46 protein-coding genes and 4 tRNA genes (2 of these 50 running past the window's edge) are annotated in these 57671 nt (G+C 48.0%); 26 read left to right on the top strand and 24 right to left on the bottom strand.

The window, feature by feature from the left end; all coding sequences use genetic code 11:
* Positions 1-1791, bottom strand: the 5' portion of a protein-coding gene (locus tag BP71_RS23200) for a mucoidy inhibitor MuiA family protein (RefSeq protein ID WP_496383668.1). The gene continues 111 nt to the left of window position 1, outside the view; 1791 of the gene's 1902 nt are visible here — the first part of the coding sequence; it begins with the start codon at positions 1789-1791; the stop codon falls past the left edge of the window.
* A 205-nt stretch (positions 1792-1996) separates the two neighbouring features.
* Between BP71_RS23200 and BP71_RS23195 the strand changes: the two genes are divergently transcribed.
* Positions 1997-2911: a pirin family protein gene (locus BP71_RS23195; RefSeq protein WP_496383666.1), complete on the top strand. Its 915-nt coding sequence runs from the start codon at positions 1997-1999 to the stop codon at positions 2909-2911.
* A gap of 51 nt (positions 2912-2962) precedes the next feature.
* Here the strand turns inward: BP71_RS23195 and BP71_RS23190 are convergent, their stop codons facing one another.
* From BP71_RS23190 to BP71_RS23165, 6 genes are all read right to left on the bottom strand, one after another.
* Positions 2963-4897 carry an FG-GAP repeat domain-containing protein gene (locus BP71_RS23190; RefSeq protein ID WP_496383665.1) on the bottom strand — a complete coding sequence of 645 codons (1935 nt, stop codon included), beginning with the start codon at positions 4895-4897 and terminating at the stop codon, positions 2963-2965.
* 431 nt (positions 4898-5328) lie between these two features.
* Positions 5329-6147 carry a helix-turn-helix domain-containing protein gene (locus tag BP71_RS23185; RefSeq protein WP_496383663.1) on the bottom strand — a complete coding sequence of 273 codons (819 nt, stop codon included), beginning with the start codon at positions 6145-6147 and terminating at the stop codon, positions 5329-5331.
* Positions 6148-6225: 78 nt separating this feature from the next.
* Entirely contained in the window at positions 6226-7116 is an 891-nt protein-coding gene (locus BP71_RS23180) for an oxidoreductase (RefSeq protein WP_496383661.1), read from the bottom strand.
* Between the two features lie 221 nt (positions 7117-7337).
* A complete protein-coding gene (locus tag BP71_RS23175; RefSeq protein ID WP_496383659.1) occupies positions 7338-8681 on the bottom strand; it encodes an amidohydrolase in 1344 nt (447 codons plus the stop codon).
* Between the two features lie 78 nt (positions 8682-8759).
* Positions 8760-9659 (bottom strand): AraC family transcriptional regulator, encoded by a 900-nt coding sequence (locus BP71_RS23170; RefSeq protein WP_496383657.1) that lies wholly within the window; start codon positions 9657-9659, stop codon positions 8760-8762.
* A 124-nt stretch (positions 9660-9783) separates the two neighbouring features.
* Entirely contained in the window at positions 9784-10221 is a 438-nt protein-coding gene (locus BP71_RS23165) for a hypothetical protein (protein ID WP_496383655.1), read from the bottom strand.
* A 190-nt stretch (positions 10222-10411) separates the two neighbouring features.
* On the opposite strand from BP71_RS23165, the gene BP71_RS23160 reads away from it, so the two are divergent.
* Positions 10412-10741: a hypothetical protein gene (locus BP71_RS23160; RefSeq protein WP_496383653.1), complete on the top strand. Its 330-nt coding sequence runs from the start codon at positions 10412-10414 to the stop codon at positions 10739-10741.
* 127 nt (positions 10742-10868) lie between these two features.
* Here the strand turns inward: BP71_RS23160 and BP71_RS23155 are convergent, their stop codons facing one another.
* The 4 genes from BP71_RS23155 to BP71_RS23140 all read right to left on the bottom strand — a co-directional run bounded on the left by BP71_RS23155 (position 10869) and on the right by BP71_RS23140 (position 14966).
* Entirely contained in the window at positions 10869-11780 is a 912-nt protein-coding gene (locus tag BP71_RS23155; protein WP_496383651.1) for a sugar phosphate isomerase/epimerase family protein, read from the bottom strand.
* Positions 11781-12082: 302 nt separating this feature from the next.
* Entirely contained in the window at positions 12083-13417 is a 1335-nt protein-coding gene (locus tag BP71_RS23150; RefSeq protein ID WP_496383649.1) for a T9SS type A sorting domain-containing protein, read from the bottom strand.
* A gap of 109 nt (positions 13418-13526) precedes the next feature.
* A complete protein-coding gene (locus tag BP71_RS23145) occupies positions 13527-14246 on the bottom strand; it encodes a hypothetical protein (protein ID WP_496383647.1) in 720 nt (239 codons plus the stop codon).
* Positions 14247-14892: 646 nt separating this feature from the next.
* Positions 14893-14966, bottom strand: a tRNA-Arg gene (locus BP71_RS23140).
* Between the two features lie 315 nt (positions 14967-15281).
* Between BP71_RS23140 and BP71_RS23135 the strand changes: the two genes are divergently transcribed.
* On the top strand, positions 15282-15605 hold the full coding sequence (locus tag BP71_RS23135; RefSeq protein ID WP_496384272.1) for an ISAon1 family transposase N-terminal region protein: 324 nt from the start codon (positions 15282-15284) through the stop codon (positions 15603-15605).
* 47 nt (positions 15606-15652) lie between these two features.
* On the top strand, positions 15653-16600 hold the full coding sequence (locus BP71_RS23130) for an ISAon1 family transposase (protein ID WP_496383645.1): 948 nt from the start codon (positions 15653-15655) through the stop codon (positions 16598-16600).
* 129 nt (positions 16601-16729) lie between these two features.
* Here BP71_RS23130 and BP71_RS23125 read toward each other — a convergent pair.
* Together BP71_RS23125 and BP71_RS23120 are read right to left on the bottom strand one after the other, a co-directional pair.
* A tRNA-Pro gene (locus BP71_RS23125) sits at positions 16730-16803 on the bottom strand.
* Between the two features lie 58 nt (positions 16804-16861).
* Positions 16862-16948: transfer RNA gene (locus tag BP71_RS23120), tRNA-Ser, on the bottom strand.
* 130 nt (positions 16949-17078) lie between these two features.
* Between BP71_RS23120 and BP71_RS23115 the strand changes: the two genes are divergently transcribed.
* From BP71_RS23115 to BP71_RS23055, 13 genes are all read left to right on the top strand, one after another.
* Positions 17079-18041, top strand: a complete 963-nt coding sequence (locus BP71_RS23115) for a vWA domain-containing protein (RefSeq protein WP_496383643.1) — start codon at positions 17079-17081, stop codon at positions 18039-18041.
* 39 nt (positions 18042-18080) lie between these two features.
* Entirely contained in the window at positions 18081-18800 is a 720-nt protein-coding gene (locus BP71_RS23110; protein WP_496383641.1) for a hypothetical protein, read from the top strand.
* 16 nt (positions 18801-18816) lie between these two features.
* Positions 18817-19752, top strand: a complete 936-nt coding sequence (locus BP71_RS23105) for a phosphoribosylaminoimidazolesuccinocarboxamide synthase (protein WP_496383639.1) — start codon at positions 18817-18819, stop codon at positions 19750-19752.
* A gap of 54 nt (positions 19753-19806) precedes the next feature.
* Positions 19807-20229: an STAS domain-containing protein gene (locus BP71_RS23100; RefSeq protein WP_496383637.1), complete on the top strand. Its 423-nt coding sequence runs from the start codon at positions 19807-19809 to the stop codon at positions 20227-20229.
* 401 nt (positions 20230-20630) lie between these two features.
* Complete coding sequence (gene gltB, locus BP71_RS23095) at positions 20631-25214, top strand: glutamate synthase large subunit (protein WP_496383635.1); 4584 nt, start codon at positions 20631-20633, stop codon at positions 25212-25214.
* Positions 25215-25263: 49 nt separating this feature from the next.
* Positions 25264-26772, top strand: a complete 1509-nt coding sequence (locus BP71_RS23090) for a glutamate synthase subunit beta (RefSeq protein WP_496383633.1) — start codon at positions 25264-25266, stop codon at positions 26770-26772.
* 119 nt (positions 26773-26891) lie between these two features.
* The gene (locus BP71_RS23085) at positions 26892-27515 is read left to right on the top strand and encodes a polysaccharide deacetylase family protein (RefSeq protein WP_496384271.1); all 624 of its coding nucleotides are present in this window, start codon (positions 26892-26894) and stop codon (positions 27513-27515) included.
* A 124-nt stretch (positions 27516-27639) separates the two neighbouring features.
* The gene (locus BP71_RS23080) at positions 27640-28407 is read left to right on the top strand and encodes a TatD family hydrolase (protein ID WP_496383631.1); all 768 of its coding nucleotides are present in this window, start codon (positions 27640-27642) and stop codon (positions 28405-28407) included.
* Positions 28407-29480: an asparaginase gene (locus tag BP71_RS23075; protein WP_496383629.1), complete on the top strand. Its 1074-nt coding sequence runs from the start codon at positions 28407-28409 to the stop codon at positions 29478-29480. The genes BP71_RS23080 and BP71_RS23075 overlap by 1 nt, the downstream gene beginning before the upstream one ends.
* Before the next feature lie 61 nt (positions 29481-29541).
* A tRNA-Ser gene (locus BP71_RS23070) sits at positions 29542-29628 on the top strand.
* A gap of 249 nt (positions 29629-29877) precedes the next feature.
* Positions 29878-30489 carry a phage integrase SAM-like domain-containing protein gene (locus tag BP71_RS23065; RefSeq protein WP_496383627.1) on the top strand — a complete coding sequence of 204 codons (612 nt, stop codon included), beginning with the start codon at positions 29878-29880 and terminating at the stop codon, positions 30487-30489.
* Positions 30490-30823: 334 nt separating this feature from the next.
* Complete coding sequence (locus BP71_RS23060) at positions 30824-31474, top strand: response regulator transcription factor (protein WP_496383625.1); 651 nt, start codon at positions 30824-30826, stop codon at positions 31472-31474.
* Between the two features lie 59 nt (positions 31475-31533).
* On the top strand, positions 31534-32238 hold the full coding sequence (locus BP71_RS23055; protein ID WP_496383623.1) for a hypothetical protein: 705 nt from the start codon (positions 31534-31536) through the stop codon (positions 32236-32238).
* Between the two features lie 65 nt (positions 32239-32303).
* Here the strand turns inward: BP71_RS23055 and BP71_RS23050 are convergent, their stop codons facing one another.
* The 4 genes from BP71_RS23050 to BP71_RS23035 form a co-directional block, all read right to left on the bottom strand.
* Positions 32304-33278: a cytochrome-c peroxidase gene (locus tag BP71_RS23050; protein WP_496383621.1), complete on the bottom strand. Its 975-nt coding sequence runs from the start codon at positions 33276-33278 to the stop codon at positions 32304-32306.
* A gap of 24 nt (positions 33279-33302) precedes the next feature.
* Positions 33303-33689 carry a hypothetical protein gene (locus tag BP71_RS23045; protein ID WP_496383619.1) on the bottom strand — a complete coding sequence of 129 codons (387 nt, stop codon included), beginning with the start codon at positions 33687-33689 and terminating at the stop codon, positions 33303-33305.
* Positions 33690-33806: 117 nt separating this feature from the next.
* Complete coding sequence (locus BP71_RS23040) at positions 33807-36791, bottom strand: ATP-binding protein (RefSeq protein ID WP_496383617.1); 2985 nt, start codon at positions 36789-36791, stop codon at positions 33807-33809.
* Between the two features lie 269 nt (positions 36792-37060).
* Entirely contained in the window at positions 37061-37276 is a 216-nt protein-coding gene (locus BP71_RS23035) for a hypothetical protein (protein ID WP_496383615.1), read from the bottom strand.
* A gap of 359 nt (positions 37277-37635) precedes the next feature.
* Between BP71_RS23035 and BP71_RS23030 the strand changes: the two genes are divergently transcribed.
* Positions 37636-38808, top strand: a complete 1173-nt coding sequence (locus tag BP71_RS23030; RefSeq protein WP_496383613.1) for a serine hydrolase domain-containing protein — start codon at positions 37636-37638, stop codon at positions 38806-38808.
* Between the two features lie 477 nt (positions 38809-39285).
* Here the strand turns inward: BP71_RS23030 and BP71_RS23025 are convergent, their stop codons facing one another.
* Positions 39286-39813 carry a hypothetical protein gene (locus tag BP71_RS23025; protein ID WP_496383611.1) on the bottom strand — a complete coding sequence of 176 codons (528 nt, stop codon included), beginning with the start codon at positions 39811-39813 and terminating at the stop codon, positions 39286-39288.
* A 106-nt stretch (positions 39814-39919) separates the two neighbouring features.
* Positions 39920-40516 carry a Crp/Fnr family transcriptional regulator gene (locus tag BP71_RS23020; RefSeq protein WP_496383609.1) on the bottom strand — a complete coding sequence of 199 codons (597 nt, stop codon included), beginning with the start codon at positions 40514-40516 and terminating at the stop codon, positions 39920-39922.
* Positions 40517-40814: 298 nt separating this feature from the next.
* On the opposite strand from BP71_RS23020, the gene BP71_RS23015 reads away from it, so the two are divergent.
* From BP71_RS23015 to BP71_RS23000, 4 genes are all read left to right on the top strand, one after another.
* Entirely contained in the window at positions 40815-40991 is a 177-nt protein-coding gene (locus BP71_RS23015; protein WP_496383607.1) for a hypothetical protein, read from the top strand.
* A gap of 95 nt (positions 40992-41086) precedes the next feature.
* Complete coding sequence (locus tag BP71_RS23010; RefSeq protein WP_496383605.1) at positions 41087-43381, top strand: TonB-dependent siderophore receptor; 2295 nt, start codon at positions 41087-41089, stop codon at positions 43379-43381.
* 343 nt (positions 43382-43724) lie between these two features.
* The gene (locus tag BP71_RS23005; RefSeq protein WP_496383603.1) at positions 43725-44657 is read left to right on the top strand and encodes a hypothetical protein; all 933 of its coding nucleotides are present in this window, start codon (positions 43725-43727) and stop codon (positions 44655-44657) included.
* Positions 44627-45298, top strand: coding sequence for a MutS-related protein (locus tag BP71_RS23000; protein ID WP_496383601.1), 672 nt, complete (start codon positions 44627-44629; stop codon positions 45296-45298). The genes BP71_RS23005 and BP71_RS23000 overlap by 31 nt, the downstream gene beginning before the upstream one ends.
* A gap of 128 nt (positions 45299-45426) precedes the next feature.
* On the opposite strand, the gene BP71_RS22995 is transcribed toward BP71_RS23000, so the two are convergent.
* A complete protein-coding gene (locus BP71_RS22995) occupies positions 45427-45870 on the bottom strand; it encodes a response regulator (RefSeq protein ID WP_496383599.1) in 444 nt (147 codons plus the stop codon).
* 337 nt (positions 45871-46207) lie between these two features.
* On the opposite strand from BP71_RS22995, the gene BP71_RS22990 reads away from it, so the two are divergent.
* Entirely contained in the window at positions 46208-46840 is a 633-nt protein-coding gene (locus tag BP71_RS22990) for a response regulator (RefSeq protein ID WP_496383597.1), read from the top strand.
* A gap of 42 nt (positions 46841-46882) precedes the next feature.
* Here the strand turns inward: BP71_RS22990 and BP71_RS22985 are convergent, their stop codons facing one another.
* From BP71_RS22985 to BP71_RS22975, 3 genes are all read right to left on the bottom strand, one after another.
* Entirely contained in the window at positions 46883-49045 is a 2163-nt protein-coding gene (locus BP71_RS22985; RefSeq protein WP_496383595.1) for a chitobiase/beta-hexosaminidase C-terminal domain-containing protein, read from the bottom strand.
* A gap of 62 nt (positions 49046-49107) precedes the next feature.
* The gene (locus tag BP71_RS22980; RefSeq protein ID WP_496383593.1) at positions 49108-50568 is read right to left on the bottom strand and encodes a DUF1501 domain-containing protein; all 1461 of its coding nucleotides are present in this window, start codon (positions 50566-50568) and stop codon (positions 49108-49110) included.
* A gap of 126 nt (positions 50569-50694) precedes the next feature.
* Positions 50695-53016 (bottom strand): PSD1 and planctomycete cytochrome C domain-containing protein, encoded by a 2322-nt coding sequence (locus BP71_RS22975; protein ID WP_496383591.1) that lies wholly within the window; start codon positions 53014-53016, stop codon positions 50695-50697.
* Between the two features lie 969 nt (positions 53017-53985).
* On the opposite strand from BP71_RS22975, the gene BP71_RS22970 reads away from it, so the two are divergent.
* On the top strand, positions 53986-56127 hold the full coding sequence (locus tag BP71_RS22970) for a hypothetical protein (RefSeq protein WP_496383589.1): 2142 nt from the start codon (positions 53986-53988) through the stop codon (positions 56125-56127).
* A gap of 90 nt (positions 56128-56217) precedes the next feature.
* On the opposite strand, the gene BP71_RS22965 is transcribed toward BP71_RS22970, so the two are convergent.
* Positions 56218-56757 (bottom strand): DUF2911 domain-containing protein, encoded by a 540-nt coding sequence (locus tag BP71_RS22965; protein ID WP_496383587.1) that lies wholly within the window; start codon positions 56755-56757, stop codon positions 56218-56220.
* Positions 56758-56938: 181 nt separating this feature from the next.
* Here BP71_RS22965 and BP71_RS22960 point away from each other — a divergent pair, with 181 nt between their 5' ends.
* Positions 56939-57217: a DUF1905 domain-containing protein gene (locus BP71_RS22960; protein WP_496383585.1), complete on the top strand. Its 279-nt coding sequence runs from the start codon at positions 56939-56941 to the stop codon at positions 57215-57217.
* 238 nt (positions 57218-57455) lie between these two features.
* Positions 57456-57671 carry the start of an ABC transporter permease gene (locus BP71_RS22955; RefSeq protein WP_496383583.1) on the top strand. The gene runs 2139 nt beyond the window's last position, so the window shows 216 of its 2355 coding nt (coding positions 1-216); its start codon is at positions 57456-57458; its stop codon lies beyond the right edge, outside the window.

The raw sequence follows: 57671 nt of genomic DNA, 5'->3' as shown, positions 1-57671 counted from the left end.
TTCATCTACTTTCGCTTCCGGTGCGGATTTATCAAATATCTCTACTTCACGACTCTTGGCGAGTGGAAACTGGTCCCTGACCACGATCCGGACAGGAACCTTCTTGGTATTTCTCAACACAATGCGGTAAGCACGGGTCTCGGTCGTATTATTTCCGAGAAACTGCTTTTTAATGAAGGTCTTCACCTGTTCGCGAAGAACTGTAACGGACTTGTCGACACCAAACGACAGGCTTAGTGTGTCTGACGCAACGGCGGGATCCAACCGTGTCTTTCCGATATAGCTGTTTTCCAGATAAAGGTTTACATCTCCCGGCAACAGGTTAAGCCCGGTCCACGATGGCAGGTAGGCATTGAGGAACACCTCCTGCCTCACTTTAGGGATACTCACATATTCGTAATAGCTGTCGCCGATGTTTTCGCTTTTCAGATCTACCGTGTACGTCTTTCCGTCCGACGGTAATGTATAGGCCACCGGAATTTCATAGGTCACGCTCGTGGGAGCGTCTCTTTCGTTGGTATTGAGGCGAATGGCCTCCCTTTTATTAACTATTATACCCGCAACTGCCCCGGAAAGACCTCTGGCTCGTTGTTCTCCATAACCCACCACGGTAACCTCTCCCAGCGCCATGTTATCAGGTTTAAGGTTCACGTCCATTTTGCTATCGGAAATCGTTTTGGATTGGGTTACATAGCCTATGAATGAAAAATCCAGCAGACGCTGTGCGGCAGGAAGATTGACAGGCACCGAAACCCGGTAGAAACCATTCATGTCCGTATTCGCTCCGATATTAGCTGCTTTGATAGTGACCGTCACACCGGGTAGCGGATCATTTTGTTCATCCCTGACAAATCCACTCACCTCAGTAACATCCCCGGCAACGGGAAGATTGTCCGATGAAATCGTCGCATAGCTGCTGTAATTATTAGGTGCGCCCCAATACCAGGTTTTCAATTCTGGCGAAACCGACTTGTCCCTGGGATTTGCGCTGGACAATGTGATTTTCACCTTGTTCCAATCCTCGCCTGAATATTGAAACACCCCTGCCTTGAATTGCAGTGCTATTGGCGCAGCCAGATCCGTCAATTTCGCGTCGTAAGCCGGATACCATCCCGCATTAGCAATGTAATACGATAAATCCAGTTTAACCTGAGCCGGTTTCTTTACCGATACCCGCACTGCAACCTCGGTGGTTGCCTTTCTCGACTCGGTCATGAGCGGCGAAAGTTCCTTGCCTATCCATTTGAGGCTATCGTCCCACCTTTTGATATTGTTTGCCGTTTCGAGTTTCCTCTGAAGAATTTCAACCATTCTTTTCCGCTGAAACTCAACGGCCTCTTTCAGTTCCAGCATCTTTGTCCCCGAAGTTCCTCCAATTTGCTGGTTTTTAATGAGCATTTCCTCCTCCTGCTTGTAGATCTGCTCCATGCCACGCTCGAAGGTCAGCTTTTCAGTGAACTGCGTCCGCTTGTTCTCCAGCGACGTGATGGTCTTTGATTTCTCCCCCTGCTGATGATAATCGCCTCTTGCGAAAATAGACAAAACGGTCAGATCACCCAGGCCGGACAAACGGATACTTTCTTTGTCGAGGGAACTCGACAAACCTTTAACAATGAGCTCATGTACACCTTCTTCCAAAGAAACCGTAAGGTCTCTGGTTATTTCCGCACCGTCACGATAAACAGTAACCTGCCTGATGCTGCTGCTGACAATATGGGTTTTCTGCCCGAATGCGCCAATACTGGTTAAAAGACAAAACAGAATGGATACGGGGAAAAACAAGTTACACATATTGAATTGGTTTGTGATGGGTTGGAGCTTTAAGATTCCTGAAAATGTAAAAATTAAAGTATAATTTAAAATACTAATGATTATAGGGATCTTCATTTTCAGGTAACTGTTCTCAAAAGCCATTCATGCAGAACAGAATCGTTTGGCAATGCAATGCCACGGAAACGCACCTTTTCATATCTTCGCTTAAAACAAATCCAGTGATATGCTCGATATCGTTATTGAGGCCCGGAAAGCGGCTATTAGCCAATCGGTGATTGTGAAAAGGATCCTCCCGTTTCGCCTGCGGAGAATGGTAGGACCGTTTATTTTCATGGACCATGCCGGGCCAATGGCCACGATACCCGCCAATCCATCGTCCCTGGATGTATTGCCACATCCGCATATCGGACTTTCCACGGTCAGCTATCTTTTCGACGGACAGGTAACCCATCGCGATAGTCTGGGCGTGCAGCAGATAATCCGGCCGGGGGAGGTCAACTGGATGACCGCGGGAAGCGGTATTGCCCATTCGGAACGGTTTGAAGATCCGGCTGCGTTGGCAGGAGGCCTGGAAATGATCCAGACCTGGGTTGCGCTTCCTGAAAAGGATGAAGAATCCGCTCCATCGTTCGTCAACTACACCCGCGAGCAGCTTCCCGTATTCACAGATAAGGGCGTGTGGATGCGCCTGATCGCAGGCGACGCCTATGGATTGAAAAATGAGGTGGACACATTGTCTCCGCTGTTCTACCTGCACGTTGTGCTCGATATGGGAGCCACTTGGGGTATACCATCCGGTTATTCCGAACGAGCGGTGTATGTGGTCAAAGGATCGCTGGAAGTTTCGGGTCACGTGTATGGGCCGGGGCAAATGCTAGTATTCAAAAACGGCGCCGATCCCCTCATTCGCGCGCATGAACGCACCACGCTCATGCTGCTCGGCGGCGAACCACTGGGCGAGCGGTTTATCTGGTGGAACTTTGTTTCATCCAGAAAAGACCGCATCGAGCAGGCCAAAGAAGACTGGAAACAAGGACGCATCCAATTACCTCCGGCCGACGACCACGAGTTCATTCCATTACCCGAAGACCCTTCCCGGCCTGCCGGAGCACCGCCGCGCCCCGAACCGCTTTCATAATTGACACACCTGCCGGATGCCTTGGTAACAATAGATGATGCAACCGTCCGGTTATCTTTTCAAGTAATAGAAATGACCATCCTCCGCTCCCACCAGCAAATCTGACCTGCCATTTTTGTCCCAGTCGACCACAGTCGGACTGGTGTCGTGTCCGGCCAGCCTTAGTTCCGACAATGCCCCTTTGTTGCGGAATGTAACTTTACCTTCCTTACTACCCAGGTTTTCATAAAAATCAACATTCCTGCTATCGATCAATAGATCCAGATCGCCATCGTGATCCCAATCGGCCAATGTAAATTTTCGTCTTCCGCTACCCCCATTTTCCTTTTTATTCAGCCGGAGCGGTTCACCGGTTTCGTCGTGGAATATCCTCACACCAGGCCGGAGCACGAGCCCGGTGCTACTTCGAAAACGTTCGAAGAATGCCAGGTAGCCTTCTGTATCGAGCATCACCAGGTCTGTCAGGCCATCCTTATTCCAGTCAACGGCAAATGGGGTAGTGCGCCATTGGGTGGCCAGTTCCTGCGCCGCCGGAGTCCACCACACCCATTTGGGCTTGGGGATTGTACCGTTCCATGCAACCGTTACCGGCTTCGATTTTTCCAACGCAGGTACCTTCTTCGTTCCCTTGTTCCGGAACCATTCTACCCTGCCCCAGATAGAATTAACGATCACGTCTTTCAACCCATCGCCGTCCCAATCGGCTACCGAAAGTGTTGTATAACCCCATTTTGCCTCACACGGACCCTGAATGGAACCATTGGTACCTGCCTGAATACGGATCACCTGCCCGTCTGCTTTCAGGAACCGGGGCGGTGCAAAATCCGGCTGGGCTCCTCCTCCGCGGTTTTCAATAAAGCTGATGTATCCCGCTGAGTTCCCTGTAATGATATCTTCGTCGCCATCCTCATCCCAATCTACACTGAATGGTGTGGCCAATGCACCCGATTTGACATGTCCCCCTTTTTGCTGGAAATAAATGGGAGCTTCGAAAAGCGGCATTCCATGCGGCATTCCATTTTGTTTCTTTCCGGTATTTCTAATGAATGCGACCCGGCCATCCTCGTCGCCGCTCACCAGGTCGACGTGTCCGTCACGGTCCCAGTCGACAGCGACGGGAATGATCATTTCAAGGTCCATCCGGATGTTCCCTGCCGCGTTGAACAACACTTTTCCGGCGGCATACACCGGTTTCTTTGCTGTACCCGTGTTTTCGAACCAGGTAAACTTATCGATAAACTCTCCGCAGATCAGGTCCAGGTCACCATCTCCGTCGAAGTCCGCAAAATTGGGCGACGGTGCGCCATACACGTCGATCACAGCACCACCCGCTTTGAGTCTTCCTTTGTTTTCATATTTCCCATTCTTGTTCTCGATCAGGTAGACATAACCGTGCAACGGGCCATTTGTCCAGTCGCCTTTGCTATCAAAAGCATTGTCCCAGCCATATTCCAGCCAATCGTCGATTCCTGCAATCAGATCCTGATCACCATCGGCATCGTAGTCCACATACTTCCATTGCACAAACCGTGGCTTCTTTTTGAAATCGGTATGTAGTGAGTCCGCCGAAAACAAAGGTTGTTTTTCGATGCCCTTATTTTCGGGAAACCCGGCAAGCTCAGCTCCCTGATCCAGAACATGCGGTTTACCGTCCACATATGAAACCTGAGGATGTTTCAAGCCCGCTCCCACGCGCACGGGAGCTTCAAACACCGGAACCTTTCTACCCGACTTGTTTTCAAAAAAATACACGCCATTATAAGGCACATCGGGACACGAAACAACCAGGTCCATATCGCCGTCCCCATCGTAATCCATCGGCAATGGCCAGGCCCAGAGCCCTACTCCAAGGTCCGATACCTGTTCAGCATTCTTATATTCCAATCGAACCAGGTCTCCGTATGCATTATTTCCCGCAAGCTCAGCGGGCGTTTGCCGTGATGGAAGGAACAATGTGAAAAACAGCAAGAAAGATAGCAACTTCATAGATCGTCAGTTTTAGAAAATCAGGACCATGTTACCAGCGTGCACCGGTGTTCAATTTCAGTATATAGTACTCGTATTTACCTAAGGTTTACTACTCATGGTTTTACTGGTTGCCCTGTACGCTTCCGGAACACGCGTCCGAATCCGGACAGAACTTCATCTTGCGCCTACCATTATCATTCGGTAAGAAATAAATTCAAGCAGTTGATTTTAAAATAGTTAATACAATATCTGTGGTGAAAAATCAGCACTCCTCTGTTTTGGCACATGCTTTTTTCTAATAAAGATAGTCCCGGCATAAAAAAGAGACCATTTAACCTTAGTGCGTACTAGCCATGAAAATTTAATACAAAAGCACCCGGAGTCGTCCGGGTGCTTTTGTATTAAATGCGAGTTATTTCCTTCGCCGCAGTTCCTGCGGGCAAAGCCTATCAACCGGCCAGCCGTGATGGCGGTACGCCATACATTTTCTTAAATGCAAATGAGAAATGTGAAAGGTCTTCGAAGCCGATTTCGAGATAGACGTCTGACGGAGCCTTGCCTTTCTCTTTGATGAGATAATGCGCTTCCCGCAATCGGCGTTGTTGCAACCATTTGCTCGGCGAAGTGTGAAAAACATGCTCGAAGTCGCGTTTGAAAGTGGCCAGACTCCGCCCGGTAAGATAGGCAAACCGTTTGAGTTGCACATTGAAATGAAAGTTCTTGTTCATGAAAGCTTCCAGGTCAATCTTGCCGGGTTCGCTGAAATCAAACAAAACATCTTTAATGGCCGGTTTGCATTGAAGCAAAACCATCATGGCTTCGCGCAATTTCAGCGCCTGAAGATCGGCATTGATCAGTTGATCACCTTGCACATAAGGCAGTAACGAATCCATAAAACTTCTCAATAGCCCTCCACCCGATAATTTAATGACAGGATCGAAGTTTGAACTTTTACCCGGCTCGGCCGAATACCCATATTCCATACTGAAATTTCTCAGCGCAGCCTGATCGAAGTAAATCGAGACCGACTTAAAAACACCGTCCTGCCCCGGCTGCTTGACAAACTTGATCAGTTGATTCCTCCGGATAAAACGGAAATCTCCCTCTTTGAAAACGTATTCCTGATCGCCCGTGCTTACGGTAAGCGAGCCGGATAGCTGAAAGCTCAGAACATGTTCAGACGCAAATTGCTCTCCCTCCCGGCTCCGGGTAAAGTAGCAGGAGTAGGCAATGGATGAAACTGATTTAGCAATTTTCAGGTCTGTCATAACCAAAGTTATAAAAAAGCGGACAACGCCCACTGCCCGTTTGCATTGTAAAGTCGTCGTCCGCTCAGGGATGTCGGTTTACTGTTTCGGCTGGGCTACGGTAGTATACCACTTTCCAGCGGCTGTTTCCAGAAAATTGACCGACTCATCATGGTCAGTCGAAAGGCTGACAGCCAGCCACTCCTCCATTTCGGCCTGTCTTGCTTGATCGGCGCTTTTCAGGATACCGATTGCCTCGCTTCCAAGCACCAGGTGAGCGGGCGGATTCGGGTGCGAAGCAAGTTCCACCATTACGCCAGCCGCTTTCACAGGATCCCCTACCGGCGTAAATTTTCCGCTTTTGAATAACTCCGTCCGCTGGTTGACCAATGCATAATCATCAATTTCCCGTGCGTAGGTCATGGAAGCGCCGGCCCAGTCGGTACGGAAGCCGCCCGGTTCTACACTGGTCACATAAATGCCCAGGGGTGCTACTTCCTTTGAGAGTGCCTCGGTAAACCCGCTAAGGCCAAATTTGGCCGCCTGGTACATCGTCAGACCGGCATTACCAACCCTCCCGCCAATGGAGCTGATCTGAAATATCCGACCGCCTCCCTGCTTCCGCATATAAGGCAGCACGGCACGGGTAATTTCGATCGGCGCATACAAATTCGTTTCGAGTTGGCTGCGTGCCTGCTCGTCTGTAAAAGCTTCTGCCGCGCCGATAATGCCAAAACCGGCATTGTTGACCAATACATCGATACGCCCGAAATGGGCGATCGCGCCCGCGACAGCATGGTAAACCGCCTCATAATCCGTCACATCCAAAGCAAGCGGGAGTATCTGGTCGCTATATTGCGCAACAAGGTCGTCCAGCTGGGCAATATTCCGGGCTGTTGCCGCCACTTTATCACCGTTTTGAAGCACCGCTTTTGTAAGGTCACGTCCCAATCCCCGGGAGCTACCTGTAATGAACCATATTTTTGCCATTGTCTTTTACTTTTTAAGTACAGTGCAAAGGTATCCTGTCGCTCCCCGCACGACTTGGTTGAAAAGCTCAAAGGCAGTTTGTTGAAAAGCTCACCGATTCCGGCCGCAAGCAAAAAGGCATCCGGATAATTCCCGATGCCTCTCCTAAGTACTGACGTGATTTCGTGAAACTCGAAGCCATTGTGACCTCCCGACTATCCCGATGCATCACAGCATAATCTTCAAAACACTATCTTCCCTTTGTGAACCAGCGATTTCACCGGCGAAACCCGTGCGACAGCTTCTGCGGAACAACTGGCATCGACCAGTACCACATTCGCCTCGTCACCGGCTTTCGGCCATTGCTGCCTGCCGTCGCTATCGAGCGGCAGCACGTTACCCGTGGCGAGTTTCAGGCACCGTGATAGTTCAAACTCGGTGGAATGGCCGTAAAGCTGAGCCATCAGGTTCGCTTTTTGCAGAATACTGCCGGAACCGAACGTACTCCAATGGTCGATGATGCTGTCGTTCCCGGTGACAACGTTCACATTATAGCGATAAAGCGTCGGAATGGGCATAATGAGGTTTCCGAACGGGACTGTCGAAGCAATGCCTACGCGCGCTTGTCCGAGTTTTTCAGCCGTAGCTTCCAGTTTTCCCTTTTCCAGTCGCGCCAGGACAAAGCAATGGCTCAGGAACGTTTTGCCCGCAAGCACCGTGTTTTCGTTGACTTTCTCGATAAGGTACTCCACCGTCCGCAGCCCTGCTTCACCGCCTTCGTGAAGGTGAATATCTATCCCCTTGTTATGATCCAACGCCAGTTGCACGATAAAATCAATGCTTTTCTCCACATGGCCGTCAATAGAGTTGGGGTCCAGCCCACCAATGAAATCGATATCCATGGCAGCGGCATCTTTCATCAGCTGTTCCGAATGCGAAAAGAAGATGCCATGCTGCGGAAATGCGACCAGCTCCGTTTCGAATGTCCCTTTCTTATTCCGGATCGCCTTTTCAAGGTTTTTCAGTGAATCCAGTTTTGATGTAGGCTCAATATTGACATGGCTCCTTGCGAAATTGACGCCGTGGGATTGCAACAGCTCCATCAGCTTTTCCGCCCGGTAAGTGGAAGTTTCCAGCATGCCGGGCAATACCTTCTGCTCGAAAGCGATCATGTCCCGTACCGACCGGTTTTTCGCTGACCTGGCCTTCCACTGGCCGCCATAATACGTTTTATCCAGGTGGATATGCATGTCACGGAACGCCGGCAACATCAGCAGCCCTTTCGCATCCACCGCCTCTCCCCTGGTATCATTAGGAAGCACATTTTTAATCTTACCATCTTCGATTACAATACGGAACAGGTCCGTCTGCGTGCCGACGATCTCATCCTCGTCATGGATAAATCCGGTTTCCAGTCTGACATTTTTCCATGTCCAGGTTTTATTTCCCATCGTGTCTACGGGTAACCCGGGGGCTTTGGAGTGCTCCTGCGACATCGCATCACGGCTGCCGATCAGCATTCCGCCGGCCAGGACCCGACCCGAGTTTTTGATAAAAGTTTTGCGGGAGATAGATTCTGCCATCATCGTAACAAGGTTAGGCTACAAAATTAGTGACACCGGATCTCAAAAACGATGCGTCATTTATCCCATAACTTGTATTATTTATAACTCCTTCCTGAACGCGCGGGGCGAACGGCCTGTTCGGGCCTTGAAGAAGTTGGAAAAATGTGGCAGATCGCTGAAACCGAGTTCGAATGCAATTTCTTTGGCAGATTTGCCCGAAACCAGCAGCAACCGCTTCGCTTCAAGGATCACGCGGTTATAGATCAGGTAGGTAGCCGGCACATGCAAATGCCTTTTGCAAAGTATGTTAAGATAATTAGCGGAAATATGCAGGTTGCCCGCGTAAAACGCCACATTTTTCTGGGTTTCAAAATGTCGCTCGATCAATGCCTGGTATTCGATCAACAGGGGATTCGAACGATAGGTACCTATATTGTCAAAGACCCGCTCGGCTTCCCGTCCCACGATCTGCAGGGCCACTTTGCTTCGCAGTTGTACCAGGTCCCAGTCGATAGATGGCATACGGAGCTCACGCTGCACTGATTCCAGCTCGTACCACAATGCTCCGAAAATCTCCTTGGACAAGTCTACTACCTGATGATTCTGATTCAGTATAAATGCAAGACGAAGAAAGCTCGATGAAGTTTCGAATGCCCGCCTGCTGACCATCAACTGAAATCCCGAAGTAGCTTCATCAAGTTCCCAGCGATGCACCTGCCCGGGAAACAGCAGATGTACCTGGCTGTCGGCCACGGCATAATCCTTGAAGTCTATCGAATGAATCCCGGTGCCCTTCCGGATCAGGAACATCAGGAAGAAATCGTGTTTATGCGGTTTATCGATATGGCTTTTCCCATCGGTCTCATGATACAATAGTCTGTAATCCGACTGCACATGGGACTCAAAGGCATCGATGCCGAGGGTCGGGATTTCCGTTTTCCTGTTCACGTACTGAAAATACAAAAAATATTCTCGTACAGTTACTTTGATGTCTTTCACTTCACCCGTTCTGCCGCTACTCCCCTTGAAATGGCAGGCTGATTTCCCGCCAACAAAGAGATGGCATGCAACAGCCAGATGGCAGAAGAAAACGACCCTTTTCAGACCAAAAGACGACCATGTATTATGCAGCGGGCCTGAAATCCCACCTGCCCCTGATCCAGCCCGATAAATTCTGAAACAGTCTGAACAGAGCGTCGCTGACAGCAGGGACATAGCGAAACGCCTTTTTTTCAACCGCCCGTTCGCTCCTGATTCCCATTAAATCATAGCTCTCCGCTATCGACGTCGAAAGTAATATGTCGATGGCACCGTTGGTTAACGCAGAGATGTCTTCGTGAACATCTTCCAGAAGAGTGGCCATGTCCTGGCGCAGGTGATTCCGGTCGGCGATCTGAATGGTAGTGTTGATGGCAAAATCATAAATTTCCTGGGAAAGCTGATCGCAGAGCTCGCACATATCCGTGTGGTGTGCCGGTAGCACAATATTACGGCTTTTCATTTCCTGGATTTTGCGCTCGGTTTTCATGACCATTTCGGCCCTGATTTCTGTCAAAGTCATTGTTAGGGTGCTGTTAGGGGGTTTACTCAAAAAGATAAATAGAAATTTACCAAGTAATTTTGTAAATATCCTGATAAAATTCAAATATTCTCCATCTTCCGGCAATACATTTTAATTTTTTTCTAATCCCGATCGGTCGGCCGTAGCGTCGGCGTGCCCTACTTTTAGCATCTCATCATTAAGTAAAAAAATGGTTACTGGATACGTGCCTTTCGGCGCAGCGAAAGAGTTGATCGGAACACTGCAAATAGCAGGTTGTCAGAAAATAGTGGTGGAGCAGAAAGAGGGCGATATCAGGGCTCTGTCAGCCGTTGTTTCAGCATTACAGAAAGACGATGTTCTGGTTTTCGTGAGTGTTGAGCACGTAAAGGATTTTATCGGCGTCCTCGCCCAAGCCGGGCGCAAACGGGCACACGTGAAAGCACTTGTGGAAAACATAGATACCTTCCGCGATACAACCCAATTCAGCAGTGATGCTCAACAGCAACACGCTGATGCCAGTCTCTCAACCGTAGCGTGATGATCTGCCAGGCGAAATATTTCCCGGAATACTCACCCGGGAGCCTGCCGGAGCCGATAGCGTACAAACGTCCCCTTCGCCAAACCGCCCTGTAACGACTTGCACAGCGTTTTGGCGAAGCGTTTTTTCACCTTGCAGGTCCAAAATACTTTTCCATTGATTTAGGATAATCGACAAAAGCGACCTCCGGCTCCGGAATCTCCGGATGCCACATTTTCTCCCATTCGAAGCTGTAATATCCCTTGTACCCTCCTGCTTTGAGCGCGGTGATCGCCTCTGTGAGCGGCGCTTCCCCCTTTCCGATGAAGGTGTATTCCGGCTTACCATTGATAAGCCTGCCGTCCTTTATGTGCGTGTGCCTGATGTATTTCTTTAATGTGGCATACACCTCTGCAGGCGGCTCTTTGGTGATCGACCACATGTTAAAAATATCCCAGATAAGACCTACATTGGGATGCTCGGCCTGCTTCATAATCCGGAGCAATACATCCTTCCAGATCACCTCACCGTGTGATTCAAGCAGCACGGTCACGTTCGCTTTCCCGGCATACCGTCCCAGTTCCAAAAGGCCTTCACCAATGATATCAATGGTCTTCTCCCGGTCCTGGTCCTTAGGTAGATCGTTGGGAAACACCCTGATGTAAGGACAGGAAAGTTGTTGCGCCAAATCTATAAAACGCCGGGCCTCATCCAGATTTTTATGCCGCTTTTCGGGATCGAGATGATGTAGCGCCGTGGAAGCGCCCAGGTTGCATATTTTGATCTTATGGTCTGCGAATTGCCTCTTCGTTTTCGCGATCTGCTCCGGAGAACTGAATTCCGGACAGTTGGGAAGAAAAAGCTCTCCTTGCAGTCCCCGAATTTCAACCGCCTGATAGCCCTCGGAAGCTGCCGTTGCGAGTATCTGGGAAAGCGACCATTTTGGACAGCCAAGCGTTGAAAAGGCCAGCTGCGGTTTAACTTTTTTCTGGGGCAGGTCCAGGGCCGATATTGCGGCCAACGCCATGGTATTTTTCAGAAATTTCCTACGACTGTTCATATGGGGTTTAGTAGAATGATGGTTTCAAATGCCGTCTGAAACCAGACTGCGGAACTGCAAATCCAGCCAATATAATATCAAGCCGGGAATTGTCAAAGATATCCGCTAAACGATCCCTATCACAAATCGCAGGGTAACAGGATTACCCAAATCGATCTCAATCCGGAAAGTCATACACTAAAATTCTCGCTCAGGGCGTCATTGCTGAAAATTTCATGGCAGGTTTTTTACATACAATTAAAAGCAAGAGGTCGCACCGGTTAAATCTGGCACGACCTCTTAAATATTGCTGCACTTTCCGCTTATTTCCGGATCAGGATCCTTTGTGCCGTCTTAGTTCCATCCGACCATGTGATTTCCACTACATGAATGCCTGCCGCTAATTTACCGACATTAATGGCGCCTTCTTTAGGATCGCCCAATCGGATAACTGTCTGACCATTCAGATCAGCGATACGGATATCAGAAGCTTTGGCAAAGTCCCTGACAAATAACCTATCGTTTGCCGGGTTAGGATAAACAACCCTGTTCTCCTGGTTTTCAAACCGTACGGATCGGACACGGCTGTATGTAAACGTTCCGTCATTGTCGACCATCCGCAAACGGTACAGCTTCACGCCGCCTGACGTCCCGTCGAACGGATCAGGGTCTGCAAAATGATAATCCACCCGCACTTTGCTTTCCCCGGTCGACTCCACTGTGCCGATCATCTTCCAGCTGTTACCATTCCGGCTGCGCTCGATTTCAAAGCGATCGGCGTCGGTTTCTTCGGTGGTCGACCAGGTCAATAGCGCTGTGTTGCCTTCCCGGACCACCCGGAAACTGACCAGTGTAACCGGAAGCGGAACGTCGCGCGATGCAAAAGTATAAGCGTTATAAGTATTGGGGATAACGGCCGCAGTAGTGGTGATCGACCCGGCTGTCAGATCACTGGCGCCACCGAGGATAGAAGTAACATCTACCTCGGATGGTATAGCGACCCATTCGGTGCCGTTCCAGCCAGCGATGGTCAGTTTGTTGAGCTGCCCCGCCGTCAGTGTGCCGATAGCGCTGCCCGCATCCCATGTTAATGTCAGAGCCGTAGCCGCACTGCCATCAATATCCCAGTATTCAACCGGGCTCACTGCTTCCAGAGCGTCTTCAAATGTAGCTGCCGGAAAGGGACCACCGGCAGGCAGTACAGGATAGTTCCCCCCACCCAGGTCGCTTGTGATGGCCACCGAAGGGTCTCCATGATAGTACGCCCCCATTGTACCGTCACCTGAAGCAGCAAAAGGACCGTAGAAACCATTGTCTCCCACAGGAAATACGAAAGGTGTCGATCCGTATTTCCTGACATAACCGTCCACATAGGCAGCGTCCGAGGCACCGCTTTGGGAAGCCGTGGACGCAAAGTTGAGAATGCCTATGGAAGATGGTCCCCTCACTGTACCCACAACACCGGGTAACGCGCCGCTCCCACCGTTAACAAAATCGTGAGCCCCAAAGAAGGTCATTTCGGCCCCACCAAAAATATAGGTGTTACCGGAGCTGCCTTGCTGAGCCTTTGAAGTAAAGCCGGTCACCAGCAAAGCCAGCAAAGCGACGGTCTTCGCCCAGGCAGGCGCAGCAAAAAGATTGATATATGTTTTGTTCATCTCGAAATGGATTCAGTTTATACACTATAACCTGATCGCAGCGTGCCTGTTCATCACTAACCCGCGCCGGATCACTTAAAGTAATAATCAAACTCACCGGTTAAGATGGTCACGGAGGTGTGATCTTTTCCACTGCCATAAAACCGCCGTAGCAACCCACATTTGTCCCTGATTGATTGTTTATATAGTAATAGATGGGTGTATTGGCGGTGTAAAAACCGACAGTCGTAAAAGATCTTAACGAACTGGACCCGGTAGTTAAAGTGGTAACAAAGTCCGATGGGGTGAATTGCCCGTCCCGCATAACAAATTGAGCTGATTCCTGTGAAACGGTCGTACCCACACATCGCACGCCCGTGGTGAGCCGGTAATATCCATCCGCAGGTATCAGATATTGCTTATTGGGTGCGTCGTAATTAGCTCCGAAAGAAGGCGTAAAGGGCGGCCTTTGTCCCAAACTACTCCCTGCCAGTCCTGATGTAACTATGTAGGGAGAGGCGCTGGTGTTGGTCGTTACACCATAGAATATAAATTGTGTTCCACCTTGCCAGCTGCCTCCGCCATTGGCATCGGAAGTGAATATTTTTCCGTCTCCTTGTGTGCCGTCCTGGATAGTTACCTGGCCGGTTACTTTATGGATGCTGGTCTTGCGGCCCGCCGTTGAGCCTTCCACTTCGAGATTGCTATTCGGATCGATCGTAGTCGGGTTCGTCCCGATTTTTACTTGCGCGAAGAGATCTGAGCAAGCTAGAAACATCATTGCGACCAACATGATCGCGCAAGATCTTTTTAATTCCAGAGTCCTGGTTAATAACAGTTTTGTTTTCATCGTTCGACTTTGTTTGGTTGGTATATGGAGTTAATTGTCAAGAATTATCGGTGATTTTATGCACGAAGAACCCGTTGTCGATCAAAGAGCGACATGTGCAAAACTGGGAATGCTGAGCATTTCAAAAGCCACTTGGGTATGCGTCAATAATTCACATCGACGCATCGAATGCACACTGTAAATTCGAAAGTATACGACTGGTGGTTTGGCACAATTGGCAGAAAACCTGTTTCACACTGCCGGATCATTAAACGTTTCGCAATCGCATCAATGTCACGTTAACATCGAGCGGGAAAGTTTCAATTGGGATTGTGCCGCAATTGATTTAATCAAATTTATACCATAAATTATACTATATAAGTAGCTACCATCCATATTTTTCATAGAAATATTTCTATCTAAAAATCTTGGATTTTTGATTGACTATTGTGATAAGAAGTCGGATGGCACTTGATTTCGGGCAGCGCCGAACGCAGAAGTGGGGATCGGTCGCCAATTGCACGGAATATCAAAAAGGCTGTCCAGGCAAGCCTGATATGTCGCGAAATTTCAAGCACAAGCCGGGCGAAACTCGAAAACAGCTCGTTTTCAACTGCACAAAAAAGCCGTCCCAAATTGATTTGAGACGGCCTATCTGATGATCAAGTGATCCCGTTGTGATTCGAACACAAGACCTACTGCTTAGAAGGCAGTTGCTCTATCCAGCTGAGCTACGGGACCCTATTGTAAACCTATTGCCTAGAAGGCAGTTGCCTTTTTGCAAACACGCTTCTAACATAAGCGGGTGCAAAGGTATTCAAAAAAGTTTCAATATCAAGCGAAGAATGGGTTATTTCTCACTTAAACCGGCACCGGTTCACTAATTAGCACATAACCATGAGTTTCAGCTCCGGGGCCGAGCACCTATTTTGGATCAGTCCGAAAACTTGGGGGGCGTTTAAAAAAGTAGTTGTTTTGCATTGAATCAACATTTAATGCATTGCACCGCGGCGGCGGACCGCGAGTCTTATTTGGCCCTAGTCTGTTTCCTATTGCCTGAGGGTATCCTCGGCTAGGCGCCCCGATTATTTCGAACTTTCTAAAACAGTTGAAGGCCTCACTGGCCTGCACATTTATCTAGAAGAGAAAAATCTTCCTCCTTCCGAATACCAAGATCAAAAATTGGAGTCTAAGGGCTTCTTACCGGAGATATACATCCAGGATTTTCCTATTCGCAATCAGAAGGTTACACTCTGTATCAAGCGCCGGAGATGGGAGGTCAGGGACACGGGTGAGATTATCAGCAGAAATTGGAATGTGGTGCAACAGGGAACTCGGATGACCAAAGAGTTCGCTGATTTTTTAAAAGGGTTGTATTGATAATAACCCTGTGAGCTGCTCCCAACTGGGTAAATATTTTCATCTAGATGGCAAACAACTCCAACAACAGTACAATCGGACCGCCGAAGCGGGACCACATCAGCGATTACAAGGATTGGGACCAGCGTGAGCATGCTTCTGAATGGCTTTTGTACCCAGAAAACACCAGTCCATATTTAAGTATTGACGAAACTTCACTATCTAATGGTGAACTGTACACGATTGTAACCAACAAGTCCGCCAAAGGCTGCAAGGGCTCATTGGTAGCCATGGTCAAAGGCACGCAAGCAAGATCCGTCATTGAAATTCTGCGAACGATACCTAAGCGCATGCGCAGCAAGGTACGAGAAGTAACGCTGGATATGGCCGCCAATATGGGCTTAATTGTCAGTCGATGTTTTCCAAAAGCATCAAAGGTTATCGACCGCTTCCACGCACAGAAATTAGCCTTTGATGCAGTTCAGGAAATCAGAATACAACATCGGTGGCAGGCTTTGGATCAAGAAAATCAGGCTATTGAAGATGCCAGGCAATCTGGTTTGGTTTACCAGCCTGAGGTTCTTACCAATGGTGATACGCTAAAACAATTGTTGGTCAGAAGCAGGTACTTGCTATTCAAGCATCATGATAAATGGACCGCCTCACAGGTTCACCGTTCCAGGCTGCTTTTCGAGCTTTACCCGCTTATCGAACAAGCTTACAAGCTCGCAACAGGATTAGGGACCGTTTTTCGGGTTTGCAAATCCAAAGAGCAGGCGTTTAAAAAGCTTGCGCTATGGTACAACGCAGTTGAAGATTGCGGACTTGATTCGTTCAAAACTGTCGCTAGATCTATCCAGACACACTATCTGGATATCCTCAACTTCTTTAACAATCGTAGTACAAATGCCTCGGCAGAGTCATTTAATGCGAAGATCAAGGCATTTAGGTCACCATCCAGGGGTGTGAGGGATATTCCGTTCTTCCTATTCAGGCTCACGAAACTTTATGCTTAATCTCACCCCAAGAATTCTGCTTGATCCCCTATTTTTCGGACTGATCCCTGATTCCCAATGCAGTTGCTGAATTTAGTCGCAAGGGGTAATAAAAAAGGACAAAATAGAAATCTATTTTGTCCTTTGATGTCGGGGAGACAGGATTCGAACCTGCGACCCTCTGGTCCCAAACCAGATGCGCTACCGGGCTGCGCCACTCCCCGATCTTTGACTTATTTGTTACTCAAAACGAAGTCAATTTTCAGACGTTCAGAAAAGGTGTAGAGGAAGCGGGATTCGAACCCGCGGTACCCTTGCGAGTACGGCAGTTTAGCAAACTACTGGTTTCAGCCACTCACCCATCCCTCCTTCTTTCCGTTCTGGGTTGCAAATATAGAGGGTTCGCTTTCAGAAAAGCAAACATTTGAATAAAAAAACTTTACCAGAAGCCTGAATTCCCTATTTTTGCCAAAGTTTAAATTACCCCAATGCGTTCATTATGAACTGGAATTACCCCTTTGAAAGCACCGAATATTTTTTCATATTTTTTTTCATATTTGCCTACACAGCCTACATTATCCGGACTGTAAGGATCGCCCGGCAGCTTCAGACAACCGCCCGTACACTTATCATCAAGCTCTTTTTACGCGCAATTACATTTTCGCTATTAATCATCAGCCTGCTCGGACCGTCATTCGGAGAAGCCGAACGCGACATTCAGGCAAAGGGTAAAGATATTTTTATGGTCGTGGACCTGTCCAAATCAATGGACGCCGCGGACGTCATCCCCTCTCGGCTGGAAAAAGTCAAGTTTGAAATGAACCGCTTCGTGCAGAATGAACGCGCCAACCGCATTGGCATCATCATTTTCTCCAATGACGCATTCATTCATGTCCCACTCACCTATGACGCAGGCGCGCTGGAACTATTTATTCAGTCGCTCCAGACAGATCTGCTGCCTACCAATGGCACCAATGTCTGCGGCGCCATTGAGATGGCATATCATAAGCTGCTGAACACCGGAGACCCTACCAGTCGCTCCAAAATGATGGTGATCTTTTCCGACGGAGAAAACGGCTCCGCTTGCAGCAACGCACTCTTCAACAACCTTCGGCGATTCGGGATCGGAATGTATACGGTGGCCGTCGGTACCAAAGTTGGTATCAGTATCCAGCAAAACGGAAAGCCGATGATGGACAAGTATGATAAGCTGGTGATCAGTAAACTGGATGAGAATTTTCTGCGCGGCGTGGCCAATTCATCGAGAGGGACATACTATGAGTTAAACAACTCCCACAATGATATTCAGAAACTTATCAACGATGTCAACCTGGCGGAAGGCACATTGGTGGACTCGCGAACCATCACCGTGATCAGCAATAAATACTATTACTTCCTGGGAGCGGCACTCGTTCTGATCCTGCTGGATGTTTTAATTACAATCGGAACGTTTCGACTGTAAGGATCAATTCCCTATTTTTGCAGGCAAATGTGAACCGATATGACGTCTCTGATTCTCTATGTCCTGCTCTGGCTTTGGGATAACCGGACTTTCGATTCCATTACGAAAGCAAACCAGAGAAAACTGGATGCGGAACAAGCTTTTAAGGGCAAGCAGTACAAAAAATCAGCCGAATTATACCGGCAGATCACCTATGGCTCCCTGTTCTCAGATCCGGCAGCGAGACTTAACCTGGCCCATTCGTTCTATAAAATGGGCGACTATAAACAAGCATTGAAGCATTACAAGTTGCTCAGCGAAATTGACAATAATGCCATTGCATCAGTAGCGAACTCCCAGATCGCATTGATCCGGGTCAATCGGAAAGATACGGCAAGCGCGCTGGTGAGCCTGAGATCTGCAATACGCCAGGAGCCCGGGAACAATCTCGCCAGAACAAATTACATTATCCTGAAAAAGAGTTTCTCGGGTATCGAACAACCTTCGGATATCAGTACCAGAAAGCAGCGATCCAGTCAGCAGGCGGCTGCTCCCAACGAACAGGAAATGCCCCCGGAACAAAAACCGGAGTCGCGGGAAATAGCGGAAGACTTTAAAAAAGAAGAACTGCTTAAAAGTCTCAAGGCGATGAACATGTCGGAAGAGCAAGCCAGAGCTATCCTGGATGCCATGAAATCGAACGAATCGCAATATATTTACCAGCTCCGGCGCAAGCAATACAATAGAAAGCCGGGGCAAAAGACCGAAATTGAATGGTGATTTTACCCATAATCCAATGAACAGCATACCAGCAACCAACTTCCAGTTCCCGGGCCAGACAGGCTTTTACAAAGGAAAAGTCCGTGACGTCTACTCATTCGAAAAACGGCTGGTCATGATCGCAACGGATCGCATTTCCGCGTTCGACGTGATCCTGCCCAGGGCCATCCCCTACAAAGGCCAGGTCCTGAACCAGATTGCCGCACACTTCCTGAACGCCACTTCGGACATCGTCCCCAACTGGCTTGAAGAAGTACCCGATCCGAATGTCAGTATCGGCCTGAAATGTCAGGCTTACCCGGTAGAAATGGTGGTAAGAGGTTACCTGGCCGGCCACGCGTGGCGGGAATACAAAGCAGGCAGGCGTTCGGTATGCGGCGTGGCGCTGCCCGAGGGACTGAAGGAGAACGACAAACTTCCTCAGCCGATCATTACACCTACAACCAAGGCACACGAAGGTCATGATGAAGATATTTCAAGAGAAGAAATCCTGGCGCAGGGGCTCGTAAGTGCAGACGAGTACGAACATCTGGAACGTTATACGCTGGCATTGTTTGCGAAAGGAACGGAAATGGCGGCCGATCAAGGGCTGATCCTGGTGGATACCAAATACGAGTTCGGGCAGTTGGACGGCACGATTTATCTGATCGACGAAATCCACACGCCCGATTCCTCAAGATACTTTTATAAAGACACTTATGAGGAAAATCAACGCGCCGGAGTTCCCCAAAAGCAACTTAGCAAGGAATTTGTAAGGGAATGGCTGATCGAGAACGGGTTCCAGGGTAAGGAAGGCCAAACTGTCCCTGAGATGAACGATGACCGCGTGCAATCCATTTCGGACCGCTACATCGAACTGTTTGAGAAGGTAACCGGCAACAAATTCCAGAAAAACAATCTGGATAATCCCCTGAAAAGAATCGAAACTGCCGTGTTGCGTACATTGGTGTAAAAAACTGCTCTGTAACAACTACAAAAATATTTGTTCGACAAAACGACAAACGCAATGGATTTTAAACTGGAAAAGAAGGAACAATACGTCTATATCGAGCTGACCGAAACAGCCTTCGCCGAAGACGTACCAGCTTCTTTCGAAGAAACAGCCCGCTCGCTTTTCCGGGAAGGCTACCACAGCCTGATCGTAAACGTGCAAACGGTGAAATCACTGGATGCGGCCGGAATCGTGATATTGAAGAAAGTAAACCGCCTCTGCGCGAACGATCTCGGCCTGCTCGTGCTCGTCACGCGCGACGACGATTTCATAGATACGCTGGAAGATTTGCGCATCCCCGACCTGACCGTTCTGCCAACCAAGGAAGAAGCGATCGACGCCGTTTTTATGCACAGTCTTGAAAATGAGTTCGGTGCGGGCGACGACGATTATGATGACGAAGATTACGAAGGTGTGAGCGAATCGAAAGAACCGTAATATTTGAATAGTATAATTTCCGAGCCGATAAAAGAGACGTCCTGCCGTAGCCCGGCAGGACGTTTTTGTTAGGTTCCCAGCACACTTTTATTACTTTCCTTAGGCCTGTTTTGTAATCCTCCAAGTCACCGAAAATGCCTTAAAACGGTTTCTAAAATGTTAATCAAAGTGGCTAATCCTTATACTATTATCAATATTTCTATAATAATTGTGACTTATCAACCAAATACATATATGTGATAGAAAATTTTGCCATTCCCATAATAAGCCAAATATTTTTTATGATTATCTTGCGTGGCTTTACCCAAATCATCACACACGAGCGGTTTCGCTTTCCTTTTAAAGTGCTTATTTAAATAAATTCTAATTACGAATTTGTTAATTACTCTACAATTCGATAAATGTCGCAAATGTCTGAACAAATGGTAGAAAATCAGGGACTGTACCGCCCGGAATTTGAGCATGATGCATGTGGAATCGGTTTCCGGGCTAACATCAAGGGTCGTAAGTCGCACCAGATCGTGGCGGATGCCATTCATATGCTTGAAAGGATGGAGCATAGGGGTGCAACTGGTTTTGACCCTAACACCGGTGACGGTGCTGGTATCTTAATTCAGATCCCTCACGAGTTTTTTGTAGAAGAATCTACCAAATTGGGCTTTCATCTGCCACCAGCGGGTGAATACGGAGTGGGGATGATCTTTTTCCCGGGCAATGAAACGGTCAGGGAAGAGTGCAGGGATATACTGAACCGAAAGATCAAGAAGCTTGGCCTGCAATTGCTGGGCTACCGGAAAGTTCCCACACTGAACAATACATTGGGTGAAGGCTCACTCTCCGTCGAACCGAGCGTAGAGCAGGCGTTTATCAAACGTCCGGACGACATTACGGACGATATGGCTTTTGAAAGGAAACTGTTTATCCTGCGCCAGGTATCGACCCGACTCATTAAAGATACCGTAAAAGGCGGTGCGAAGAGTTTCTATTATTCGTCGCTCTCCTGCCGTACCATTTCATATAAAGGACAGCTTACGACTGCCCAGCTAAAATATTACTTCCCCGATCTGGAAAATGAATCGGTGGTTTCTGCACTCGCAGTTGTCCACTCCCGTTTCTCAACCAACACATTCCCTTCGTGGGAGCTGGCCCAGCCATTCCGCTACATCGCGCACAATGGTGAGATCAACACCGTAAAAGGCAACGTGAACTGGATCCGTGCCGGAGAAAAATCATTCGAATCGAATTTTTTCTCCAAAGAAGAAATGGATATGCTTCTGCCGATCTGCGACAGGAACCAGTCCGACTCCGCCAACCTCGACAATGCGATCGAACTGTTGCACCTTTCGGGACGCTCATTGCCACACGTGATGATGATGCTCGTGCCCGAAGCATGGGACGGTAACGAGCAGATGGACGCGGAACGCAAGGCATTCTACGAGTACCACGCTGCCATCATGGAGCCATGGGACGGCCCTGCGTCTATCTCATTCACAGATGGTAAAATGGTGGGCGCAACACTCGACCGTAACGGTCTGCGCCCTTCCCGCTACTGGGTACTCGACGACGACACGATCATTATGGCGTCGGAAGCGGGGGTACTCGAAGTGGACCAGGCACGCGTGGTCACCAAAGGCCGCCTGCAACCCGGACGCATGTTCGTGGTCGACATGGAGCAAGGCCGCATTATTCCTGACGAAGAAATTAAATCGCAGATCTGCTCCGCGCAGCCTTATCAGCAATGGCTCGATGAGAACAAGCTGCACGTGGATCAGCTGGATCACCCGATCCGTACCTACCGTGCTTACGACGACAATGCATTGCTGAAACGTCAGGTAGCATTCGGTTATACTTCGGAAGATCTGCGCATGATCCTCGGGCCAATGGCGCAAACCGGTATGGAAGCGATCGGCTCAATGGGTACTGATAGCCCATTGGCAGTCCTTTCGGATCAGAGCCAGCATTTGTCGACGTACTTCAAACAGCTGTTCGCACAGGTTACCAACCCGCCCATCGACTCGATCCGTGAACGTGCGATCATGTCATTGATCTCCTTCGTAGGCAGCACAGAGAATATTCTGACAGAAACACCAAAGCACTGCCGCCAGATCGCATTGCCGCACCCGATCCTTTCGGTACAGGAATTTGACAAGCTGCGCTTTGTAGATAAAGATGGCTTCCAGGCCAAAACCATCAATACTTACTTCCGCGCCGACCAGGGCGGAAAAGCATTGGAAAGAGCTCTGGAGAGAATCTGCCGTTACGCGGTAGACGCTATTGAGGACGGATTTGAAATCCTCATTCTTTCCGACCGCGCCATCGATTCCGACCACGCTCCGATCCCTTCATTGCTCGCAACGGCCACCATCCACCATCACCTGATCCGTGAAGGATTGAGAGGAAAAGTAGGTCTGTTGGTAGAAGCAGGTGACGTTTGGGAAACACACCACGTAGCGACACTAATCGGTTACGGTGCTGCCGGTGTATGCCCCTATATGGCATTCGAAACGCTTTCGCACATGAACCGCAAGGGCATGATCGAAGGTGAGTTTACCGATGAAAAACTGCATTACAACTATATCAAGGCCGTTAACAAGGAGCTTCTGAAGATTTTCTCGAAAATGGGAATCTCGACCCTGCAATCTTACCAGGGAGCACAGATCTTCGAATGCGTCGGCTTGAACAAGGATGTAATCGACAAATATTTCACAGGAACCATCTCGCGGATCAGCGGTATGGGCATTCCTGAGATCGCCCGCGAAATCCTGGTTCGTCACAAAGTGGCTTATCATGAAAACCCCGAGCAGAAACCAAGACTGGAAGTAGGTGGTGTGTATCAATGGAAGCAACGTGGTGAAGCCCATATTTTCAACCCCGCGTCGGTACACCTGCTGCAACAGTCAACTCGCAGCAACAGCTACGAGCAATTTAAAAAATACTCCAAGCTGATCGACGACCAGAGCCACAAAGCGCTGACATTACGTGGTTTGCTTCGATTCAAAAAAGGCAGTGCGATTCCGTTGGAAGAAGTAGAACCTGCCGAAAACATATTCAAACGATTCGCAACCGGTGCAATGTCCTTCGGATCGATATCCTGGGAAGCACACACCACACTGGCGATCGCAATGAACCGCATCGGCGGTAAATCCAACTCCGGCGAAGGCGGCGAGGACGAACTGCGTTACAACCGCTTGCCGAACGGCGACAGTATGAACTCGCAGATCAAGCAGGTAGCATCCGGACGTTTCGGTGTGACCAGCCATTATCTGAGCAATGCCGGAGAGCTGCAAATCAAAACAGCGCAAGGTGCAAAACCAGGTGAAGGTGGCCAGTTGCCTGGCTTTAAGGTCGACGACTGGATCGGACGTACCCGTCACTCGACGCCAGGTGTAGGTCTGATCTCTCCTCCTCCCCACCACGACATTTATTCGATCGAGGATTTGGCGCAGCTGATCTTCGACCTTAAGAATGCGAACCGTGCAGCACGGATCAGCGTGAAGCTGGTATCCGAAGCCGGTGTAGGAACGGTAGCATCCGGTGTTGCCAAAGCACACGCCGACCACATCCTGATCTCGGGATACGACGGTGGTACCGGTGCCTCGCCATTGAGCTCGATCCGTCACGCCGGTCTGCCATGGGAACTTGGTTTGGCGGAAACGCATCAGACTTTGGTAAGAAACAAATTGCGCGGCCGGGTAACCGTTCAGGCAGATGGCCAGCTCCGTACCGGACGCGATCTTGCGATAGCCGCGTTGCTGGGTGCAGAGGAGTGGGGTGTAGCAACTGCTGCATTGGTAGCCGCCGGCTGTATCATGATGCGCAAATGCCACCTGAACACCTGCCCCGTGGGTGTGGCAACGCAACGCAAAGAACTGCGCGCATTGTTCTCGGGCAAACCTGAGCACGTAGTGAACATGTTCACATTCATGGCCGAAGAACTGCGTGAGATCATGGCACAACTGGGCTTCCGTACCGTCAACGAAATGGTTGGACAGGCTCAGTACCTCGAAATCCGCAACGATATCAAACACTGGAAATATAAAAACCTGAATTTCGACGCAATCCTGTACAAGGAAGGAGATCTTTCAGTAGCACAATTCAAGCAGGAAGAGCAGGATCACGGTATCGACGCTATTCTTGACATTAACCTGATCAGGTCGGCGCAGCCTGCATTGGAAACCAAGGAAGAGATCTACGCGGAGTATCCGATCAACAACCTGAACCGGTCGGTGGGGACGATGCTTTCGAATGAAATCTCGAAGAAATACGGCGGCGTAGGTTTGCCAACCGGCAATATCCACTTCAAATTCCGTGGTACGGCCGGCCAGAGTTTCGGTGCGTTCAACACCACCGGCGTCCGTCTGGAGCTGGAAGGGGACGCCAACGACTACTTCGGAAAAGGCCTTTGCGGCGCCGAACTGATCGTTTATCCAGACCGCGATGCGAAGTTCAAACCGGAAGAAAACATTATCATCGGTAACGTCGCATTCTACGGTGCTACCTCGGGTGATGCATACATCCGCGGAACCGCGGGTGAGCGCTTCTGCGTGCGTAACTCAGGCGCGAAAGTGGTGGTAGAAGGCGTGGGTGATCACGGTTTGGAATACATGACGGGCGGTCTGGCAATCATCCTCGGCGAAACAGGACGAAACTTCGCGGCTGGTATGTCGGGCGGTGTGGCTTATGTCCTCGACAAAGCTGGTAATTTCGAAGAAAAAGTGAATAAAGAAATGGTCTCGCTGGAACCATTGAACGAAGAAGACAAGAGCATCCTGCGCGAATACCTGGATAAGCACTTCCAGTACACAACCAGCAACATCGCATTCCAATTGATCCAGAACTGGGAACAATCTGTGAAACAGTTTGTCAAAGTAATGCCTTCCGACTTCCGCAAAGCGCTGGAAGGACGCGGCATCACGCTGGCGCAGCAGATTGCAGACAAAAATGTGGTGTACAAAGACATCGTCGTAGACGTAGTACATCAGTAATTTTCAGAGAAAGGATTGATCATCAGAATTTTTTAAATCAGTAATAAGAATGGGAAAACCAACCGGATTTTTAGAGTTTGAAAGGGAGTTGCCAAAAAAGAGAAGCGTAGAGGAACGTATTCTTGACTACCGTGAGATTGAAACCGCACCGACCGACTCTAATTCCAAACAGCAGGCAGCCCGTTGTATGGACTGCGGAATTCCTTTTTGTCATAATGGTTGTCCGCTAGGCAACATCATTCCCGAGTTCAACGACGCGGTGTATGATGAAAACTGGGGACTGGCCTACGAAATACTAGCTTCTACCAACAATTTCCCTGAGTTCACAGGTCGTATCTGCCCCGCTCCTTGCGAAGCTTCCTGCGTGCTTGGAATTAACAAGCCACCGGTTGCAATCGAGTATATCGAGAAAGCCATCATCGAAAAAGCATTTGAACTGAACCTCGTGAAGCCTAAGGTTCCTAAAACCCGCACCGGAAAAAAAGTGGCGGTAGTAGGGTCAGGACCTGCGGGATTGGCAGCGGCTAATCAGTTGAACCAGGCAGGGCATTCAGTGGTGTTGCTGGAAAGAGCAGATAAAATCGGTGGATTGGTACGTTACGGTATCCCCGATTTCAAACTGGACAAAGGCATTATTGACCGTCGCTTGGCGGTAATGGAAGAAGAAGGCATTGAGTTCCGCACCAACGTCAATGTGGGCGTGGATATCAAAGCGGAAGAACTGCTGAACGAATTTGATTCTGTATTGCTGACCGTCGGGTCGACGGTTCCCAGAGATGTAAAAATCCAGGGTCGCCAGTTCAAAGGCGTTCACTTCGCCATGGAATTCCTGAGCCAGCAAAACAAGCGTGTAGCCGGAATCGACCGTGTGGTAGATCACCGCGGCGTGGGTTACAGCAATGGCGAGATTCTTGCAACGGGCAAACACGTGGTAGTAATCGGCGGTGGAGACACCGGTTCTGACTGTGTCGGAACTTCCGGCCGTCATGGTGCGAAATCCGTAACGCAGATCGAACTGATGCCGATCCCGCCGAAGGACCGCGATGCCAGCACGCCCTGGCCGAACTGGCCCATGATGCTGCGCACTTCTACTTCACATGAAGAGGGCTGCGACAGACATTGGTCTATCAATACCAAAGAATTCGTAGGTGACGAAAACGGCAACCTGAAAGCGCTGAAAATCGTCGACCTGGACTGGCAAAAAGACCCCGAAACCGGTCGGATGCAGATGAAAGAAGTAGAAGGCAGCGAACGCACCATTCCTTGCGAACTCGCATTCCTGGCAGCGGGCTTCCTGCATCCGCAGCAAGAGGGGCTGCTGAACGACCTCGACCTGGAATTCGACGATCGCGGTAACATTAAGACCAATGGCTACCAGTCGACTTCCAACGAAAAAGTGTTTGCTGCCGGAGACTGCCGTCGCGGGCAATCGCTGGTAGTTTGGGCGATCAGCGAAGGCCGTGAAGCCGCGCGTGCGGTGGATGAGTACCTCATGGGTGAGTCATTCCTGGAAGCAAAGGCTGTATCGATGCTGAATCCTGCATTTGCGCACGCATGATCCCATACAGGATTTAAGCCAGCCTCTATATATTGTTATTGGTAAGAAAGCTGCCCTCACACGGCAGCTTCTTATTTTATATCCCTTTATATTTGACTTCCAATTCATCGACAGTCGATATGTTCCTGCACCATTCTCCGTTTTGGCTCAAAGCATTTTTCCCTGGCTTTACCTGGCACGTACCTACTACGGAAAAAGTAATCTTCCTGACGTTCGACGACGGCCCGATTCCGGACATTACCGAGACCGTGCTGGAAACATTGGAAAAATTCGAAGCAAAGGCCACATTCTTTTCCATTGGAGACAATGTCCGCAAACACCCCGATGTGTTTCAGAGTGTAAAAAAAAGAGGCCATTCCATTGGTAACCATACATTCAATCACATGAATGGCTGGAAAACCGAAGACCGTATCTATCTACATAACATTCAGAAATGCCAGGAACAGCTGGATCTTCCAACCCGACTGTTCCGGCCGCCCTACGGACGCATCAAAAGGAGCCAGTCCAAAGTGGTTTTGGAAGAAAGACAGATCATTATGTGGGACGTTCTGAGCGGCGACTTCTCTCCCAACCTGACTCCGGAAATTTGTCTGAAAAAATCCATTCAACACACGCACCCCGGCTCGATCGTCCTTTTCCACGACAGTATCAAAGCCTCGAAAAATATGTTGTACACACTCCCCCGCTATCTGGAGCACTTTGTGGAACGAGGTTATCGGTTTGAGGCGTTGGAAATGCTGTAAGCCGTAGGCTGTAAGCTTTAAGCTGTAAACCGCAGGCATAAACAGATCGACCACCAGCAACCCATTTAAAATAACAAAAAAAGCTTAAAGCTTATAGCTTACAGCCTAAATCCTCTACATTAAAATGATTGAAACCCACGCTCACATATACAGCGAAGACTACACCGGAGACCGTACCGAAATGCTCGACCGTGCCTGGAACGCCGGCATCGAGCAGATATGGATGCCCAATTGCGACCACACTACCATTGAGGGAATGCTCGAACTGGCCGAAAAATATCCTGGTAAATGTTTGCCCATGATAGGTCTGCACCCGACTTACGTCAGGGAGGGCTTTGAAAAGGAGTTGCAGATCATGGAAGATTGGCTCGCCCGATACGAGTTCATCGCCATAGGAGAAATCGGCATGGATCTTTTTTGGGATGTTACCTTCAAAGCGGAGCAGGAAAAGGCATTTTTATACCAATGCAGCCTTGCGCGCAAGCATAACCTCTGGATCGACATTCACAGCAGGAGTGCATTTGGGGAAACTGTCAAACTGATCGAAGACTTCGCTGATCCTGCATTGACCGGCATTTTCCATTGCTTTACCGGGACATTGGAAGAGGCGCAGAAGGCCATTGAACTCGGTTTCAAACTGGGAATCGGCGGAGTTGCTACCTTTAAAAACGGTGGGCTGGACAAAGTCATCCCATATATCGACCTGAAACACATCGTACTGGAAACAGACGCTCCCTATCTCGCACCGGTACCGTATCGCGGTAAACGCAATGAAGTCGCCTACATTGATCTGGTAGCTCAACGCGTTGCCGATCTGAAGGAAGTGTCAAAGGCGGATGTCATCACCATCACATCGGCCAATGCGAGAACCATGCTCAATAAAAAATCATAATGAATTATACCAAAATCCACATCAATCCTATTTCACCCGAGCCGACCGTGGGTTCGGTACTGGTGATTTACACCGGCGGTACACTCGGGATGGTATACGAAACTAGGGACAAACAGTTAGTGCCTTTCAATTTTCAGCAGATTATCGAGAAAGTCCCGGAAATCAGCCGGCTGGATTTTGACATAACTTTCCTGTCGCTTCCCGAACCGATCGATTCATCCAATATGAATCCGGCGATCTGGATCGAGCTAGCGGGCATTATCGAGACGCATTACGACCAGTATGACAGCTTCGTGATCCTGCATGGCACGGATACCATGGCTTACACTGCCTCCGCACTGAGCTATCTGCTCGAAAACCTCAATAAACCGGTTATTCTCACGGGCGCGCAACTGCCCATAGGCGTAGCACGGTCGGATGCACGCGAGAATGTCATTACCGCATTGGAACTCGCCGCCGCTAAGAATACCGAAGGGCACCCGATCATCACCGAGGTATGCATTTATTTCAATTCGTCGCTGCTGCGAGGCAACCGCTCGAAAAAGCAGGAAAGTTCCGATTTCAATGCGTTTCATTCCGAAAACTACCCGTCCCTTGCCAATGCCGGCGTAAGAATCGAGTACAACCATCCTTACATCAAGCCTTATCAACCAGGCCTGCAACTGAAAGTTCACAAAAATCTCGATAACCATGTCGCAATTCTCAAGATGTTCCCGGGCATCAGCCAGCGGGTGGTGGAATCCATTCTCGGTATAGAAGGACTGAAAGGCATTGTGCTGGAAACTTACGGGGCAGGGAATGCCACCACAGAATCCTGGTTCCTGAATGCGATCAGTAACGCGATTGAGCGAAATATCGTGATTTTCAACGTCTCTCAATGCGACGGCGGCCGTGTTGCCCAGGGTCAGTACCAAACGAGCAAGTTCCTGCAGCAGATCGGCGTCATCAGCGGTTCAGACATCACCGCCGAAGCCGCGATCACTAAAATGATGTACATTTTCGCCTGCGGGCATCCTTCCCGAACCTGCATCGACATGCTAGGTACTCCTTTGCGAGGAGAAATGAGTATTTGATTTGATTCCGGATTTGGAAACAAAAAACTGTTTGCTATATTTGCACCCTCATTACCACGATAGAGAGGTGCCCGAGTGGTTGAAGGGGCTACCCTGGAAAGGTAGTATGTGGGTAACTGCATCGAGAGTTCGAATCTCTTCCTCTCTGCTGATAAGAGTAACAAAAAGCAACAAAAGCCTGTAAATGAATCATTTACAGGCTTTTCCTTTTTTAAGCCTCTGCCAGAATATTCAATTTTACCCAATATTCTGGTGAGCATTTGGTGAGCATTGTCAAAGTAAAAAATCTGCTCACCAGAACCGACATAACACACTGAATTACAACCTTTTTACGAAGAAAACATCTTGATTTTTTGACGGCATTGATAGTAGATTTAATTCACTTAAAACTATTATTATGTTATCTAGAAACCTCACCACACTCTTTTACCTGAAAAAAAGAAGCGGTTATGTTAGAGGCCCGTTACCGATATATCTGCGGATAGCAACCAATGGCGAAAGATTCGAGCTCTCCACAAAGCGGGAGTGCGAGCCAGAAAAATGGAATTCGGTAACAGGTCGCAAAAACGGTACTCGTGAAGACGCCCGAGTCCTGAATAGCTACTTGGACTCCATGCTGCTCAAAGTGTATGACATTCAAAGGCAGATACTGGAAGCGAACATCGAACTGAGTGCTGAGAAACTTAGGAACAGAATCAATGGTGTGTCAGACAAATCGAAAGATATACTCGAAGTTTTCCGAGACCACAACGAGAAGTTAGCGCGGATGGTGGGCAGTGACTATGCTTTGGAAACGCTTGGCCGGTACAAGACCTCGTTCGACCACACAAAGGCCTTCATCGAATGGAAATATAAAACCTGGGAATTCGATGTCAACAAGCTTGACTACGATTTCATATCGGAATATGCGTTCTGGCTGAAGACGGAAAAGCAGCTGGGCCACAACGCAGCGATGAAATATCTGACCAATTTCAAAAAAAAGGTATTTATCTGCGTCAAGAAAGAGTGACTTGTTCGCGACCCTTTTACAACCTTCAAAAATGACACTCAGGGAAATGAACCGCGAAGCGCTTTAGTCTCGTTTCCCGAGCCGATCAAGTAAGACAGCGGAATTTTACATTTTAGCATTAGTTGATTTGGGTGCATGGACTGTTTTAAAGTTTAGCTTGCTCTTTCATCGATCATTCAATACAGGCAAAGCGAATTGTATTTTCAGTTATCGACGTGAAGAAACAAAATCAAAAGCATTTGCAGCAATAACAAATGCTAATCTGAGCTGCCAGCAATAGTTTTGTCCGCATTTCAACAACAACCTGCATTAGCCTTTTGCGGCCAATAACGATATGGATCATCCGGTCATCCTTACTTACCTTGTCCATCCGCACTCGCTGGAATGCGCCGCGGTTGCCGACTGGTTACTAAAAAGCGCTTATGTTAGACTGACCGGCAAAAGCGGCAGCCTGGATAAGTTCACACGATCTATGGAACCTGGGAAGGTTGAAATGGTCATCATTTTCCAGTATTGTACTGCCGAAATCGCCAGCGCAATCTTTGCTGTCAGAAAAATTCATCCCCGGCTCAAATTCCTGCTCGCTGCACCGACATCCAGCCCCGAAGCAGTGCGGGAGGTCATATGTTCGGGAGTACATGGGTACATCGATCCGGTAGCGGATGTGGAAGAATGGGAATGGGCCATCAAATCGCTTGCAGAAGGAAAGACCTACTACGGACAGCAGGTAATGCTGCAACTTGCCGAGCCATTTGCAGACCGCCCGGTAAAGGAGGCACCGGCTGCCGTAAAAAATATTCTCAGTAAAAGAGAACTGGAAATAATGCAGCTCGTTGCCAGCGAATATTCCACCAATCGCATTGCTGATCAGCTGTTTATTAGTGAAAAGACAGTTGAGACACACCGGAGAAACCTGTTCCAAAAACTGGGTGTGAAAAATTCGGTGGGTCTAACCAAAGTTGCCATTAGGCTTGGTATTGTTTGATGTTCTTGCCAATAAATTCATCCTTTCTTTCATACAGTTTTACTTTTTCGATCACAACTATGCTCAAATTCAATTTTACCTCTGTTTCTCTGACTGTCGTTTATGGCGTGCTGATGTTCGCTTTGTCCTGTACAGACCACGAAGTACCATCCGACAACCTGCCCGAATCTAAATGCGAGACCGTGGATGGCACAGACCGGATGTACCCCTGCGAGTTTTTAATTGAAAAAATAACGTTTCTGGGTGCTGGCGGAACGTCCGTAGGTACGGTCACCGGATCGGAGCAAGCGCTCTCATTACCGCGGTCATCGGCCAAAGCTGATACTTACACAGGAAATGCGGCTGGTAAAATGGGCGTAGCTACTTTTGGTGTAAAAATGACCTTGAAAAGGATCGCGTCACCTTCGTTTCCGGTTAATGAAGGGTATCTGATCGGGCTTACCCACAACACTTCAGGTAAACGCATCCTGCACACCAGTGTCGGCGGCGGTACGTATGGCGAAAGGGACCGGATCGGCTCCCCGGTGGCGTTAAACATGCCTATCGGTGAAAGTATGGATGTTGATTTCGAAATGATTTTCCCCTACCAGCTCACTAGCACAGGGTCAGGAGTTGCCCCAATCACCGTTTTTTCTTCGACATCATTCTTTGTGGACAACGACGTTACAACATTGAAGTTCCCAAGAACAACGGTTCCTTACAACTATGTGGGGAGCGTCACGGAAGCATTTTATGAAAGACTGATGATTACATTAAAAAACTAAGGTATTGGGCGGCGAAAAAGTGCTTTTGGCCGTCCGGTTGCTTTCGTCTCGTTTATCCCCCACCGTTAATATTGATCGCTCTTCAAGCCTCCGGGGGTAAATCTTGGGCTTGTCAGCGACCTTAGAAAATTTTCAAGGTCCTGCTTATCCTGGTCGGTAAGACCAATTGGCTTTTCCAACAGGGTATCGCGATTGATGGGGTCTGGCACGAACTTACCCGGGTCGTCATAATAGTCTATTACTGCCCGAAGGGTTCTGAACATACCGTTATGCATATACGGGGCCGTCAGTGCAACATTGCGCAAAGGAGCGATTTTGAATTTGCCCAGATCGGCGCTATTCTTTGTGATGACGGCCCTACCACTATCGCTCAGGTTTTTACCATTGAAGAGCCCGACATTCCGGAACCCGGCGTCGGCAAAGTCGCGGCCGAAGTGGCATCGCACGCAATTCGCCTTTCCATTGAACAGCGAAAAACCGCGCTTGACCGACTCGCTGACAACCAATGCATTGTCGTTTGTCTTCCACTCATCAAAAGGGGTGTCGCCCGTTTCCAAAGATAGTTCAAATGCCGCCAATGCACGGGCCAGTAACGAATCGGAAGGTTGCTGCTGATAAACCCTGCCAAACGCACTCTGATAGAATGCATTTGCCTGTAACCTGCTAACTGCAATGTCGATGGGTAAATCCATTTCGTCTGGGTTGGCGATTGGAATAAGTGCCTGCTGCTGCATCGTTTCTGCCCTTCCATCCCAAAAGAGGAAAGCAGCGTCGCCCAGGTTCATCACCGAAGGAGTATTCCGTTTCCCTTTTCTTCTAAACACCCCAAGGCTTACAGCAGTTGTGTCCGCAAAGGCGGTTTCCGGCCTATGACAACTGGAACAGCTGATTTGACGGGTGGACGACAGGATGGGATCGAAAAAAAGTTGCTTTCCCAGCGCAACTTCGTCGGCCGGCAGTGAACGCGTTTCCCGGCATGAGTCTTGTGTGGCCTGGACGAAAATCAACAGGACCAGCGGAAGCAAACGTTTCGGTTTCATCGCTTTAAGTTATTACCGGCCTGCCTATTCTGCATTCACCCGGCCCAGGCGCACTTTGTCGGTATTGGCAATTCTTACACTGCATGTGTCATCGACCCGATCGAAGCTGACAGAATCCTGAAAATAGTTTAGCTTGTAAACTCCTACCGAGTTCGGTACGCAGGAAGGGTCCCCGGAGAAATAAATGGTATCACCAGAAACCTTGTAATTCATGCTGATAACGAGTTTACCATTTCCAATGCCGTCAATCACGCCGTCCGGTTTGAAGCGGGCTGTAAAAAGCCACGGTTTTCCGTTGTAAGTGGAGTGTAAATCCCATTCGCCCGTAATAGACCGGTTCGTTTCCTGAGTATTCTTGCGGCAAGCGACCAAGGCAACGGTCAATACCAAAATTATAATGACAGCGTTCATGTTTTCAGCAGTTTTAAGTTTATCAAAACTACCTACGACAACATGTAACGGCATTTGAGTGTGTTGCAAATAACTTTGAATTCGTTGTACAACACACAAATTCTATTTATGGGCAGTTTAAGACCGTTTCAACACCTCGCTGGGCGGGTAACCGAAATGTTTTGTGAAACTGGTGGAGAAATTGGCCGGATTGCCGTAACCGACCATGTAGCCGACTTCCGCAACCGTACCTACGGATTGCTGCAAGAGCTCCTGCGCCCGCAGCATTCGAAAAACGCGGATCATTTCACCCGGGCTTTGATTGATAAGCTGTTTCAATTTGCGGTGCAGCTGGGTGCGGCTGAGTGCCATTTCACTGGCTAGTTGATCGGTGCCAAACAAGCTGTCTTCGATGTTGTCGGCAATAGCATTGCGGACTTTGTCCAGAAACTTTTGTTCGATCGAGGGAAGCTGCGCGAGACCCGTAAGCCACACCTCTTGCTGACCGTATTTTTCTCTGAGCTGTTTGCGGACCCGGACCAGGTTTTCTATCACAGCCATAAGCTCCCGTTTATCAAAGGGTTTGGCCAGATAAGCATCCGCACCCGTTACGATACCTTGTATGCGACTATCTGTATCGGTTTTGGCTGTCAGCATTACAACGGGAATATGGCTGGTTCTTTCGTCGCTTTTCAATGCTTCACATACCTGATAGCCGTCTTTTTTGGGCATCATCAGGTCGGTGATCACCAGTAGCGGGATCTTTTCAAGTGCCATTCGTATGCCTTCTTCACCGTCCCATGCGGTAATTACGCGGTAGTCTTCTGAAAAGGATAAAGTCATGAATTCCCTCAGATCGGCATTGTCCTCCACCAATAATATCAGGGGCAGGTCTTCTTCGGTTGTTTCCGGTTGAAGAAGGCCCCGGCTTTCATATTCCTGATCGGTCTGCCAGGTGCCGGTCCCCTCCACATCACTGCTGTTATCCGCTTCATTTTCTCCGCTCGGTTCTATATAGGGCAGCGTTAAAAGGAAGGTACTCCCCTGGCCGCTGGCCGAATCCACTGTGATTGTTCCGCCAAGCAGTACCGCCAATTCTTTGGTAAGTGCCAGTCCGATCCCTGCGCCTTCGCGGCTGCGGCTGTCTGATCCGTCGACCTGGTAAAAACGGTCGAAAATAAAGGGCAACTTTCCTGTTGGGATACCTATCCCATGATCCGTCAAGGAAATAGTGAATTCCTTTGTCCCGGACTTATCGAGGATGACGACGACTTCACTGTGGTCATGAGAGAATTTGATCGCATTGGACAACAGGTTTTGGACCATCTTTTTTATTTTGTCCAAATCGGTCTGTACCCATATTTGGGGGTGTTCACAGGAAAAACGTAGCCTTATATTTCTATGCTCGGCCAGGGAGCTGTGCTGTTGCACGTAGCCCGAAAGCCATCGAACCAGCTCTATAGGCTGCATGTTCATACTGAGCTGCCCACTTTCGAGCTTGCTCAAATCCAGCAACTGATTGATAAGTTGGAGCAGCCTTTCGCTGTTTTGAAGTATAAATTGCGCGTATCGTTGCGGTACGGCTTCTTTGGTTTGGCGCAACAGTTCCTTTGCCGGATTGATGATCAGGTTGAGCGGTGTTTTAAATTCATGGGTCAGATTGACAAAAAATCGCGATTTGACCGCATCCATTTCGCGCAGCTTTTCAGCCTGCTGGCGTACCTGCGCTGTCCTTTCGAGTACCATTTTTTCCAACCGCTCAGCTTGCCCGGCGATCAGCCTGTTTTTTTCCTGCTCTTTGGCAAGGTTCTCCGAGGCCAGTTTTTCATTCAAATTCAACTGAAAAGCCAGGTTGCGGTTGGTGGCGGCCACATCGATCGCCAGATAGATCGAAAACATGACCGGCATGAGCAAATTCCCCCAGGCAAAAAAGATCATCACCTGCATCGTGGTGAGCCAGCCGAACATATTGCTACCCAGCACTGTCCCAACCGTCACCAGGAGTATCATTCCCACCACAATCAGCCATAGTTTCTTATTGCCATTAATAATCGCGCGACGCATCGCTATAAATGCATCCGTGTAGAAAATCAGGACGAAGATGACCTGGTACCAATTGTGCAGCTTTTCAATGAAGGGGTTGTTCCAGAATTCATACCAGTCGGCAAATGCTATAATGGGCACCGGCCAACTGCACAGGAGCATAACCAGCGTCTTTCGGCGAGGCAACCTGTTATAGCATGCCTGGTAAAGCATTAACAGGCCCAGACTGAGATGCAATGTCACAAAAGCCAGAAAGACCCTGGTAGCCAGCACCTGATCGGCCGGGTCCGTGGCCACGAACGTCTGATACCGCGCATACAAACCCAGGCCGACTATTGACACAAACAGCACGTAGTACAAATGGATTTTTTGCCTGGGATAAAAAATATAAATCAGCAAGTGTAATATCACCAGGATCGCTGAAACAGACACACTCATCAGCATATGCCCCATAATTTCCCGATTCGCTTTCTGGGAGCGGTTCATGGTATCCAGGTCCTGGATACTTGCTTCAAAACCCAGGAAATTGGGGTAGTACTCCCAGAAATTACTGTATCGTATGGCCAGCAAATGCGGGAGCGTATCGGTAATGGCGAGGGGGATACATTGGTAAGGCTCCCTGACCGCCGTCATTTCCTGCTTTGACCGTCCGAGCTTACCCAGTGAGGCTATTTTCTTTCCATCGAAATACACTTCTGAGGCCGCATCATGATTAATATACAGTCCCCAGGTCTCCGTCAAAGAAACATTTTGCTTTTTTACCCATAACCTGAACCAGCCCAAACCCTGCCATCCCGGCGGCACCTGAGCCCTGCTGTACCGGTCTTTACCGAAGCCGGTTTCGCCCAATGTAACCCAACTTGAATCACTGAACCCGGGTTTTGCCCACTGCACGCTATCCCCGGGATGGAACTTCCATGGGGATTTGTTGAGCCACATCGATTTTAGTGCAATTGTATCTGTCAACAGGACAGGCTCCTGCTGCGCGCTACATTTGAGATATGGCAGCAGGTATAAAACAACGAAGGCGATGCTGATAAGGATGCGACCATGAAATTTCCTTGGTTTTCTATCGCTCATTATTGCCAGGCATGCGTTGATATGGGTGAGTAATCCGGCAGGCTTCAGTATCATGTTGGAAGGGTTCTATATTCACGGACAAGTTAATGAGCGCTACCAGAACTGACATTTGCTAAGGTTGCAAATGAATTTGATATTGCCTCACAAAGCTGACAGGCTTTGATGTTTACCCGAGGAAATTTAACAATACAAGACTATGCAGGCGAAAATAGGAAGGCTCGAAGGGCTAGAAGCTGAGAATAAATTACTGTTTGACATGGTTCAAATGCTCAAAAATCGCGACAAATAAGTTGCAAAAAAACGCCAAAAATGATCCATTTATATTCGTACCAAATCGAAAAAACCGCAATTACCTGGCTTTCAGGCCAATTAAGCAGTTCCACAGGGAAATCTCTTCCTTTCTGCAAAAAATAAAAAAACCTTTGCTGCGCAAGCGCAGGTTTTTGCTTTTTGCAGGGTATTGGTACAACAATATTGATAGCCATTTTTAAGAAAAGTCGCTACCTTTCGAGAGCGCTTTAATAGCTCAACATTCACTTGGTGACCAAATCACACTATTTGTAGAATGGATTTAGACAATGTTGAAATAAAATTTGCATATCTGGCGTACAAGCATATGATTTAGCCTATACCTTCAGAAGGATCTTTCGTTATTTTATCGGCCCTTTCTAGAATGCGCTGCAATGTCCTCATATGCCATTTACCGCCTGCCCGGGGAGTAGAAATGTCCAATAGAATATAGAGGGAGGAGATATCCGAGACACTATGCAGCCTTTTCCATTCCTTTCTTCAGCGACAGCATACAACATTATTAACCCTGCCAGAAGGCAATAATTAACTACTAATGAATAAGTTAATAGGCGAATTCATTTTTAAAATGATGAAAATTCGATTGATCTTTCTGATTCTATTCGCTTTTTCTTTAAGCTGCACACATTCCCAACATGATTTTGGGGATAAAAATAGCGAAGAAGCGATTATTCAGGAATTAGAAAAAATCATAGCAGAAAACTTGCCCAAAGACAAAAGTATATCCGGGGCTATCGTCAAAGGGGATAAAATCATTTGGTCAAAGGGATATGGAGTTTCCAATTTAGGAACTCAGTCTTTGGCCGATACTGCTACTATTTACCGTATTGGGTCGATTTCCAAAACATTTACGGCGTTTCTGATGATGCTTTTAGTTCAGGATAGCATTATTCATTTGAATGATCCTGTTGAATTATATTTTCCGGATGTAAAAAAGCTGAAGGGGTATTCGGAGAATGCAAAAATCACCTTTCAACAACTCGCTACGCACACTTCTGGATTAGCGCGTGAACCAGAATTACCAACTGCTGCTTCCGGAGCTATTGAAGACTGGGAAAATAGAATTTTGGAAGCCATTCCTACTACCTCTTTTGAGTCTAAACCTGGTGAGAAGTTTGGCTATTCCAATATCGGATATGGAATACTCGGGTTGGCTCTTTCAAGGGCTGCACAAAAGCCATTCATTGACTTAATCCAGAAAAGGATCTTTGAACCGTTGCATATGAATTCTAGTTATTATGTTGTACCTGAGGCAAAAGCCTCAAATTTATCGGCTGGAATTCAGGACCTTGAGGATGGTGCTGTAGATATGAAAACACCTCTTGTAGAACATAAGGGGCGCGGATACAAAGTTCCTAACGGAGGTATATATTCCACTCCAAATGATTTGGCCAAGTTCATGATTTGTATTATGGGCGCTTCATCTAACCTTGTGTCTGAAAAGAATTTAGCTGTGATGCAAAGCAAAATGATTAGTATCGGAGAAAAGAACTACTATGGAGTAGGTTTTTTTGCTAATAAAGAAGGTCAATTGACCATTATTAATCATGGAGGAGCGGTAGCGGGTTACACAGCTAACTTTGCATTTGCAAAAGAAAACAAATATGGAATCATCCTTATGAGGAATTATTCTCAAGGAGAACCTGACATTTATGAATTGCCTTCCGAATTACTGAAAGCCATGAGTAAAGTACGAACCGATGATTGAACATGAAACCCATTGTGGCCAATGCTTTCGGACTCACTCAAATATTTTCATCTCACCCCACTGGGCGTCTTTCCGATGGATCGATTTGTGACGTTTTTAAGGATTAGCGTCGGCAAGTGTCAACGCTGACTGATGAATTGAACGGTCTGTAACCCTTAGCTTCCCGCTTTCACCTAATCACTTCATCGAAAGCCGCCAACCGGTTTGAAAAACGACAGTTGAATCTTACCAAACCGCTCCGAAAGTTGCTTAGCCGTATCACCTGAGCCAGCAACTTAATTTTTTGATTGAAAACAAACTGGTATCCAAAAAGCTTAGCCGGAAATCCCTCCAAGGGTAGAATATGAACGCCCGAAGATGAGTTTGTGTACGCTACCCATTGCCGACACGCTAGTGTAGAAATTCCATACTAAACCCAGTTTGGTTATGATCACGAAGCCTGCGAGCAAGTTCACGGGCTGCATATTTTTGCTCCAATTAGAACCTGTACCCCAGATGGATCGTCGGGAAAATGGACCAACTTGCTTGTGTATAAGTATGCCCGCTTTTTGTTACTACCGAAGGATTTAACGAATGTATTAAACCTACCCACGGCACCAGGTAAAGACCTTTAAATTGGCGTTCCTGCTTACCAAACATGAACCGGTAACCCGTTCGCAATCCAAGGGTCACACCGCTTACCGACTGAGTGATCTCGTCGGACTTCAAACCAATCTTGTCGGTGACATAATCTGATTGCAGACCAAAGAACAGCCCCCGGTTTCTACGCAGCATGTAATCAACCTTTAATCCACCTCCTGAACTAAAAACCGAGAAAAGTTTATTTTCGAGTGTAAAATCGGGCTGTTTGATCCCGAAAACACCGGCGTCAAACCGCAAATGCCCCATTGTATAGCCCACATGAAATGAGTACCCGTTAAGTATGAAAGCGATTGGGTCTGCCTCGACCTCAAACCGATCGGAAGAAGGGTGGCGTTGGGCATTACTTGGAAAGGACATTGACATGACAATCAGGATTATCATCCAGGAGCGATTCATACATTTTTATTTTTTGATGAGTCGCAAAGATATCCACCGTCAATAAGGTTAGTCCTTAACAAAGGATAAGAAATCAGCCCGACTGAGCTATCCGCCTGCGAATCCGGCTGAGCGAAACTGGCGTTATCCCCAGAAACGTGGCCAGGATGTATAGCGGTACGCGCTGGACCAGATGCGGATAATGGTGCGCAAACAGCTCATACCGCTCCTGAGGACCAGCCAGGATGTAAGACGACAGCAGCTGCTGTGAGGCAACAAACCGGGCCTCCATCACTTTTCGCATGATCACATGGGTTTGAGGGACCTGCTCGTAAAGCCCGTCAAGCTTATCTTTGGTGAGCACCAGTAATGAACACTTTTCCAAAGTTTCAAGGTTTTGTGTGCTGGGTTGCTGCCTGATGAAACTTTCGAGACAGCTGGCGAACATATTTTCACAAAATATAAAGGCTGTGATCTGGTCATTGTCTTTGGTCCTATAAAATAGCCGGGCCAACCCAGAGCTGATGAAATATATTTCCTTTTCGATTTCCCCTTCACTGGTAATGACAGTTTTGCTATCCACAACTCTTTCCGTAAAAGCACCGCCCAGCAAGGCCCATTCCTCCTCAGAAAGCGGGACAAGGCTTTCAAGCATTGATCTAAGATTGTCGTAGGCGTTCAAATTCGTCATTGTTTTTTACAGTAGGCAGAATAGACAATGCGGTACCAATATATTTCTTCGCTAAATATTCATGTTTCATAACCCGCTCTAAAACGAGTCATGAAACTACGCCTTTACTTTTTAAATACCTTGATCGATTTTAACCAGTTTGTGCCTTTACCCGTACTACACGTAAACCGGGTTTAAGAACTGATTCCAATGTCAATGCGTTGGAGTTAGCTGAATCTCACTCCATCTACTTTTGGCCGACCCCGTTATGAGGAGCGGCCTTTTTCGTAATCGAACAAATAACTTGTCAAACTTCGACATGGACATTGCCCTCCTCCCCTACAAGCCAGCGATGGTAAACGACCGCGACGGCGATCTAAAAAAGCATCGTATGCAGAATTCGAAGCACACGATGAATGGTCGGATATGCTCCTACGAAAACGAGTTGCCACCACTACGGCATTCCCCTAGCTTCAACCTTACTCTCCCGGTTTAAAAAAACTTGATTTTTTGACGTTCCGCGGGAAAGGATTACAAAGTTTCTCTACATTTGTATTTTATTTATAATAAGTCCAAATAAAATAAATACATATGTTTCGATTTCTAATGTTCATTTTCCTCATTGTTTCGGTGCGAGCCATTGCCCAAACCGGCACGATCAAGGGCACAGTAACCACTTCGGACGGCAAGCCTGCCGAATTTGTAAATATTATTCTGGAAAAAACGGCCAGGGGCGCTGTCGTAAATGAGGCCGGTCATTACACGATCAATAAAGTTTCTGCCGGAACTTACACGCTTACAGCGAGTTTTACCGGACTTGTCGCACAAAAAAGTACCGTAACGGTAGCAGCAGGAGAAACCAGTTCAGTCAATTTTACCCTGGCCGAAGACGACCGTCAGTTGCAGGAGGTTGTCATACGCGACGATAGCAGGTTGATGAACAAAGAAACCGAATATGTTGCACGGATGCCTTTAAAAAATCTCGAAAATCCACAGGTGTACAGCGTCGTGGGCAAGGATCTGATGAAAGAGCAAGTGATGACCGACATTAAGGATGTCTTTCGGGCCGCGGCGGGGGTTGCCCCTACCGAATACGTTACCGGAAGCTTTGCGGTAACATTCAGAGGTTTCACCAATTTCGACTATGCCCGGAACGGGATGGCGACTTCGGTTTACAGGTCAGGAACGGAAATCGCAAATCTCGAACGCATCGAGTTGATTAAAGGCCCATCGGGCACTCTTTTTGGTTCGCAAGTGTCCACTTTCGGCGGCGCTATGAATTTGGTTACCAAAAAACCTTATGCTGGTTTTGGAGGTGAAGTAGCTTACAGCATGGGAAGTTTTGACTTAAGCAGGGCTACTGTTGATGTAAATACCCCGCTTAACAAAGAAAAAACAGTGTTGCTCAGGTTCAATGCGGTAAATCACCAGCAAAACAGTTCCAACGAATATGGCAAAAATAAAAGGTATGTCATTGCTCCGAGCCTTTCCTACCAGGCTAGCGATCGCCTTTCTTTCCTGTTCGATTTTGAATATTTCAAAAGTAACGCAACCCGGCCCGCCTACACACTACTCTTTGCAGATGAGGTGCCTTTCAAATCCGCCAAAGATATTCCGTTGGGCTTTAAAAAATCTTTCTTTCAAAATGATTTGCTAAGCGATGCAGAGGCCACCAAATATTTTGGGCAAGCCAAGTATCAGATCAGTAAAAACTGGACGTCAACGACGGGCATATCTCATGTAAACGAATTTTTGAATAATAGCTATCAGCCTTATGTCAATTGGATTAGTGCCGATACAGCCGTGACGAGTATCAGACATTTCGGCCCGAGAGAAAGAACCTATGCAAATGTGCAGCAGAACTTCAACGGCAGTTTTAACACTGGCAGATTTCATCATAACATATTAATTGGGGCCAGTTATGAGTACAATGACGAAACAGTTACTTACAGGATTGTTCCCCTTGATAAAATAAACGTTACCCAACCCTTCGAAAAAGCGGGTCTGAGCAGAATCAACAGCATTTTGGCTGCCCCTTCAACACCTGCGTCTCATGATGCATACGGGGGAAATGCCTTTGGTCTGTATGTCTCTGACGTGATCAATTGGACAGATCGCCTGTCCACGATGCTGAGCCTACGCTACAATCGTTTTGAGCAAACGTACGAGGGAGGTTTTGTGCAGCCGTCGCTTTCTCCGAAGTTGGGCATCGTTTACCAGGTCGTAAAAGATCAGGTATCCCTGTTTGGAAACTTTATGAATGGTTTTCAGAACCAGGGTCCGGTTGAGCAACCCAACGGCGGCCTGTTTAAACCTAAACCGGTTTTTGCCAACCAATTGGAAGGTGGTTTAAAAGCAGAACTACCGGGCAATAAACTGGGCGGCAGCATAAGCTATTACCATATTTCCATTGACAATGCCTTGCGCACCGATGATGCCCAGTATAGTTTTCAGGATGGCCAGCAGGTGAGCAAGGGCGTTGAAGTTGAACTCACTGCAAACCCCCTGACCGGCCTGAGTATTGTAGCCGGATATGGCTTCAATGAAAACAAATTCATCAAGGCTGATGTGTATGAAGGCAAATTCCAGACACAGGCACCACAAAATATCGTTAACTACTGGCTGAGCTATCGTCTGCCTTTCCAAAATTTGAAAGGAATTGGATTGGGCTTTGGTGGAAACTATGTGAGTGATTCGTATTTGAATTCCAGCAACACTTATACGATTCCGGCCTATCACACGATTAATGCTACCGCTTTTTATCAAAAAGAGAAATGGAAGCTTGGTTTCAAACTAAATAACATAACCGATGTGAAATATTGGGACTCAGTAGGAAATCCTCAATTTAGCAGAAATTTTGTCGCTAATTTTTCTTTCAAATTTTAGCCCTTTCCAATTTCAACAATTGTCCAGAGTGGCAGCCGGGAATAAGTCCGTTTCACATTCCCGGCTGCATTGCTAATCAACACGTTTATGGCGCCACCTCCCCGGTAGCATCGAAAAGTTATCAAAATCCTGTAATTATACATTACAGGATTTTCTGATTTCAGACTTATAAAAAACTGGCAGTTCCCCGCATTACTCCCATGAGCATTTAAATGACGGGATCTTCCGTTTGACACATTCCGGATGCACTTTCTTACCCTGTATTCTATATTGATGTCAGTTCATTACCAGGGGAAATTGTTTATCTCCTGATGCAACGGGCAATCCCATGAATCTGAAATCAATGAAAACTCTCTCAGAACAGGAAACGAAACACAAAATCAAAACAGAGTACTTCAATTTTAGTCAGATTGAAAAGTATTTTCTCAATGCTAAGCACGACGACATTTTTCAGGTCATCTCCGACAGAACTTTCATGGACCTGGACATTGAAAACGTCTTCAGGTTTATAGACCGCACTGTCTCCTGCGTCGGTCAACAATATTTGTATTCTCTGATCAGAAGCATTCCACGTGATAGTACCCGTGTGGAGAAACTTGAAAGTACGATCTCTGTTTTCCGAAAAAATTTAGCGCTAAGAACCTCAGTAACAAGAGAAATATCCAAACTAAGCAAAAGAGATGCTTACTACGTAGCGCCACTTTTTCAGGAAAAATACTTGCAAAGACCCACCTGGTTCTGGCTCATCAGGCTACTTTGCGGCATCAGCGTGGTTTCGATTACATTGTCTTACTTTTTTCCGCAAATCCTGATCTTACTGATCGTTCTCTTCCCGATCAACATGGGTATCCATTATTGGAATAAAAACAACCTGTACAGGTATGGCAGTTCTATTCCCCAACTCTTCCTTTTGAATCAGATTGCTAGAAAAATATTGGCAAATACTGAATTCACCGAAGCCCATCCGAACTTACAGAGGTCCACCGACATGCTCAATCGTCTTGGTCCGCAGATGTCGGTTTTCAGGATGGAGGCTAAACTGCAAGGTGAAATCGGCCAGTTCGTTGAATATGTCATGGAATTGTTCAAAGCATTTTTTTGCTGGAACCTGTCCTCATGTTTACCACGCTCCGGATGCTCGATTCTCAAAGACAGCAAATCGCGGATGTTTTTCATTTCGTGGCCGAATGTGACGTCGCACTATCTATTCTTGCGCTTCGGGAAAGCGTACCCTATTCCTGCCCAATGGCCTCAGAAAAGAACAGAAATGAGTTGACTGCCAAGGAAGTATATCATCCGCTGTTGTTCAACGGGATTCCCAACAATATTGAATTGAAAGGGAAGTCAGCCTTGTTGACCGGTTCAAACATGTCGGGCAAAACCACATTTATCAGAACGATGGGCATCAATGCCATCCTGGGACAGACCATCAACACCTGCTTCGCAAAGGATTTCTCTATGCCTCTGACAAAAATTCATTCTTCGATCAGAATATCGGACGATCTGCTTGATGAAAAAAGCTACTATTTTGAGGAAGTAGTTACATTAAAATACCTGATTGAGGAAAGTGAATCCAGTGAGAACAATCTCTTCCTGCTGGACGAACTTTTCAAAGGGACCAATTCAATAGAACGGATTGCAATCGGGAAGTCGGTATTAAGCTACGTAACCCGACGGGGAAATATGGTGTTGGTCTCCACGCACGATCTGGAAATGGCTGATTATTTATCCGATACTTTTGACCTCTATCATTTCACCGAAATCATAGAGGAAAATAAAATCATTTTTGACTACAAAATCAAGCTTGGAAAACTGGCCACCACCAATGCTATCAGGATATTGGGTTTGAATCAATATCCCACCGAAATTATCGACGAAGCGCTGAGATTGTCGCGGGAGTTAAAAGGCAGAACCTGAGCACCCGGCTAACGTCATCGCCGGATACCTGTGTGAAACGGATGGGTTATTTGATTGATCGTTACTCATTAAGACTAACCCTAAAATAAACCACGCAAGATGCATACAGCGCCAGTTGTCGCAGGTGGCTACGCCAGGCTCAATCTGGCCGGTATGCGTTTTAGTTTGGCAGCAGCCGTCGCTTGAACCTGACGGCAAACGTAAGACTTACCGGCAATGACCGATTGCATACAGGTCACGAGATCCTCGGGACAGCCGTTTTTGGTAAGATAACCTTTCACACCGATGCGCAGCAGCGATTGCGCGAGCTCGTAACGCGGATAGCTGGCGTATATAATGAATGAAGCTAAAGGGTTCATTCGCATCACCCTTTTCAGGACGACCTTGTCTATTTCGGGCTGTTCCTCTGAGAGGCCGATAATGATAATGTCGATGGGAGTCGGTTGCGTAACTTTCCCAAGTGAGTGCATACACGCGGTTTCGAGGGTTGTCATGTCTTCGAATTGGCTTTTCAGCATGACGCGGATGCCTGTGCGAAATACGGGGTGCTTGTCTATCAGTACTACATTCATATTCTTCTGTCTATCTTGTACCAAAGGTACGCTCCACTTTAAAATCAGGTCTCCCGGCATCGCCGGGAGATGATTACTTCACTCAACGTCATGAAATCACTTATAGCTTTCCTCCCTGCGTAGCCTACTATCCCAGATCTTCCGTATATACCAGGGATTCGGGATGCAACAAATGTAGGGCGTTTAGCCGGACCCGAGACCACAAAAAATTGAAACGTCTGTTCAAAAATGTTATTTGCTCATTTAAAAAATTTAGCAATCTATCGAAGTAGTACTATGGCTAATTTTCTATATTATTGTCGGGCATAAGGCCAGGCACCACTCACGACCCGTTGCAATGAGCATTCAAATCATCATCGCGGAAGACCATCCGCTAATCTTGATGGGTATCCAGCATTTATTGATGGAACATAAGCCGGAAGCAGTGCTGACCTGCACAAGTGATTTTTCCAAAACGATCGCAATGCTTGACAAGCGTAAGTTTGATCTGCTGATCATGGATATTAATCTTCCGGGCGGCGACAAGGTTGGGATGGTCCATTCGGTCAGGTTAAAGCAGCCGGAGATACCCATATTGGTTTGTTCAAGCTACGACGAGCAGCTTTATGCACTGCCGTTTCTTAAAGCCGGTGCAAATGGCTATATATCCAAAACGGCGATGAACGATGACTTTACCCAAGCGGTGGATCAGGTGCTCAGCGGCCGCACGTATGCCAGTCCGCAGGTCATGCAAAATGCGTTCCGGCAGTTGTTCAATGCAAAAGGCTCCGAAGAGTCTGTCGCAGACAAGCTTTCGGATAAAGAACTCGAAGTGGCACGGTTGCTGGTCAGAGGGTCGTCCACCAAGACAATCAGTGAACATTTGAACCTTTCGCCTTCCTCGATCAGCATTTATAAATCCAAAATCTTCGATAAGCTTGGAGTGAGCAATGTGATCGAGTTGACCACTTATTTTGAGCTGAATGATTAGCTACGGCATCTTACAGATTTGCTGGCGGACTGCCTGGCTTCTTTAATTCACGATCAGCTCGTCCACAAACAGCCACCCTTTCCCTCCCTTACCCTGATGCCAGGCCGGAAGCTTTGCCAATGGTTTGGCTACCAATTTAATACAACTAACCTCACGGGGCTCGAACGCAGCCTCATAAATGAGGTTTTCGGCGCCGGGTATGTCTTTCTCCGGTACTTCGGGACTGATTACTTTCAGCAGCTTAAGTGATTTTTCGTCGGTTCCTCCCCATACTTCAATCCGCGTGGGCGGGAAAATATAGCTTCCGAGGCTCCGGAGCATGCTCAAAGTTACATTACCGGCCCTTACAGGCTTTTTGAAGTACAGATAGCTTTGAAAATCGTTTTGGGTGTAACCCAGCCAGGTACCGCTCACCCGTTCGGTATCGCCTACCTTTCCGTCATACAGCGAAGCCGCTCCCTTCGCTTTATAGCTCGGATCCACCGGTGTGATCAGTTGTGCGCTGTCGATTGGATAACCCGCTTTGAAAAATACTTTCGCCACCTGTTTGCTGCCGTACCAGCCGTTCCGGAAAGCCCTTGCTTTCAGCGTGCTGTTTCTGGTAATGGAAATCGGCTTATCATAGACCTGCGATCGAACACTGTCGGGCTCGGAACCATCGAGGGTATATCGGATGACCGTTCCGGCTATCTGATGTTTGAGGGTCACTCTTTCGTCTTTGGCAACAAGCTGCTTTTCGGTGACGATAATAGGCGGATTGAGCGCCAGGACCAAGGTGTCGCTTCTGAAACCCGTCTCAAATGCGATCTTCCCTCCTTTTTTCAATCTTGCCAGCTCTTCGGTACTCAGGCCTGTACTCCATACATACACCTTTTTCAAAGAAGGAATAGCGTCCAGCGATTTAATATCGTCCATTTTTACGGCCGTCCCGCTCAATGAAAGTTCACGGAGGTTTCCCAGCTTTTTCAGCTCTCCCAATGTCGTTCCCGTAATATCTGTAAAATTCAGGATCAGCTTACGAAGCTCCGGAAACTGGGCCAACCTCTTCAGATCCTCATCCTTCACCGGCATCTTACTCAAATCCATCGAAACAATCTGCCCTTTCAATGGTATCAATCCTTCGATATCCTCACTTTTGAAATTTGCACGGTTGTAAAAATTCACAAACAATGCCGGCGATTCCGCCGACAACGGCCTGATCAGTCGATAAGTGGTGTTCAGTTTTTTTACTTCATCGGCATCCGCCGCGGTAAAGTCATACTGCTCTTCCGTCCGGTCCCCTTCCAATACATTTTGGGCATATGTATAAACCGGGCTTTGCGGCGAAAGGGAAGTCACCAGCTGGTCGAACCGCGACCCGCTCTTCACCCACGCTGCCAGCAACACGATTTCGTCGTCTGTCAACTGCACCTTACCACGCGGCGGCATGTGCTTTTTGTCTTCAAGTGGCAAGTGTAGTCTGCTGATCAGCAGGCCGAGATCCGCTTTGGTAGTGTCCCAAAGTACGCCCCCCTTACCTCCCTTGGTAAGCAAGGCCTGCGTCTGGATCTGTAAACCTCCTTTGGCTTTCTCTTCATTATGACATGACAGGCATTTTTGCTCCAAAACAGGCTTCACAAGGTCGTCGTAAACCTTGGCATCCTCGAAAGCAACTTTCGGGTTCTCATCGGCGGATGGTCCCAACGGGGAAATCAAAAAATCCTCGCCGTGGGTCAGGTTTCCGCCCAAATGCCCCCCCACAAAAAGCAACACCAAAAAGGCACCCGCCACCAGCTTGGAAGACAATTTCCAGGGAGCCAGATATTTTTTCGCCCCGTACCAGATGATACTTGTCAGCGAGATGCCAATACCCAGCCATTTATGCCAAAGTAGTGTATCAGATTCGTAACCTTCTTCTTTGGACAAAACAAAACCTGAAAATGCAGCAACCGCCGCAGTGAGCGCGCCGATGATCAGCAAACTATCTGCCAGCTGGACATTCCAACGGGTCGAATCCACCTTTTCGACGATCAGGACCCACAAACTGTACAGTATCAGGACGACCAGCGGGAAGTGTAAAACCAGAGGGTGCATCCTTCCCACCGCCTGCATCCAGAAAGGGACGGTAAAGCGGCTTTCAAAAAACAAGAGAAATACGAGCAATCCATTCAGGAAGAAGGCCAAATTATAAACAAGCCCTTTCCAATCTGACAAATATCTGCGCACTGTATTCGAGGTTAGTAAATGATTTTATTTGTCACGGTACTTCGCGGCGGCGTGCCGCGCCATTAAGCGATAATTCCTTTCACCAGCTTGCCCGCCACATCCGTAAGGCGATAGCGGCGTCCCTGGTGTTTGAAAACGAGCTTTTCGTGATCCAGTCCCAGTTGATTAAGTATCGTCGCATGGAAATCATGGACATGAACCGGGTCTTTCACGATGTTGTACCCAAACTCATCCGTTTCACCATAGACGATCCCCGGCTTTACGCCGCCGCCCGCCATCCAGACGGTAAACGCCCTGGGGTGGTGGTCACGCCCATAGTTGTCTTTGGTGAGGGTTCCCTGGCAATAGTTGGTCCGCCCAAACTCCCCACCCCAGATCACTAGCGTTTCATCCAGTAACCCGCGTTGTTTAAGGTCGGTAATCAATGCGGCAGATGCCTGGTCGACATCCATACATTGCCCTTTGATTTCGGTCGGCAGCCCTCCATGGCTATCCCATCCCTGATGATAAAGCTGTACAAACCGGACGCCCTGTTCCGAAAGCTTCCGGGCCAGAAGACAATTGGCAGCGTAAGTACCGGGCACGAGGCATTCCGGACCGTACATTTTTACGATCGATTCGGGCTCTTTGCTCATATCGGTGATTTCGGGAACAGCCGTTTGCATCCGGAACGCCATTTCGTACTGTTGCACTTTGGCAGTAATTTCCGGATCACCAAACTCATTGTATGTCCCCTGGTTCAGTTCGGCAAGATTGTCGAGCATTTTACGGCGTTGCGTCCGGTCCATGCCATCAGGATCGTTGAGGTACAGCACCGGATTTTCGCCACTGCTGAATTGTACGCCCTGGTGCACAGAATCCAAAAAGCCATTCGTCCATAATTTCGAATACACGCCCTGGCCATTTCCTTTTCCCCGCGACAACAAAACGCAAAAGCCCGGCAGGTTCTGGTTTTCGCTTCCCAAACCATAGCTCAGCCACGAACCGAAACTGGGCCGGTTACCAACCTGCGCACCGGTCTGAAAGAATGTAAGCGCCGGATCGTGGTTGATCGCCTCGGTATTCAGGGTTTTGATAATGCACAGGTCATCCGCTATGCCCGCCATATGCGGCAACAGCTCGCTCATCCAGGCTCCGCTTTTGCCGTGCTGTTTAAAGTTGAATATCGAACCCGCCAAAGGGAATTTAGCCTGGTTGGCCGTCATGCCCGTCAAACGCTGGGTACCCCGAATCGACTCCGGCAGGTCTTGCCCATGCATTTTGTTCAGCATTGGCTTGTAGTCGAACAAATCCAGCTGGGATGGAGCCCCGTTCTGGAACAGGTAAATCACCCGTTTGGCTTTCGGGGCAAAATGTGGCAGGCCCGCCATCAGTTCGTTCACATCACCTTCCCCGCCTCCACCTTTGAAAAGGTCCGGGATCAGGAGCGACCCCAGCGCCGCACTTCCAAGCCCGAGGCTCAGTTTAGATAAAAAATGTCTGCGTGTGGTATTGATCCCAAAATCAAATATCGGCTTTTCCATGTTTTTTGGCTTTCGGCTATCAGCAATCGACTGTCAGCCTTATTTTATTCAGATACAACTCTAATTTCAACACATAACTATTCCAACAAAACCCAGCGTCAATCGGCTGACAGCCGACAGGCACCTTCAACTCTTCGTAATCGTCTCTTCCATATTGTACAGCGCATTGATCACCCGCATCAACGCGGCAGCGCGTACTTCATCCGCTTTTGGCTCATGCGGATACTCACCCACATTCAGCACCCTGAACGCATGTTTTTTATCCTTCGAAAACATCGAAGCCTCCCCGTTGTAATAGTTGGTGAGCAGTTTCATTTCCTTATCTGTCGGCTGGCGGCAGACGATCTGCTCAAAAGACGTTCTGATGTTGCTCTCCACATCCGTCGATTTCACAACCAGCCTTTCAGCCAGTACCCTCGATGCTTCCAGGACCGTCGGGTCGTTGAGCATTACCAGCGCCTGCAACGGTGTATTCGTTTTGGAACGTTTAATCTCGCAATGGTCACGGTTGCTGGCGTCAAAAATGATCATCGAGGGCGGCGGCACCGTCAGTTTGATAAACGTGTACATGCCTCTTCGGTACAATGCTTCTCCCCTGTCTTGCTGATAGGTCCGCAACGTGCCGCGGCCTGATGTTGCTGCCTCCCAAAGGCCTTTGGGCTGGTAAGGTTTTACGCTGGGCCCGCCTATTTTGGGGTTTAATAATCCACTCGTCGACAACACCATATCCCGGACAAGCTCCGCAGGCAGCCGGTAACGCGGCCCATGCGACAGATAAATATTGTCGGGATCCGCTTTCAGTTTTTCGTCGGTGATCTTGGCGGATTGCCGGTAAGTAGCAGAGGTGACAATTTGCTTCACCAGCCTCTTAATGTCCCATCCGTGGTTCATAAAATCTACCGCAAGCCAATCCAGTAATGCAGGATTCGTGGGGAGGTCTCCCTGCATACCAAAATCCCCAGTACTTTTTACAATGCCCCGTCCGAAGAATTCCTGCCAGATCTGATTAACAAACACCCTGGCTGTCAGAGGATTACTTTTACTCGTCGTCCATTTAGCCAGTCCAAGCCTGTTTTGCGGGAGTCTGGTAGTATCAAATTTCATCACCGCGGGCAGTGCAGCCGCAGTCACTACACGTCCGGGTGCGTCATACACGCCGCGGTTAAGGATATGCGTAGGCCGGAGGGTGTCCAGATCGCCCAATACCGATACCATGAGTTTACTGGTGTCCGGCCTGTTGATGAACGACAGCAACGTCCTCGCTTCTTCATCGGAAATCGTCATCACGGGCATTTTCGCAGGTTTTGTCTGAGAAATATCGCCCTCAAAACCCTTTTCCTTCGAGTTATTGAAAAACGCAAACATCCGGTAGTAATCTTCCTGCGAAATAGGGTCGTATTTATGGTCGTGGCACTGCGCGCATTCGACGGTCAGCCCCAGTACACCGGTACTGAAAGTCTTGGTTTTATCGATATTGTATTCGATGCGGTATTCCTCCGGGATCACCCCTCCTTCCTCGGTGTATTTGTGGTTTCTGAAAAATGCCGTGGCCAGAATCTGCTCCTTACTGGCATTGGGTAACATATCGCCGGCAATCTGCCACAACAGAAACTGGTCGTAGCGCATATTCTTATTGAATGCGTTGATAAGCCAGTCGCGCCAGGGCCATTGTGTTCGCACTTCATCATCCTGATAGCCATAAGAATCGGCATACCGTGCCACGTCCAGCCAATAAACCGCCATTTTCTCTCCATAAGTGTTTTGGCCAATCAGTTCGTCGACGATCTTTTCATATGCCTTGTCGCTTCCATCTGCCTCAAACTTCTTTTGCATTTCTACCGTTGGTGGCAGGCCGGTCAGGTCCAGTGCGGCCCTTTTAAGCAAATGGCTTCTGTCGGCTTCTTCATTCGGGGTCAACCCAGCGCCTTCCATTTTTTGCAGCACGAAGTGGTCAATTTCATTTTTGGGCCACTCGCTGTTGGAAACCTCGGGAACGGCCGGCAACACAGGAGTCGAGAATGCCCAATGCTTCTCGTATTTTGCTCCTTGCTCGATCCATTTGCGCACCAGTCCGATCTCCGTTTCATTCAGCAACCCTAAATGCGATTCCGGGGTAGGCATCTGATACGACGGATCTACCGATGTAATCCTTTTATAAACTTCTGATTGTTCGGGTTTGCCCGGAAAAATCGCTACACCCTTCCCATCTTTCAATTTGGCATAAGCGCTTTCGGCCACATCCAGTCTCAATCCGGCTTCCCGTTTTTTGGCATCCGGCCCGTGACAGGCATAGCATTTATCGGACAGGATCGGCCGGATATCAAAATTATAACTTACTGCGTCGCTGCCCGATTTGGTCTGTAATGTTCCGTTCTTTTTGAAACACGAGACCGCCAGAAACGCAATGACACCAGCCAACACCACTGGAAATAAGAACTTCTTTTTCATTTGACAATCAATAAACCTGCGTAAAAATTCATGGAGTTATGTTAATATACTACCAGTAACTCCAACCAACGGGGGCAAAAAAATACAGAGCGCCCTCCTTGCTTCTAAAAAAGGATTTATGTAGCTCATTATCAATATATTAAAATCAAATATACTAATAAGATCTCATAAAGCATCTCTCGCACACGCTTACCCAAACGGAGCGTCTAGAGAAATTATGCAAATTTATTATAAACCAGTCCAGTAAATTAGTTTTTGATTGGCACCTTCTGATACCATGTTTGCACAAATCATCCAACCATTGCTTCCCTTTTGATACCACCGGAAGGCACTAAAATGCCCGCTTTCTACCGCTTTTTATTTCAAACGACCTCCTTTTGACCAGTACATCAGGCTAAAAAGGAGAAATGAGAAGCACAAAAATTTGTAAAATTATTTCTATAAATAATAGAAGTAATTTCATGTAAGAATTAAATCTATTTAATCATTAATCAAACAATTTTCACCCACTCCTTTTGGCTCTTTCAGCACATTTGCCGCTACAAATCATCATGCACTCCATCACCAGTGGTGGAGTGAAAAAACCAGCCGCTTTCCAAGTGTTTTAGATACCCAAAAAGACATTGTATTATGGGAGCTAAAAAACCATCATCGAGGCACTGGTCATATTTCATCCGCTGGCAGCCCATGGGACGCCGGTGGCCCATTTAATTCCCTAGATTAGCAGGAGGCAAATAGGAAAGGCGATGACAGTAACCTCGGAAGAGCCAGTATCATCGCTTTTTAAAGAATTATCTTTCCCTTCAAACCTTACCAACAATCCAAGTACCCGATATGCGATTTCGCCTTACCCAAGCATTTATTTCCAGCATCATAACATTGATACTCGTCCCTTGCTGTTATGCCCAGCATGATTTCAGCACCAGTTATTTCAAAATCCATATTGACAGGAAAGGCTGGATTACAAGTATGAAAAATGTCACGGTAACGGCCCATCAGCGGGAATTCAGCCCTGCCGATAAGCCTTCCCCACTGTTATCTCTTTTCAACAGTGAACAACAAAAATATTACCAACCGACAAAGGCTATTTATAATAAAGCGAAAGGAACCTTCACGCTGCACTATCCCAATGGCTCAGTGGCCACGGTTTCCCTGGTTACCTACAAAAAGTACTTTAAACTGACTTTACAGTCGCTTCATCCGCGCAACGGTATCGATAATATTCAATGGGGCGCCTATCATACCAACATCACCAATCTTTTCGGCGAAATCATCGGAGTCGCCCGCGATACGAGCGAGGCGGTCAACTATGCCATTGGCATGCTGGCACTCAACGACAATACCCTGGGAGGCACATCCGAAACCATCGCCGATGCCGCACCTTTTCAATATATCATTCATAGTCCTGATCTGCAACGCTTTCCACTCCCATCACACCTGCACGAAGGGCAGATCTTCCCCATCGGCGGCGATGGGATCAGCGATGTGGCTTTTTATTCGCATAAAGAACCTTATTACCGGATATTATACGGCAATGCGGCGCAGATCGACGGTAAGGGCAGGATTTCCATTGCCTACAACTCCAGGGACAGAGCCTTCAAACGCGAGGTTTTCTTTTCATTGATACCTAATATGGAGGCCAATGTGCCCAACCATCTGGAAGTGCAGCCTTTGCCAGGTGTCGACTATCGGGGTTCTTCTGTCGCTCTCTGGGGCAGCCCGGACAGTACTGCGCTCCTGGATGTGATCCGGAATATTGTTTTATCGGAAAGCCTTCCTTATCCCACTATCCACGGCAAATGGATAAAGGATCCGGCAGCCTTTATCCCCGATGCTATGACCAGCGGCGGCGTGTACGATAGCATCGTCCCCTATACGCATCGTTTAGGTTTTAAGGCTATCAGCTTGTACGATCAGGGCTTTATCCGACCCGATCGTGGCAATGCCGGGTATATCGACGGAAAAAACTTTGAAAAGAAACCCCTAAAAATGGCGTCAGGGGCCAAATCGCACAGGGAATTTTCGGAAATGGCTTCGCTGCAGGGATTGCTCATCGGCCGGACGCCTATTACCAATGCCCTGGCACCGGATACCAAAGACGCCAGTCCCATTCCAAGCGATAGTCTTTGTTACCAGCAAAAACGTCTGCTAACCAGAAACATCGGCCCGGCAGACACCATCATCCTGGTCAATGACCCTCAATATCTCAACGAAATAGCCAGTTGGGAGGGACATTGCAAAAATCTGAACATGGTCAAGATAGGAAAAGAACTCATTTACTATCTGGGCGTTTCCGCTGAAGCGCCTCACCGGCTTTTAAATGTGAAACGTGGCTATTGGAACACTGTCAGCGCTGGTCATTCAGCGGGCGATACCATTTACAAACTTCAGGTGACCGTTAACTACGGTTACGACGGGTTGATCCCGAATGTGCAATTGCAGGACAAAATAGCCGAGCACTATGCGGTCATTTGCAAAGTGAATGGTCTCGCCTACTACGATTTTGACGGTCAGGAGTTTTTGTTCAATAACGGACATGGCTATTACTCGGTCAAGCGCTTTTTCCGGAAAATGTTTGAAAAGGGTAAAGAACTGGGCGTGCCCTATATCCGCTTTACGGGCTCTACCTTGTCGGAGGGTTCATGGCACTATCAAAGCATCTGGAATGTGGGAAGCGGGAAAAACCTTTATGATGTGGAGACCAGGGAATGGGGAAGCGCCACCAGCCAGGGTAAAGATCTCAGAGATGTGACATACGCCAACTTTTTCCCTTCCGGGATGGGCGGTAATTTTCCGATCAACGCCAATTCCACAGTGGCCCAGTATGAGCATATCCAGGCAATCTCAGTGGGAATAGGTTCAACTTATAGTCTGCAACTCAACCAGAAGGATGTCGAAAGCTGTCCTCAGAAAGACGCGATTTTCAAAGCGATCAGAACCTGGGAAAACGCACGTTCTGCAAATGCTTTCCCTCGCCCGATCCGGAAAGTACTCGCCGATCCTGCCAATCAGTTCCATTTGGAAGAACTCAGCGACAACACCTGGCAGCTTTATACAACAGACATCGATGGCCGGAACCGCCGCCCCTTTTGTATACTTACAAGACCCTAAAAACGGAAAACGCCGGTTTCCAGGAAGAAAGCCGGCGTTTTTCTGTTTCTGATCTTTCCGAAGGGCGTTACTCCGTACAACGCTAACCCGCTATTTGATCGCCACAGGTACTTCGGTATTATCCCAACGGAGTACAAATCCTTTGCCGGTGACATCGTATGCCAGCCGTTCGCTCATTGATGCGCTTTTGCCCGGCTTGGCCGTCACAGTCAATACATCTTTGCTGGCGTCTTTCGAGGTCTCGCCGCTCCGTTTGATTCCCCATTGTCCGGTTTCGGAATTGAAGACAAATGACCATTCGTTCTCGCCCGGGATCGCATACAGGCTGTATTTACCTGCCGGCAATTTCTTCCCTTCGATCATGAGGTCCTTGTCTGTTTCAAAAATCGTCGCTTCGTTCGCGCCTGCCCGCCAAACTTTTCCATAGGGCACCAGTTCCCCAAAAACCTTCCTGCCCTTAACGGCCGGACTAGAATAGTTAATGGTGACAGTAGCTTCCCCAATTTTACCGGTAGCGGTTTTTGGCGGGCTGGGCCGACTCGCCTTATCTCCCTGAGCAAAAACCAGCGCTGACATCAGCATACATATGGATGCCAGAATAGTACTTCTTAAAATCGTTGCCTTTTTCATTTTTCAACTGGTTTAGTTTGATAATTGCACATCAAAAACTGTACTAAATATCAGCAATTCATACGAGAAACAATATCATTCCTAATCACCCACCAAATTTGTCGCATTTACACCCCACCTACTCATTCCGAGCTCATTACCTTTAAGTCGTTGAAAATAATTCACTCAAACTAACACCGACATGAGCATCATCCATAAGACTTTCGAAGCAGAGCTGATCAAAAGCCCCAACAAAGGCGGCTGGACTTACGTAAAATGGCCGGAATCGGTCAGTTTCTTTAAAACACGCGGATTGGTGAAGGTAGCAGGAACGATCGACGGCCATTCTTTTCAGAGCTCTTTTATGGCGTTAGGTGATGGCACGCATAAGCTTCCCGTCAAATCCGACCTTCAAAACCTGATCAAAAAGACCCAGGGAGAGAAAGTTACAGTCGTATTAACCGAGCGGTTGGACCGTTAGCCGTTTTCACGGGGCTTCCCTCAGGTTTTACTTATAGGCGTCCCGACGCGGACGCACACTGTTCATTAGTGAACATCAAAACGCATACATAATTTGTCAATAAACTGATTATAAGCACATTAACCATCTGGCAAACTATTTGAACCGGCAATGGGGCCGGCGGTAAAGTACCATGTGCTATTTGGGAGCCGCCTGCCCCGTTGGTCTCTCAAAGAAATTATCCAGAACGCTACTTAATATGCTTAGGAACTACCTCAAAATCGCCTTCAGGAACCTGCTTCGGAACAAAGGCTTTTCGGCGATCAATATTCTAGGATTGTCGGTTGGGATGGCCAGTGCATTGCTCATCCTGTTCTGGATGTATAATGAGGTCAGCTACGACCGTTTCCACAAAAACCGGGACTATCTATACGACGCCTGGAACCGCGGAACGTTTGACGGAAAGCTCCAATGC

The sequence above is a fragment of the Dyadobacter ginsengisoli DSM 21015 genome (genome assembly GCF_059568735.1).
This window is presented reverse-complemented; position numbering and strand designations above follow the sequence as displayed.

Excerpts from the sequence above, each read along its gene's own strand:
- BP71_RS22995 (WP_496383599.1), bottom strand. The coding sequence starts at position 45,870 with ATGAATGTAGTACTGATAGACAAGCACCCCGTATTTCGCACAGGCATC.
- BP71_RS23090 (WP_496383633.1), top strand. The coding sequence starts at position 25,264 with ATGGGAAAACCAACCGGATTTTTAGAGTTTGAAAGGGAGTTGCCAAAA.
- gltB (WP_496383635.1), top strand. The coding sequence starts at position 20,631 with ATGTCGCAAATGTCTGAACAAATGGTAGAAAATCAGGGACTGTACCGC.
- BP71_RS23065 (WP_496383627.1), top strand. The coding sequence starts at position 29,878 with ATGTTATCTAGAAACCTCACCACACTCTTTTACCTGAAAAAAAGAAGC.
- BP71_RS22980 (WP_496383593.1), bottom strand. The coding sequence starts at position 50,568 with ATGGAAAAGCCGATATTTGATTTTGGGATCAATACCACACGCAGACAT.
- BP71_RS23015 (WP_496383607.1), top strand. The coding sequence starts at position 40,815 with ATGGACATTGCCCTCCTCCCCTACAAGCCAGCGATGGTAAACGACCGC.
- BP71_RS23025 (WP_496383611.1), bottom strand. The coding sequence starts at position 39,813 with ATGTCAATGTCCTTTCCAAGTAATGCCCAACGCCACCCTTCTTCCGAT.
- BP71_RS23050 (WP_496383621.1), bottom strand. The coding sequence starts at position 33,278 with ATGAAACCGAAACGTTTGCTTCCGCTGGTCCTGTTGATTTTCGTCCAG.
- BP71_RS23115 (WP_496383643.1), top strand. The coding sequence starts at position 17,079 with ATGAACTGGAATTACCCCTTTGAAAGCACCGAATATTTTTTCATATTT.
- BP71_RS23085 (WP_496384271.1), top strand. The coding sequence starts at position 26,892 with ATGTTCCTGCACCATTCTCCGTTTTGGCTCAAAGCATTTTTCCCTGGC.
- BP71_RS23130 (WP_496383645.1), top strand. The coding sequence starts at position 15,653 with ATGGCAAACAACTCCAACAACAGTACAATCGGACCGCCGAAGCGGGAC.
- BP71_RS23195 (WP_496383666.1), top strand. The coding sequence starts at position 1,997 with ATGCTCGATATCGTTATTGAGGCCCGGAAAGCGGCTATTAGCCAATCG.
- BP71_RS23155 (WP_496383651.1), bottom strand. The coding sequence starts at position 11,780 with ATGAACAGTCGTAGGAAATTTCTGAAAAATACCATGGCGTTGGCCGCA.
- BP71_RS22960 (WP_496383585.1), top strand. The coding sequence starts at position 56,939 with ATGAGCATCATCCATAAGACTTTCGAAGCAGAGCTGATCAAAAGCCCC.
- BP71_RS23020 (WP_496383609.1), bottom strand. The coding sequence starts at position 40,516 with ATGACGAATTTGAACGCCTACGACAATCTTAGATCAATGCTTGAAAGC.
- BP71_RS23105 (WP_496383639.1), top strand. The coding sequence starts at position 18,817 with ATGAACAGCATACCAGCAACCAACTTCCAGTTCCCGGGCCAGACAGGC.
- BP71_RS23150 (WP_496383649.1), bottom strand. The coding sequence starts at position 13,417 with ATGAACAAAACATATATCAATCTTTTTGCTGCGCCTGCCTGGGCGAAG.
- BP71_RS23040 (WP_496383617.1), bottom strand. The coding sequence starts at position 36,791 with ATGAGCGATAGAAAACCAAGGAAATTTCATGGTCGCATCCTTATCAGC.
- BP71_RS23160 (WP_496383653.1), top strand. The coding sequence starts at position 10,412 with ATGGTTACTGGATACGTGCCTTTCGGCGCAGCGAAAGAGTTGATCGGA.
- BP71_RS23110 (WP_496383641.1), top strand. The coding sequence starts at position 18,081 with ATGACGTCTCTGATTCTCTATGTCCTGCTCTGGCTTTGGGATAACCGG.
- BP71_RS23035 (WP_496383615.1), bottom strand. The coding sequence starts at position 37,276 with ATGGCTATCAATATTGTTGTACCAATACCCTGCAAAAAGCAAAAACCT.
- BP71_RS22970 (WP_496383589.1), top strand. The coding sequence starts at position 53,986 with ATGAAAAATGTCACGGTAACGGCCCATCAGCGGGAATTCAGCCCTGCC.
- BP71_RS23180 (WP_496383661.1), bottom strand. The coding sequence starts at position 7,116 with ATGGCAAAAATATGGTTCATTACAGGTAGCTCCCGGGGATTGGGACGT.
- BP71_RS23060 (WP_496383625.1), top strand. The coding sequence starts at position 30,824 with ATGGATCATCCGGTCATCCTTACTTACCTTGTCCATCCGCACTCGCTG.
- BP71_RS23000 (WP_496383601.1), top strand. The coding sequence starts at position 44,627 with ATGGCCTCAGAAAAGAACAGAAATGAGTTGACTGCCAAGGAAGTATAT.
- BP71_RS23005 (WP_496383603.1), top strand. The coding sequence starts at position 43,725 with ATGAAAACTCTCTCAGAACAGGAAACGAAACACAAAATCAAAACAGAG.
- BP71_RS22965 (WP_496383587.1), bottom strand. The coding sequence starts at position 56,757 with ATGAAAAAGGCAACGATTTTAAGAAGTACTATTCTGGCATCCATATGT.
- BP71_RS23165 (WP_496383655.1), bottom strand. The coding sequence starts at position 10,221 with ATGACTTTGACAGAAATCAGGGCCGAAATGGTCATGAAAACCGAGCGC.
- BP71_RS22990 (WP_496383597.1), top strand. The coding sequence starts at position 46,208 with ATGAGCATTCAAATCATCATCGCGGAAGACCATCCGCTAATCTTGATG.
- BP71_RS23175 (WP_496383659.1), bottom strand. The coding sequence starts at position 8,681 with ATGATGGCAGAATCTATCTCCCGCAAAACTTTTATCAAAAACTCGGGT.
- BP71_RS23030 (WP_496383613.1), top strand. The coding sequence starts at position 37,636 with ATGAATAAGTTAATAGGCGAATTCATTTTTAAAATGATGAAAATTCGA.
- BP71_RS23055 (WP_496383623.1), top strand. The coding sequence starts at position 31,534 with ATGCTCAAATTCAATTTTACCTCTGTTTCTCTGACTGTCGTTTATGGC.
- BP71_RS23145 (WP_496383647.1), bottom strand. The coding sequence starts at position 14,246 with ATGAAAACAAAACTGTTATTAACCAGGACTCTGGAATTAAAAAGATCT.
- BP71_RS23100 (WP_496383637.1), top strand. The coding sequence starts at position 19,807 with ATGGATTTTAAACTGGAAAAGAAGGAACAATACGTCTATATCGAGCTG.
- BP71_RS23010 (WP_496383605.1), top strand. The coding sequence starts at position 41,087 with ATGTTTCGATTTCTAATGTTCATTTTCCTCATTGTTTCGGTGCGAGCC.
- BP71_RS23080 (WP_496383631.1), top strand. The coding sequence starts at position 27,640 with ATGATTGAAACCCACGCTCACATATACAGCGAAGACTACACCGGAGAC.
- BP71_RS23075 (WP_496383629.1), top strand. The coding sequence starts at position 28,407 with ATGAATTATACCAAAATCCACATCAATCCTATTTCACCCGAGCCGACC.
- BP71_RS23190 (WP_496383665.1), bottom strand. The coding sequence starts at position 4,897 with ATGAAGTTGCTATCTTTCTTGCTGTTTTTCACATTGTTCCTTCCATCA.
- BP71_RS23045 (WP_496383619.1), bottom strand. The coding sequence starts at position 33,689 with ATGAACGCTGTCATTATAATTTTGGTATTGACCGTTGCCTTGGTCGCT.
- BP71_RS22975 (WP_496383591.1), bottom strand. The coding sequence starts at position 53,016 with ATGAAAAAGAAGTTCTTATTTCCAGTGGTGTTGGCTGGTGTCATTGCG.
- BP71_RS23185 (WP_496383663.1), bottom strand. The coding sequence starts at position 6,147 with ATGACAGACCTGAAAATTGCTAAATCAGTTTCATCCATTGCCTACTCC.